Origin of the sequence: Rhizobium sp. 62_C5_N11_2 (genome assembly GCF_051811185.1) — a bacterium.
Classification (GTDB): Bacteria; Pseudomonadota; Alphaproteobacteria; order Rhizobiales; family Rhizobiaceae; genus Rhizobium; species Rhizobium leguminosarum.
On the sequence record NZ_JBPWPW010000001.1, the window covers coordinates 390,639 to 448,309 of the forward strand.

Consider the following 57,671-nt stretch of genomic DNA (forward strand, 5'->3'; position numbering starts at 1 on the left):
AAACCGGGGCGGCTTACCGTCAAATGAAGGAGGATCACGGCAAGATTCTCGAAGCTCTGCGCAGCCAGGGCTACGCGGTCGAAAACGTCACCATCAGCATGGCGCCGGTCGAGCGTTCCGACGCCGGCAACCAGGCGGGCAGCCAGGCCTCCCAGCAGCAGTCGCTCACCCAGCAGGGGCAGGGCGGCGAGGCGCGCGAGCGCCACAATCAGACGGCACAGCGGACGGACGGAGGCTTCAATGGCGCAGGCGAGACGGGTATTGAAGACGCTCGTGCTGGCGGTAGCAGCGGCACTGGCGGCGTTTACCTCTGAGGCGGCCGCTTCTACCGGCGCCTGCGAGCGCGAGATCCAGTCGGCAGCGGCCAAGTATGGCATCCCGGAAGGCATCCTCTATTCGGTCGGCCTGACGGAAACCGGCCGCAAGGGCTCGCTCTATCCCTATGCCATGAACGTCGAAGGCAAAGCGATCTTTCCGCCCTCGGAGCAGGACGCGTTGAGGCAGTTCGATGTCGCCCGCAACAGCGGCGCGAAGCTCATCGATATCGGCTGCATGCAGATCAACCATTACTTTCACGGCGAGAATTTCCGCTCCGCCGAGGAGATGTTCGACCCGCATCGCAACGTGGAATATGCTGCGAAATTCCTCCGCAACCTGCATGACCGTCATGAGACATGGACGATGGCGGTAGCTAGATACCATGCCGGCCCCAACAACAATCCGGCACAGAAGCAATATGTCTGCCGCGTCATCGCCAATCTGGTCGCCACGGGCTACGGCAAGTGGACTCCCAATGCGAGTAACTTTTGTCAAAATTGATTCAACCAAAGATAGAAGAGGCGTATTGTGACGAAACTGTGTCACAATGTGGCAGGAATCCGGCGTGAATCCTGTGCGCAAGCCATAATTAACGGACCGTTAACTTTTCCACGAAATTTTGGTGTGCATAAATAAGTGCACCCACTAGATATAGATCAAATCGCTACCCAGATCTTAATCAATTATTAGTTTCTGCCATTAACTTTAACGAGTTGTCGCCGATTCGTGCGATTCGTACCCATAGATCATCGAAGTGCCACACTGATTCGGAGGCGGACGAATGATCGTAGTGGTTGATGAGCGTGAGCTCGTGAAAGATGGATACACATCTCTGTTTGGTCGTGAGGGCATTCCCTCCACCGGCTTTGATCCAGCGGAATTCGGCGAGTGGGTACAGACCGCCGCCGATTCCGATATAGCTGCAGTCGAGGCCTTCCTGATCGGTCAGGGCCAGCGCAACTTCGAACTGCCCCGGGCGATCCGGGATCGGTCGATGGCGCCGGTGATTGCGGTCAGCGACCAGCACTCGCTCGAAAACACCCTTGCGCTGTTCGACTGCGGCGTGGACGACGTGGTGCGCAAACCGGTGCATCCCCGCGAGATCCTCGCTAGGGCGGCTGCGATCCGGCGCCGGCTGAAGGCAATCACCAATTACACAGAGATCGGCGGGATCCGCGTCTTCTCGGATGGCCGTGACCCCGAGATCAACGGCGAAGTCTTCGCGCTTCCCCGGCGCGAGCGCCGCATCCTTGAATATTTGATCGCCAATCGCGGTCGCCGGGTCACCAAGACCCAGATTTTCAACGCCATCTACGGCATCTTCGATGAAGAGGTCGAGGAGAACGTCGTCGAAAGCCACATCTCGAAGCTGCGCAAGAAGCTGCGCAAAAAGCTCGGCGTCGATCCGGTCGATTCCAAGCGCTTCCTCGGCTACTGCATTGATTGGGCCTGATTTTCTCGGCCGGGCGGCGGCGTCCGGCTGAACCTAAAAGTTGGCCTCGCAACTCGCCATGACAGACAGCTTCACGCAAGGCCCGACAAATACTCTCGTGCATAACAGGTAAAACGAGGTTTTCAGATGAGCATTTTCGGCAGCATGAAGACGGCAGTATCGGGGATGAACGCGCAGGCCAACCGCCTCAGCACCGTCGCCGACAACATCGCCAACGTTAACACCACCGGTTACAAGGCTGTGTCGACGAGCTTCTCGTCGCTGGTTCTGCCCTCCTCGGGCGGCAACTACAATTCCGGCGGCGTTCAGACCTCCGTCCGCCAAGCCGTCTCCGACCAGGGCGACATTTCCTACACCACTTCGGGTACCGATCTTGCTATCTCGGGCGATGGCTTCTTCATCGTTCAGGGTGCGGACGGCACGCCGGTTCTGACCCGCGCCGGCGACTTCACCAAGGACGACGAAGGCAACCTCGTCAACGCCGCCGGCTTTCAGCTGATGGGTTATTCCTACGACTCCGGCGCTCCTGCCGTCGTCGTCAACGGCTTCGATGGCCTCGTTCCCGTCAACGTTAACCAGGATGGCTTGACCGCCATCGCCTCGACATCGGGTGTCTTCAAGGGCAATCTCGATTCCAACGCCAAGATCGCTCCGGTCGCTCCTGCGACGCTGCCGAGCGCCAACGCCGCGACCACGACGACCGACACCAAGAAGGTCTCGATGGTCGCCTATGACCGCCTCGGCAACAAGGTGATGTACGACTTCTACTTCACGAAGCAATCAGTCGTTACGCCGCCGCCGGCAACGCCCGCTACGGCTGCCACTTGGGAAGTGGCGATGTTCCGCAACGCCAATGCGGCGGTCGGCGGAACAACCTCCTTCCCCTACACCGCCGGTGGCGCTGTCGGTACCGGAACGCTCACCTTCGACGCCAACGGCAAGATGACCTCGAGCGGCGCCGTTAACATCGTCGATACGGTGACCGGCCAGACGATCGCCATGGATTTGTCCGGCTTCACGCAGCTCGGCGCCGACTTCTCTGGTACCGGTACGCCGAACGGCCAGGCCGCGACCCCGGTGAAGGACGTCACGATCGACGGCGACGGCATCGTCTACGCCAAGTATGAAGACGGCAGCACCAAGCCGCTCTATCGGATTCCGCTCGCCAACGTCGCGAGCCCCGACAAGCTGACGCTGATGAGCGGCAACGTCTACAGCGCCAACGGCCAGTCCGGCGTCACCGTCACCGGCTTCCCGCAGACCAACGGTCTCGGCACTATCAAATCAGGCGCTCTCGAAGGTTCGAACGTCGACCTCGCCGGCGAGCTGACCGAGATGATCGAATCGCAGCGCAGCTATACCGCCAATTCCAAGGTCTTCCAGACGGGGTCCGACATTATGGACGTCCTCGTCAACCTCAAGAGATAAGCAAGGTACCGGGTAAGCCATGTCGCTCACATCCGCACTTAATACCGCACAGAGCATATTCAACAATACCGGCACGCAGAGCAGTGTCGTATCGAACAATATCTCGAATGCGGGCAACAAAGATTACGTGCGCCGGCAGGCGATGCTCACCACGTCCTTGAATGGTGCCCAGGTCGTCAAGATCGACCGGGCGCAGGAAGATGCGCTGCTGCGCCAGTACCTGAAGACATCCTCTCAGGACAGCGCCCAGCAGGCTTTGCTCGGCGGTCTCGAAGACCTCAAGTCGATCATGGGTGGCAACGACTACGAAACGTCGCCATCCACCTATCTCGGTGTTTTCCAGCAGAAGCTTCAAGCTTTCCGCACGACGCCGGGCAGCACTGTCGCCGCTCAGGGCGCCATCACCGCCGCTCAGGACGTTGCCAACTCGCTGAACAATGCCTCGCAATCCGTTCAGGACGTCCGCGCCACCGCCGACAAGCAGATCGCCACCGACGTCGATAAGCTGAATACGCTCCTCAGTGACTTCGAGAAGGCCAATAACGCGGTGAAGACCGCCACAGCCTCGGGTGCGGATGCATCCGGCGCCCTCGACGAACGCGAGAAGGCTCTCAAGCAGATTTCGCAGATCGTCGGCGTCAACGCGACGACGCGCGACAACAACGACATGGTGCTGAGCACGTCTGACGGGACGATCCTCTTCGAGACGATCCCGCGCAAGGTGACGTTCAAGTCTCAGGATGTCTACAATGCCACCATTACAGGCAATTCGGTTTATGTCGACGGTGTGGCACTTCCGCGCGGCAGCGGATCGACGACGACAGGGCAGGGGAGCCTTCAGTCTCTCCTTCAGGTCCGCGACGAGATCGCCCCGAACTTCCAGAAGCAGCTCGATGAAATTGCACGCGGCCTGGTCTCGCTCTTCAAGGAGCAGAACACGGCAGCCAGCCCGACCTATGTGCCCGGCCTCTTCACCTGGAGCGGTGGCACGGTCGATACGGGCGGCACTGCTGTTGCCGGCATGGCGTCGACCATCAGCGTCAGCAGCCGTGTGATCACCGCGCAGGGCGGCGACCCGATGCGCCTGCGCGATGGCGGCATCAATGCCACCGGTCTCGTCCTCAATACTACCGGCGTCAGCGGTTATACGGCTGAACTTGATCGCCTCTATACGGCGATGAGTTCCGACATGGATTTTGACCCGGCAACGGGAACGACGGTCGGTTTCGACGCCACGACGGGCATCGATTCGAACGTCAGCATCATGGAATACGCCACGAATTCCCTCGGCTGGCTCGAGCAGTACCGCAGCAACGCGACGACGGCTGCGGAAAACACCTCGGCGGCGCTGTCGCGTTCCGACGAAGCCTATTCCAATGAGACCGGCGTCAACCTCGACGAGGAGCTGACGCTGCTCCTCGACATAGAGCAGTCCTACAAGGCGGCGACCAAGATCCTGAACGCCGTTGACGAAATGTTGAAGTCATTGCTGGATATTGCGAGTTAAGCCATGAAGAGCTCATTTATTTCAAGTTCGGCCATTCAGAACGCGATGCGGTTGACGATCCGTCAGGCGCAGAACCAGATGACGAAGGCAACGATGGAAGCGACGACGGGAGTCTATGCGGATATCGGTGTCTCGCTCGGCGGCAACGCCGCCAGGAGCGTCGACTTCAGCCGCGAGGTCGACAGGATAGCTTCGATCAAAGCAAGCAATTCGCTTGTCACCGCACGCATGGAATCCTCGCAGCTCGGCCTTTCCAAGATGAAGGACGTCGGCGACGGCCTCGTTTCGAAGCTGACGGCGCTCCAGGGCAGCCACGATCCGGGCAGCGTCACCGTCGCCATCCAGTCCGCCACCAGCGCCCTGTCCACCATGATGGACACCGCCAATACCATGGTGAACGGCGAATATCTGTTTTCGGGCATCAACACCGACGTGCAGCCGCTGACCGACAAGACCACCGCGACGAGCGCAGCCATCGTCACGCAGTTGAATGCCTACGCCGCCGCTCTTGTCCCGCCGAAGGCGGTCAGTGACCTCACCGGCGCCGAAATGGAGACCTTCATCACCACGACGGTAGAGCCGATGTTCAATCAGGCGGCCTGGACCAACTCGACGACCGGCTGGTCGCAGGCATCGAGCCAGAACATGACGAGCCGCATCAGCAACTCGGAAGTGATCGAATCCTCGACCAACGCCAATTCCGAGGGCATGCGCTACTTCGCGCTCGCCTCGGTGATGACCTCGGCGCTGTTGGGCCAGAACCTCAGCAGCGATGCGATGAGCACGGTGTCCAAGCAGGCGATCAGCTATACGACGAAGGCGACCAGCGGCCTTGTAACGCAGGCAAGCCAGCTCGGCCTTTCCCAGGAGCGCGTCAAGAAGTCCAACGACGCTCTCGACGCCCAGTCGAACATCATCAAGAACAAGCTGGTCGATCTCCAGGGTGTCGATCCCTACGAAGCCTCGACCCTCGTCAAGACTTTGGAAACGCAGCTTGAAACCGCTTACACGATCGTCTCGAAGATCCAGCAGTTGAGTCTTGTAAACTACCTTTGATGAGCAAAGGCGCGCAATAAAGAAGGATGCATGAATGTATCAGTTCTCATATGCCGAAGTCATGCAGGACTCGGTGGCCGACGCGAAAGAGCGGGAATGGCAGGTTCTTGACCGGTCCATAGACCTGCTGTCGTTGGCGCGCGAAAAGGAAAAATACGGCCGCGAAGCCATTGAAGCCCTGTTTTATACACGCCGGGTGTGGATCAGCTTCATCGAGGATCTGAAACATCCCGACAACCAGCTGGAGATCGAGCTCAGGGCCAATCTCATCTCGATCGCGATCTGGATATTGAAGGAATGTGACAGGATCAGAAAACGTCAGTCCAATAACTACCAGGGCATCATCGACGTTACCACCATCATCAGGGATGGACTTAAATGAAAAGTACACTTCGAATTTCTCTGAAAGCCGGAGAAAGAATCTTCATCAACGGCGCCGTCCTGCGCGTCGACCGCAAGGTCGCGCTGGAATTCCTGAATGATGTGACGTTCCTTCTCGAAAACCACGTCCTTCAGCCGGAGGGCGCCACCACGCCCCTGCGTCAGCTCTATTTCATCGCGCAGATGATCCTCATCAACCCTGAGGGCAAGGACCACTCGACGGCGATGTTCCGCAAGTCGATCACCATGCTGCTCTCCTGCTTCAAGAACGAGGAGATCCTCGCCGAACTGAAGCGCATTGATGCGCTCGTCTCGACGGGCCGCGCCTTCGATGCGCTCAAGGCGATCCGCGGCCTGTACACGATCGAAGACAGTATCCTCAACAACCACGAAATGCCGCCGACAATGGTCGAGCAGATTCGCAGGGAGATTGCACCATGGCGGTAGATGCCACATCGAGCGTGAGCACGACGGGCACTTCGAACTCCACGAGCTCGGCCCAGCAGAAGGCGACGCTGAATTACGACAACTTCCTTCAACTGCTCATCGCGCAGATGAAGAACCAGGATCCGACGGATCCGGTCGACGCCAGCGAGCAGATGTCGCAGCTGGCGAGCTTCTCGCAGGTCGAACAGACGATCCAGACCAACACAAAGCTGGACACGCTGCTCGCAAGCTCGAGCCTCACCCAGGCCAGCAGCTACGTCGGCAAATACATGGAAAGCGCCGACGGCACCGTCAAAGGCACCATCGAATCCGTCAAGGTTTATTCCGACGGAATCATAGCGACGACCACGGCTGGCGGTAATATACTGGTGCAGGCGGGAATCACTGTTGCCGACAAGGCTCCTAGCAGCGATACCTGATACGACAGCGCAGCGTGCCTTAGCGGCCCATGCGTCGAGTGATACCAACCAATGGTGGTCCGGCCGCGGCGGGGCTGCTTCAAGGCGATATGAGGTTGCCTTCGGATGAATGAAGCTGATGCATTGGATCTGTTCCAGGCGGCGATCTGGACCGTCCTGATTGCCGCGGGTCCCGCCGTCATCGTCGCGATGGCAGTGGGTCTCATCATTGCCTTGATCCAGGCGCTGACCCAGGTGCAGGAAGCAACGCTGACCTTCGTACCGAAGATCGTCGCCGTGCTGATCACGGTCGGCGTCACCGCACCTTTCGCCGGCTCGCAGATCTCCATTTTCACCAATCTGGTCTTCTCGCGCATCCAATCCGGCTTCTAGAGCAATTCCAGCAAAAGTGCGCAGCGGTTTTGCGTCCGGGATTGCGTAGAACCGCTCTGAGCCACCTTCGCGCAAGCTTCGCCATTTAACTCTCGATCCGAATTGGGCGGGCCGCATGTCCGCCTCCTCTCATGAAGAGACGGAATCGTCATGGCGCAACCACCTGCACTCCCCCTTCCAAAAGTCGCCCCGAGCCTGCGCGATGTCGGTTTTGCCCTTGGCATCATCGGCATCATCTGCATTCTCTTCCTGCCGATTCCGCCGTTCCTGATCGATATGGGACTGGCCTTCTCGATCGCCTTCTCGGTGCTGATCCTGATGGTCTCGCTGTGGATCCAGAAACCGCTCGATTTCTCGTCTTTCCCGACCATTCTGCTGATCGCGACGATGACCCGGCTGGCGCTGAACATCGCGACGACACGCGTCATCCTGTCCCACGGCAATGAAGGCCATGAAGCAGCGGGCGGCGTCATCGCCGGTTTCGCAAGCCTGGTGATGTCCGGCGACTTCGTCATCGGTCTGATCGTCTTCCTGATCCTCATCACCATCAACTTCATCGTCATCACCAAGGGCGCCACGCGTATCGCCGAAGTCGGCGCGCGTTTCACCCTGGATGCCATCCCCGGCAAGCAGATGTCGATCGACGCCGACCTTTCGGCCGGCATTATCGACGAAAAGGAAGCCCAGCGCCGGCGCAAGGAACTCGAGGAAGAAAGCTCCTTCTTCGGCGCGATGGACGGTGCGTCGAAGTTCGTGCGCGGCGATGCCGTCGCCGGCCTCATCATTACCTGCATCAACGTCTTCGGCGGCATCATCATCGGCTACTTCCGCCACGGCATGCCGATCGGCGAAGCGGCCGACGTCTTCGTCAAGCTCTCCGTAGGCGACGGCCTCGTTTCGCAGATGCCCGCCCTGATCGTTTCGCTCGCCGCCGGCCTTCTTGTCTCTCGCGGCGGCACCGTCGGCTCCACCGACCAGGCGGTCGTCAACCAGTTGAGCGGTTATCCCCGCGCGCTTTCCGTCTCGGCCGTATTGATGTTCGTCCTGGCCCTGATGCCGGGCCTGCCGTTTGTCCCCTTCGTGGTCCTCGGCGGTCTTCTCGCTTTCGGCGCCTGGTTCATCCCGCGTCAGGTCGAAGCTGAAAACAAGCTTCGCCGCGAGCAGGAAGAAAAGAAGGTCGTCCAGAACAAGGAGCTGGAAAAGGATTCGGTCAAGTCGGTGCTGCGCACCTCGGAGATCGAGCTCGCACTCGGCAAGATGGTCTCGACGCGCCTGCTCGGCGCCCATCAGGAGCTCGCCTTCCGTGTCGGCAAGATGCGCAAGAAGTTCGCCACGCAATACGGTTTCGTCGTACCCGAGATCAAGGTGACCGACGATATCGCCATCGCCGAGAAGTCCTATCAGATCCGCATCCACGGCACGACGGTCGCCTCCAACCTGCTTCGCGTCGGCGAAGTCCTCGTCGTGACCGGCGCCGGCCGCCGGCCGAGCATTCCCGGCGATGAAATCCGTGAACCCGCTTTCGGTATGCCTGCCGTCTCGATCCTCGAAAACTTCGCCGACGATCTGAAACGCGAGGGCTTCCAGCCGATCGACAACGTCTCCGTCGTGCTGACCCATATGAGCGAGGTCATCCGCAACAACCTGCCGCAGCTTCTGTCCTACAAGGACGTGAAGGTGCTGATCGATCGGCTCGATCCCGAATACAAGAAGCTTGCCGACGAGATCTGCTCGTCGCACATGTCCTATTCGGGCCTGCAGGCGGTGCTCAAGCTGCTGCTTGCCGAGCGCGTCTCGATCCGCAACCTGCATCTCATCCTCGAAGCGGTGGCCGAGCTCGCCCCACATGTCAGGAAGACCGAGCAGATCGTCGAGCATGTCCGCATCCGCATGGCCCAGCAGCTCTGCGGCGACCTGGCCGACAACGGCGTGCTGCGCGTCCTGCGGCTGGGCAGCAAATGGGATCTGGCTTTCCACCAGGCGCTGAAGCGCGACGCCAAGGGCGAGGTGATCGAATTCGACATCGATCCGCGCAGCCTGGAAGAGTTCAGCGAGCAGGCCACCAAAGTTATCCGTGAGTTCATGGATCGCGGCCTGCCATTCGCCCTTGTCACGTCGCCTGAAACACGCTCCTATGTGCGCATGATCATCGAACGGCTGTTCGCCACGCTCCCGGTCCTGTCGCATGTGGAACTGGCCAAGGGCATCGAGATAAAGATTTTGGGCTCTATTTCATGATAACAGACCCGCAAGGGACCGTTCTCGCGCTGTTTCTGGTTTTCTGCCGGATCGGTGGCTGTGTGCTGGCTCTTCCGGGTTTTTCCTCGGCGCGCGTGCCCGAACAGCTGCGCGTCTTCATCGCCGGCGCGCTCTCGATCGCTGTCATGCCGCTGCTCTGGGACACTGTCTACCCGGCCGTTCACACAAGTTCGGGAACCTATATCGGACTGATCTTCAGCGAATCGCTGATCGGCGTGATGTACGGCATGCTGGCGAGGATCTACACGATCGGCATGCAATTCGCCGCGACGATCATCGCGATGATGGTCGGCTACACTCAGCCGGGTTCCGCCGATATCCTCGAAGACACGCCGGAGACCAGCCTTTCCGGCTTCATTACCTTTGCCGGCATCATGATTCTCTTCATCATGGATTTTCATCACATCGTCTTCCGCGCGCTGATCGATTCCTACACGACCATGCCTTTCGGCGGCCTGATGCAGATGCGCGCGACGCTGATCTCCTTCACCGACACGCTGGAGCAGACCACCTACATCATGCTGCGGCTGTCGAGCCCGTTTTTGATCTACGGCATGATCTTCAACGTCTCGATCGGTTTCATCAACAAGCTGGCGCCGCAGATCCCGGTCTACTTCATTTCCACGCCCTATCTGCTGATGGGCGGGCTCTTCCTGATCTATTTCTCGATTGCGGCGTTGCTCAGCCAGTTCGGCCAGTCCTTCGGCTCGATTTATATCGGGCGATGAGGCTGATATGATCGAAAAGAAGCGCTCCCAGAAGCTCAAGCGACTGCTCTCGGTGCAGCGGCATATCGAACGAATGGCCGAGAACGACCTGGCCGAAACCAGCCGTCAGCGTGTCGAGGTCAACGCGGCGATGGACGACGTCATCATCGCGCTCGGCTCGATGGACCCCGTCCACCACGCATTCTCGCAGAATTACGCCGACCGATTCGGCAGGCTCAGCATCAAGGACCAGCAACTGACCGGCATGCAGCAGATCCACGAGATGCGGCTGGCGCGCGAGCGCGCCAAGGGCGACCGCTTTGAAGAGGGCATGCAGGAAGCCCTCGACGCCGAGCGCCGCGAGGCCGATGACAACGCCGTCTACGATGTCATCGACCAGCAATTCGCAACGCCAGCCTCCAGCAAGCTTCAAAAACCATAGTCGTTACGATCATAAATTCAGAGGATTGTAACGTGGCTATTTCGCCCCCCAGTGATCTGGTCCTGGACGTTGTCAAAGCTGCCGACCCCATGGAGGTTCAGGCGGCCCAGGAAAAGTTGAAGGCAAATCGTGCGGCCTTTGCCGCAACGAGTCTCGCCGAGAATGGCAAGGGCTTCTCCAATACGGTCGACGTTCTCGACCATATCGGCCAGAAGAGCGGCCTCGCCAACATCCAGAACCGCACCAAGGCCGAGGAAGTTCCGGAAAGCTACCGGAAGTTCGAAGCCATGGTCTTGCAGAATTTCGTCAAGTCCATGCTGCCGAGCGAAAGCGAAGATGTCTACGGCAAGGGCGCGACCGGCGATATCTGGAAAGGCATGATGGCCGAACAGCTCGGCAACACCATGGCCAAGGGTGACGGCATCGGTATTGCCAAGCAGATGTACAGCGAGCAGTTGCGCCGGCAGGAAGGCAAGATCGTCAATGCCTCGACCGATGACGATGACCGCAACACCGCGCTCAGCATGATCGATGACTTCCAGCGCAAGACTTTTGGCACGCCGACCGCCGAAGCCAAGTCCGATAGAACAGGATGACTTTAGGCCCGTTGGCCTAAAATCTGAATCTTGTTCTCAATTAAATAGTTAGAGCATGATGTCGTCCGAAAACCGCGCACGGCATCATGCTCTAAGCGACGCATAACCGGGGGTACAATGGAAATAGTTTCGAACGAATACAGGATCAAATCCGTTCTCGGACGCCTCGAAATGATCATCGACAATGAGAACACCCGGATCGGCAACGATCCGCAGTTCGATCTCAAGGTCTCCAATGCGCATAAGAGCCGCTGCCTCTACGAGCTGTCGATGCTTTTCCGCGACACCGATCCGGCCGAGCTTGCCGCTGCCCATCTCGATCAGCTGCACGGCCTGAAGAAGAAACTGGTTCTCAATGCCCGTCGCGTCGAGGCGCATCTCGAAGCGGTTCGCGCCGTGGCCGACCTCCTGAAGAACGCAGTTCAGGACGCCGATGCCGACGGCACCTATTCCCAGGAACAATTCGCCGCGCGTGGAAACTGATGATCAAGCTCGTCCTCACCGGTGTCTGGGTTTGCGCCATCACCTTGGCATCGGTCTATTTCTCGGTGTACCTGGCGACCGCGCCGGCGCCGGCGGCAACGGATTCCAAGCAGAACGCGCTCGAACTGGTGAAGGGCGAAACGATCACGGTACCGATCATCGGTAACGGTGCGATCACCGGTTACTTCCTCGGCCGCGTTTCGTTCATGATGAACAAGGACATGCTGAAAGGCGTGACATTGCCGCTGAGCGAGATGACGACGGACGAGCTTTTCAGCCTGCTCGTCGGCAACAAGATGGTCGATATCGCCCACATCAAATCCTTCGATCCGAACGCCTTCCGCGAGGAGATCAAGAAGGGCATGAACGAGCGTTTGGGTGGCGAATACGTCGCCGACGTGATGCTGGAGCAGCTCGACTATCTCTCCAAGGAAGAGGTCAAGGAAAGCTCCGCCGGTCAGCCGAAGAAGGTCGGCACACCCGTCAAGATCGTCGAGACCGTACCGGCCGGTGAAGCCCCGGCGCCAGCGGCCCACTAAGGACCATCACATCATTGACGACAAACGGCGCCTGATGGCGCCGTTTGTCGTTGGCGCGCGTGGTTAATAAACCACTTATGCGAGCATGGAAATTCAAGGAATTTTCCTAAGGGTTGTTTGAAGCCGTCCTGTTATATCAGGTGTCACAGCTTGGCATGCGCCGCTTATCCGGGATTCGGAGCGACGCGTCCCGGCGGGACGCGACCGGTCCTTTCGAGACCTCCGGTGCGGAAATATGGGCTTGTTTTCCGGGATGTCGGGCGCATGCAGCACCCTCGGCAGGAGGTAGGAATGAATCTGATTGCAAACTTCGCGGTGCTCGCATCGCGGCGGACGATCTTCGATCTGCCGGTCTGCGATCTCGGCTGGGACGACGCCCTCGTTTTCATCAACGAGCTGGCCTCCATTCCCGTCGGCCAGACCGTGGTTTGTTTCGTCAACGCCCATAACATGCTGACCACGCTGCGCGACGACGAATATTACCGGATCATGTCGCACAATCTGGTGCTGCCGGATGGCATCGGCCTCAACATCGCATCGCAGATCGCCCATGGTTCGCCGTTTCCGGCCAATCTCAACGGCACCGATTTCGTGCCGGCCTTCCTGACTTTCATGGAGGCCCCGCGCCGCATCGGCCTCATCGGCGGCAAGCGTTCGGTCGTCGAGGCGGCGGCGGAAAATTTCCGCAGGCACACGCCCTGGCACGAATTCGTCGTCGTTTCCGACGGTTACTTCGACAAGGTCGATCCCACTGATGTCATCGAGGAGCTCGAGCGCCAGAAGGTCGATATCCTGATCGTTGGCATGGGGACGCCGCTGCAGGAGAAGTGGGTTCACGATCATATTCGCACCGATCATGCGCGTCTGGTGTTGACGGTGGGCGCTCTCTTCGACTTCGTCTCAGGCGCCGTCCCACGCGCGCCGAGGACGGTGCGGATGATGCGCCTGGAATGGGCCTATCGCCTGCTGCAGGAGCCGGCGCGCCTCTGGCGCCGTTATGTCATCGGCATCCCGGTCTTCCTCTTCCATGTCCTGCGCTATCGCTTCCGCCGGCGTGAAAGGATCCTCAGCTATCCGGAAGAGCACGGCAGCGCGCTGCAGCCGCAGTCGGATCGCAAGAAGGCGAGCTGACCCACAGCGCCGCGCGTCTTTTGAGACGCGCAAAGGACGCTGCAGCACTTTAAATTGCCGCATAGTTTTATCCTCAAATCGTTTCCGATTTAAGGGACTATGCTTAGTTCTTACCCGCTGCGGTTAACCATTTCTTTGCCATGATTATTTAGAGTGGCTTAATCATCTGCGTCCGTGCGGATGAGCGAACTCGGCCATCATGTGCATGAGATGTGGCGCAAATGTACGATATCAGGGCCAGAAACAGCTTCCAGGATCGCGCAGCCGCAGGGCCGCGTGCCCATGAGGGTTCCTTCGGGGTGCCCCGGTCGAGCCGGCCTGATATTGCGCCGCCCGAGGCCGAATTGCTGCGCGCCATCGGCCGGGTGCTGGAGGAGCAGCGCGCCAGGGCGGCGCGCACCGCACCGCTGGTCGACCGCATCGAAACCATCCTCGGCAACCGCCTCCGGGCCGCCAACGACGTCGGCCATCCGCTTCTTCAGGAGCCGGCGGGCGATGAAGAGCTGAGCGTTCCGGCCGACGAGCCGATGGTCTCACAGGAACCGCTGGCCGCGATCCGTGAAGAGCCCGCCGAGCCCCGGCCGGTGCCGCGCCGCCGTGTCGGCGGCATTGGTCTTGCGACGATGGTCGCGGCCGCGACGATCGTCGGTGCGGGCCTGCCGGCGCTGATGCCGGCTTCACCGGCTCTCTATCGCGCCGAAACGACGCTTTCCGTGAAGGCGGATGCGGCAAGCCGTGCTGCGTTCACCCAGGCTGCTGCGAAAGGGCTGTTGTCGGCGCGTACGGTTGCTTCGACGGTCGCCGCCCTGAAACTCGATCATGATCCCGAATTTGCCGGCGCCAGCGCCAATGCGCTCGGCGTCGCGCTCGATCTCCTCTCGGCGACCGGTGCTGCTGCCGATCCGGCCTCGCGCGCCGAGGCGACGCTGAAGCATGCGGTCGAGATACTGCCCGATGCCGCGACAGGCACGATCCTCGTCAGGGTGACGACCGGCGACAGCGGCAAATCCATGCGCATCGCCGCCAGGCTTGCCGAAGCGGTTTCCGCAGCAGACGGCCCTGGCGGCAACGCCGAAACCGATGCCGCCTTGCGCAAAACCTATGACGAGGCGAAGGCGGAGCTTGCCGCTTTCACGGCAAAGAGCGGCGAGGGCAACGTCAAGGTGGCGATTGATCTTCGCCGCCAGATCGACCAGCTCGATGCCGATCTGAAAGCGGCCGACCAGAATATTCTTGCCGCCAAGGCGCAGACCGACCGGCTGAAGGCCGCAAAACTTGCCGAGGTGCTCGACGGTTCGTTGCCCTCCGATATGCTCTCGCCGGCGCTGCAGGACTGGCGCGACAAATATGCCGTCGCCAAGACAGCGCTTGCGCAGCTTTCCGCCGAGCTTGGCCCGCGCCATCCGCGCCTCTTGCAGCAGCAGGCCGAAACTGATGGTCTGAAGGAGAATATGGGCAAGGAGCTTGCCCGTCTTGCCCAGACTGCCAACCTCGCCGCCAAGGCCGCCGTCGATGCGCGCAAGGGCCTCAATGACCGCCGCAACACGCTGATCGCCCAGAGCCGGGATACCGGCGTCGATTTGTCACGTCTGACCGAGCTGCGCGAAAAAGCCGATGCCGCGCGCTCGCGGCTGGAAGAGGCGACGTCCGCAGCGGTGGGAGCGGCCGCCGACGGTCGTATCGTTCTCCTGAAGCCGGCACTGGCGACGGCGGTATCGGCAACGGATGGCCGGATCGCCCGCTCGCTGATCGGCGCCGCCGCGGGCCTTGTGGTCGGTCTTGCCGCGGCTTTCCTGCTGCGCCTGCGTCGGCCCGTCGCCGATCCCGCAAGGGAGAAAATGCCGGTATCCCCGCCGCAGACCGCACTGCCGCCGACGTTCGCGCAGGACCCCGCCCAAGTCGACGAGATGGAGGTGCTGCGCTCCGAGATCTCCGGCCTGCGCGACCGGCTTCGTGTTCATGCGCTCGAAGCGCGGCAGCCGTTGCGTTGAACGAACATTTCCTTGCATTTTTGATATTGCGTTGCCGCTTTCCGACAGGATAGGGCGTTAGCGGGCATTTGACGCTCGTCAACTATCCATAGATTGACGCGAAACAGGGCGGAGAGACGTGTGACGACAGTAATCGACGGCAAGAACGTAGCAGCATCGGTCATTCAGGCGGTCAAGAGTGCGACGGCAGCGCTGGAAAAGAGCAGCGGCGTCACCACCGGCCTTGCCGTCGTCATCGTCGGCGACGATCCGGCAAGCCACGCCTATGTCGGTTCCAAGAGCCGCATGGCCAAGGAATGCGGCTTCAAATCCGTCCAGCACACGTTGCCGGCCGAGACGAAGCAGGAGGAGCTGGCAGCCCTCGTCGCCACCCTCAATGCCGATCCGTCGATCCACGGCATCCTGGTGCAGCTGCCCCTGCCGAAGCCGCTCGACAGCGAGGCGATCATCCAGTCGATCCTGCCGGAAAAGGATGTCGATGGCCTGAGCGTCGTCAATGCCGGCAAGCTCGCCACCGGCGACCTGAAGACCGGACTGGTCTCCTGCACGCCGGCCGGCGCCATGGTTTTCGTCCGCCGCACCCATGGCGAGGATCTGTCCGGCCTCAACGCCGTCGTCATCGGCCGCTCCAACCTGTTCGGCAAGCCGATGGCGCAATTGCTGCTCAACGCCAATGCGACCGTGACGATCGCTCATTCCAGGACCAAGAATCTCGCCGAGGTCTGCCGCAACGCCGATATCCTGGTGGCCGCCGTCGGCCGGCCGGAGATGGTCAGGGCCGATTGGGTCAAATCAGGTGCGACGGTCATCGACGTCGGCATCAACCGGGTGCCAGCCCCCGAAAGAGGCGAGGGCAAGACCCGGCTCGTCGGCGACGTCGCCTTCGAGGAGGTCTCCGCGGTCGCCAGCACCATCACCCCGGTTCCCGGCGGCGTCGGGCCGATGACCATCGCCATGCTGATGGCGAACACCGTCATCGCCGCCCATCGCACCGCAGGGCAGACACCGCCGCAGTTTTGACTAGACCAGAAAGGCTCTAGGCCTGGGGAACAGGACCGGTCGAGGCCCTGACGATCAGCTCGGTCTTCCAGAGCTCCTGGTCGGGGAAGGGGCCGGCCTGCTTGACCGTGCCGATCAGCCGCTGCGCGATGCGAACGCCGGCCGCCCGCAATGACGAGCGTGTCGTCGTCAGCGGCACGGAAAAGCTTTCCGGTTTCAGCAGCGGCAGCACGTCGTCATGGGCGATCAGCGAGATATCCTCACCGAGCCGCAATCCGGCCTGGTTGACCGCGCGGATCGCGCCGAGCGCCAGCACCGTGCTGGAGCAGAGGATCGCCGTCGGCCGCTCCGGCAACTGCAGAAAGTGTTCCATCGCCAGCAGGCCTTGCTCGTCCGTCATCAGCGCGTGGCTCATGCAACCCTCATCGAGTACCAGCCCGCGCTCGGCAAGGGCTGATATGACGCCGTTCTTCCTGCGGATGGCAAAATCGAGATGCATCGGTCCGTTCATCAGCGCAAAGCGCGTATGGCCGAGCTGCAGCAGGAGCCGCGTCGCATCGTAGAAGGCGCCTTCATTGTCGATGTCGAGATAGGGATAGTCCGGCTCCGAACCGAAGGAGCGGCCGTGCACGACATAGGGCATGGAGAGCGATTTCAGCATGGCGAGCCGCGGGTCGTGGCCGCGCATATAGGCGACGAACAGGGCATCGACATTGCCGCTGATGGCAAGGCGCCGCAGCGCCGCCACCTCGTCATCCGGGTCGGCCGGCATGATCACGAAGTGGAAATCGTGGCGTACGGCCTCTTCGCCGAGCCCGGCCAGGAATTCACCGAAATGCACGTCGGACTGGTGGCCGGGCGCCGTCGGCATGACGAGGCCGATCGAGCCTGCCTTGCCGGTCGCAAGCCGCTGCGCCGCCTTATTGGGGCGGTACCCGGTTTCCTTGACAGCCTGGAGCACACGCTCCCGGGTCGCCTCGTTGACCTCGGGATAGCCGTTTAGCGCTCGGCTCACCGTCGTCTGCGACAGCCCCAGCAATTCCGATAGCTGCTTGAGATTCACCTGCTATGCTTCCTCCCGGCCCGCCCGTCCGCCGTCCTGAAAAGGCCTGCCGCCTCCCAGTGGCATCCAAAGCGCTTTCAATTATGTATCATCTGGCGCGCTTGACTCAAGAAAAATCGCTCCATATTTCCCGATAGACGTTGCTGCGCTGCGATATCTAGCATGTTCACCGCGGGTTTTCGCGAATTGACTTGACTCCATTCCCCCGAAAGTGAAATGAGTTGGCTGTCAAAGCGCTTTGAAATTTCTTTTGGAGGGAATTCGGCGCGGTTGGGATTGTGATGGGAGGTTGATCACATGAAAAAGTCATTTTTGATGGGCGTTGCCGTGGCAGCGCTTTTTGCCGGTACTGCGTCTGCAGCCGATCTGAAATTTGCCCCGGGACAGGATGCCAAGTTCAACTGGAAGAGCTATGACGAGTTCAAGGCTGCTCATGCCGATCTGAAGGGCCAGCCGCTGACGATCTTCGGGCCGTGGCGCGGCGAGGACGAGGCGTTCTTCCAGAGCGTTCTTGCCTATTTCACCGAAGCCACCGGCATCGATGTCAAATACTCCTCTTCCGAAAACTACGAACAGCAGATCGTCATCGACACGCAGGCAGGCTCGCCGCCGAATATCGCCGTTCTGCCGCAGCCGGGCCTCCTGGCCGATCTCGCCAGCAAAGGCTTCCTGACGCCGCTCGGCGATGACAACTCCAAGTGGATCAAGGACAATTACGGCGCTGGCGACAGCTGGGTCGGTTACGGCACCTACAAGGGCAAGGACGGCAAGGAAGCCTTCTACGCCTTCCCGTATAAGGCCGACGTAAAATCGCTGGTCTGGTATGTTCCGGAGAACTTCGAGGAAGCCGGCTACAAGATCCCGACGACCATGGAAGAACTGCATGCCCTGACGGATCAGATCGTCAAGGATGGCGGCGTTCCCTGGTGCATCGGTCTCGGTTCCGGCGGCGCCACCGGCTGGCCGGCGACCGACTGGGTCGAGGATCTCATGCTGCGCATGCAGCCGCCGGAAGCCTATGACAAGTGGACGACCAACGAGCTGAAATTCACCGATCCGGCCGTCGTTGCCGCGATCGACGAATTCGGCAAGTTCGCCAAGAACGCGAAATACGTCGATGGCGGCGTTGCGGCCGTGGCCTCGACCGATTTCCGCGACAGCCCGAAGGGCCTCTTCGCGGTTCCGCCGAAGTGCTACATGCACCATCAGGCCTCGTTCATCCCGTCCTTCTTCCCTGAGGGCACGAAGCTCGGCCAGGATGCCGACTTCTTCTACATGCCAACCTTTGCGTCGCATCCCGAACTCGGCAAGCCGGTTCTCGGCGCCGGCACGCTCGTCTCGATCGCCAAGGACTCGAAGACGGCCCGCGCCTTCATCGACTTCCTGAAGACCCCGATCGCCCATGAGGTCTGGATGGCGCAGTCGAGCTTCCTGACGCCATATAAGGGCGTCAGCACCGAGGCCTATGCCAACCCGCAGATGAAGAAGGAAGGCGAGATCCTGACCTCCGCCACCACCTTCCGCTTCGACGGTTCCGACCTGATGCCGGGCAAGATCGGCGCCGGCGCCTTCTGGACGGGCATGGTCGATTTTGTCGGCGGCAAGTCAGCCGAAGAGTCTGCTGGCGAAATCCAGAGCGCCTGGGACGGCATCAAGTAATCTTTTAAAATTATGCCGCCGGCTTGCCGGCGGCATGGCTTGCATGACTGGCCGGGCTCGCAAAGAGCCCGGCCATCGCAGGATATATTGTGATTGGGCAACACAAAAAGATTGACGATGACCGGCGCTGATCCGTCAGCATAACAACCGGTCGGAATAAGATCAGGGGAAGCAGGGGAGGGACGAAATGCTGTCGCAGATAGTGTCCGCTTTGGGCGTCGTGGTCGTCGCCGTTTTCGCGTGCTCGGCCTATTTCTATTTTTCGAACAAGATCCTGGATCTCGCTCTGCCGGTGAAGGATGGCGACATCCGCGCCGCATCGCGCAATCTCAACCGCCGTGCGCTCGTCCGGCCGTGGTTGTTCATCGGCCCGGCACTCTTCCTGCTTATCGTCTATCTCGTTTATCCGGTCGTTGCGACCTTCATCCTCTCCTTTTACGACCGCGCCGGTCTGCAGTTCGTCGGCCTCGCCAATTACAAATGGGCGCTCGGCGACCGCGAATTCCGCCAGTCGATCTTCAACAACATCCTCTGGCTCGCCGTCGTGCCGGCCGCCTGCACCTTCTTCGGCCTCGTCATCGCCGTGATGACCGATCGCATCTGGTGGGGCAATATCGCCAAGAGCATCGTCTTCATGCCGATGGCGATCTCCTTCGTCGGCGCCTCGGTCATCTGGAAATTCATCTATGAATATCGCGGCGGCAACGACGTCCAGATCGGCCTGCTGAACGCCATCGTCCAGACTTTTGGCGGCACGCCCGAGGTGTGGATCTCCATTCCCTTCTGGAACAACTTCTTCCTGATGGTCATCCTGATCTGGATCCAGACCGGTTTCGCCATGGTCATCCTGTCGGCCGCCCTTCGCGGCATTCCGGAAGAGACGATCGAAGCCGCCGTCATCGACGGCGCCAATGGCTGGCAGATCTTCTGGCGCATCATGGTGCCGCAGGTCTGGGGTTCCATCGCAGTCGTCTGGACGACGATCACCATCCTCGTCCTCAAGGTCTTCGACATCGTGCTGACCATGACCAACGGCCAGTGGCAGACGATGGTGCTGGCGAACCTGATGTTCGACTGGATGTTCCGCGGCGGCGGCGATTCCGGGCGAAGTGCGGTCATCGCCATCATCATCATGCTCGCCGTCACGCCGATCATGGTCTGGAACGTGCGCCGCGCCAATCGCGAACTGAAGGGGCACTGAGATGACCGCTATCGGAAGCTACTTCAAGATCGGCCCCGCCCGCCTCTTCGTTCACGCAGCCGTTCTGCTGATCGTCATCGTCTGGCTGATCCCGACGCTCGGCATCTTCGTCAGCGCGCTGCGCGACAAGGACCAGATCGTCGTCTCCGGCTGGTGGACAGCCTTCGTCGGCTCGACCCAGACGGCCGCGGTCCGCCTCGGTACACCCGACCAGCAAAAGCAGGAGGGTACGACCTACGTCATCTCGGGCAATGTGTTGGAAGGCCAGACCGGCCGGGCGGTGAAGGCCTTCGGCAACCGCATACAGCAGCCGGCCGCCTTCAAGGCCGGCGAGACCGCCGATCTCGGCGACGGCGAAACTCTGCAGATCAACAGCGACGGCAGTTATCGCTATGTGAAGAATGCCGCCTTCTCGCCCGACGAACGCCCGAAGCGCATCTATGCGTCCGTCTCCGCGCCGCCGGAATTCACAATGCAGAACTACAACACGGTTCTGACCGGCGAGGGCATCGGCCAGTCCTTCATCAACTCGCTGACCGTGACGATCCCGGCGACGATCATCCCGATCCTGATTGCCGCTTTCGCGGCCTATGCCCTGAGCTGGATGGAATTTCCCGGCCGCGGGCTGCTGATTGCGCTGGTCGTCGGCCTCATCGTCGTGCCGCTGCAGATGTCGCTGATCCCGCTGCTGCGTCTCTATAACGAGATCGGCAACATGCTCGGCCAGCCGTCGAAGACCTATCCCGGCATCTGGCTGGCCCATACCGCCTTCGGCATGCCGCTCGCCATCTATCTCTTGCGGGCCTATATTGCCGGCCTGCCGAAGGAGATCATCGAATCGGCCCGCGTCGATGGCGCAAGCGATTTCGAGATCTTCGTCCGCATCGTTTTGCCTCTGTCCTTCCCGGCACTCGCCTCCTTCGCCATCTTCCAGTTCCTGTGGGTGTGGAACGACCTGCTCGTCGCCATGGTCTTCCTCGGCACCGACAAGGACCACCTCGTGTTGACCGGCAGCCTGAACGCGCTGCTCGGCTCTCGCGGCGGCAATTGGGAGATTTTGACGGCGTCGGCCTTCGTCACCATCATCGTGCCGTTGCTCGTCTTCTTCGGGCTGCAGCGTTACCTGGTGCGCGGTCTGCTGGCGGGTTCGGTCAAGGGAGGCTGACCATTCCCGACCGTGACTTCAAACAGGATATTCCATGAACGTGGCTTCTCAATCGATCTCGACCCCCGACAAGGACTGGTGGCGCGGCGCGGTGATCTATCAGATCTACCCGCGCTCCTACCAGGATTCGAACGGCGACGGCATCGGCGATCTGAAGGGCATCACCGCCCGCCTGCCGCATGTGGCAAGCCTTGGCGTCGATGCAATCTGGATCTCGCCCTTCTTCACCTCGCCGATGCGGGATTTCGGTTATGACGTTTCCGACTACGAGAATGTCGATTCGATCTTCGGCACGTTGGTGGATTTCGACACGATGATATCAGAGGCTCATCGCCTCGGCATCCGGGTGATGATCGACCTCGTCATCTCCCACAGCTCGGATCAGCATCCCTGGTTCGTGCAAAGCCGCTCGAGCAAGAGCAACGCCAAGGCCGACTGGTATGTCTGGGCCGACGCCAAGCCGGATGGCACGCCGCCGAACAACTGGCTGTCGATCTTCGGCGGCTCGGCATGGGCGTGGGACCCGACGCGCATGCAATATTACCTGCACAATTTCCTGACCTCGCAGCCGGACATGAACCTGCATAACCCTGAGGTGCAGGACCGTCTGCTGGATGTCGTGCGCTTCTGGCTCAATCGCGGCGTCGATGGTTTCCGCCTCGACACCATCAACTTCTATTTCCATGACACGCAACTCCGCGACAATCCGGCGCTTGCTCCCGAGCGCCGCAACGCTTCGACGGCGCCGGCGGTTAATCCCTATAATTTTCAGGAGCATCTCTACGACAAGAACCGCCCGGAGAACCTTGCCTTCCTGAAGCGCTTCCGCGCCGTTCTCGAAGAATTCCCGGCAATCGCCGCCGTCGGCGAAGTCGGCGACAGCCAGCGCGGCCTTGAAATCGTCGGCGAATACACCTCCGGCAACGACAAGATGCATATGTGCTATGCCTTCGAGTTCCTGGCGCCCGATCCGCTGACGCCGGAGCGCGTCGAGGAGGTGATGCAGGATTTTGAAGCTGCCGCACCCGATGGCTGGGCCTGCTGGGCCTTCTCCAATCACGACGTGATGCGCCATGTCAGCCGCTGGGGCGGGCTGGTCGCCGATCACGACGCCTTCGCCAAGCTCTATGCCTCGTTGCTGATGACCATGCGCGGCTCCGTCTGCCTCTATCAGGGCGAGGAACTGGCGCTGACCGAGGCCGATCTCGCCTATCAGGATCTGCAGGACCCCTATGGCATCCAGTTCTGGCCGGAATTCAAGGGCCGCGACGGTTGCCGCACGCCAATGGTCTGGGACAGCCAGGTCGCCCAGGGCGGCTTCTCGACGGTCAAGCCCTGGTTGCCGGTGCCGGTCGAGCATATCCTGCGTGCCGTCAGCGTCCAGCTGGGCGATGAGACTTCGGTGCTGGAGCACTATCGCCGCTTCATCGCCTTCCGCAAGCTGCACCCGGCTTTTGCCAAGGGCGAGATCGAATTCGAGGAACAACAGGGCGATAGCCTGGTCTTCACCCGTGAATACGGCAATGAGAAGCTGCTCTGCATCTTCAACATGAGCCCGACCGAGGCCGCCGTCATTCTGCCTGCTGGAGAATGGCAGGCATTGACGGGCCATGGCTTTACCAGCAACAACTATGGCGACAAGATCGATATTCCGGCCTGGGGGGCGTATTTCGCCCGTCTTGCCTAGATCAGGATGATTTTGGGCCCGATGGGCCTAAAATCTGAATCCTGATCTAAATCAAAGAAATAGAGCATGATGCCGGAAACGGCGCACACTTTTCGGCATCATGCTCTAGGAACACAGGCCTAAGGAACACAGGGGAGAGAGAAATGACTGGACTGACGCTGAAGGATATCCGCAAATCCTACGGTTCCGTGGACGTTCTCCATGGTATCGACCTCGATATCAAGCAGGGCGAATTCATCGTCTTCGTCGGTCCGTCCGGCTGTGGCAAGTCCACGCTTCTGCGCATGATCGCCGGTCTCGAGGCGATCACCGGCGGTGAGATGTATATCGACGGCCATCTCGTCAATGACGTGCCGCCCTCCAAGCGCGGCATCGCCATGGTCTTCCAGTCCTATGCGCTCTACCCGCATATGACCGTGTTCGACAACATGGCTTTCGGCATGAAGATCGCCGGCGAAAGCAAGCAGGAAATCGACCGCCGCGTCCGGGCGGCGGCCGAGAGCCTGCAGCTGACCAAATATCTCGATCGCCTGCCGAAGGCGCTTTCCGGCGGCCAGCGCCAGCGCGTGGCGATCGGCCGCGCCATCTGCCGCGATCCGAAGGTCTTCCTCTTCGACGAGCCGCTCTCCAACCTCGATGCCGCGCTGCGCGTCGCGACCCGCATCGAGATCGCCCGTCTGAACGAACAGATGGCCGATACGACGATGATCTACGTGACCCACGACCAGGTCGAGGCGATGACGCTCGCCGATCGCATTGTCGTTCTCTCAGCCGGCAATATCGAACAGGTCGGCGCGCCGCTGGACCTCTACGAGCGCCCGGCAAACCTCTTCGTCGCGAAATTCATCGGCTCGCCGGCGATGAACATCATTCCGGCGACGGTCGCCGGAACCGGAAGCCAGACGACGGTGACGCTGACCGGCGGCATGTCGGTGACCCTCGATGTGGCAACCGACGCGTCGGAAATGGGCAAGCAGGCAAGCTTCGGCGTTCGTCCGGAGGATCTCCGGGTTGCCGATGGCGGCGACTACCTTTTCGAAGGTGAAGTGTCGATCGTCGAAGCGCTCGGCGAAGTGACGTTGCTTTATATCGAGGGCCTGGTTCCGGGCGAGCCGATCGTCGTCAAGCTGCCCGGCATCTATGATGTGAAGAAGGGACAGAGGATGCGGTTTGCCGCCGACAGGCAGAAGTTGCATCTCTTTGACGCAACCGGCCATACCTACCGGAAGTGAGGCGGCCATTTTTGGGGTGATGGCCCCAAGAATTGTGCGGGACGGGCCGAATTCTCACTTTCTGTTAAAGATCGGCTGCTACCTTTTCCTCGTCAATTTATGAGGGGGATAAGCACGTGGCCGCTTCCAATCCGTCACAGCCAAAATCTCATTTCCTGAGCAAGGAAGAATCCTTCATGTATGACCGCGAGGCGCGGTTCAAGATGGAGGACACCATGAACGCCGCGCGCATCGAATATACGGAAAAGGGCGTCATGCATGCGGCTTCGCGCCGCTGCGACATTGTCCGGATTTCGATGAGCAGCGCGACGCTCGCAATCCTGACCCAGTTCAGCCTGCCGAAGCAGTTCTATCTGGATATTCCGGATGCTCGCATCACCAAGGTCGGCTGCCTGCTGATGAAGGTCAACGCCAACAATACGATCGATGTCCGCTTCCTGCGCCTGCTGACGCAGAAGGAGCTGAACAAGATCTTCGTCTACAGCACCCATCCGGCGCACCGCGACTACGTTCTCGATATTCGAGCCTAAAGACGCGCGTCCACCAGGACGTGTGAATGGCTCACTACTTCAGTAAGCCGGATTGAAATCAAAAACCCGCGGGTGCTTCATGCTCCCCGCGGGTTTTTGTTTGCCAGAAGCCACCCACTCAGTGGTGGAAGAGCACGCTTGCACCCTGGTCCGAAGGTCCGACGGCGCGGCGGAACGGCGCGAAGAGTTCGCGGCCCATGCCGAATTCATTGTCGGAGAGATCGACGGTCACCGGCTCCCGCTCGGCCAAATCAGCCGCATCGACGAGCAGCTCGAGCGTGCCCTTGATCGCGTCCAGCCGAATGATGTCGCCTTCGCGGATGCGGGCGATCGGACCGCCGTCGACCGCTTCCGGCGTCACGTGGATCGCCGCCGGCACCTTGCCGGATGCGCCGGACATGCGCCCGTCGGTGAGCAGCGCCACGCGGAAGCCGCGGTCCTGCAGCACGCCGAGCGGCGGCGTCAGCTTGTGCAGTTCCGGCATGCCGTTCGCCTTCGGGCCCTGGAAGCGCACGACGGCGATGAAATCGCGGTTGAGCTTGCCTTCCTTGAAGGCGTCCTGCAGCTCCTGCTGGCTGTGGAAGATGATTGCCGGCGCCTCGATGATGTGGCGCTCCGGCTTGACGGCGGATATCTTGATGACTGCCTTGCCGAGATTGCCGCGCAGCATCTTCAGCCCGCCATTCGCCTGGAACGGCGTTTCGATGCTGGAGAGCACTTTGGGATCGACGCTTTTGTCAGGCGACGGCTCGCGCAGGACGGCACCATTTTCGCCGAGACGGGCATCGACCGTATAGGCTTGGAGACCCTGGCCGAAGACCGTGCGCACGTCGTCATGCACCAGTCCGTGCTTCAAGAGTTCCTTGATGAGGAAACCCATGCCGCCGGCCGCCTGGAAATGGTTCACATCGGCAAGGCCGTTCGGGTAGACGCGGGCAAGCAGCGGGACGATTTCCGAAAGCTCGGCAATGTCCTGCCAGGTGAGCTGGATGCCGGCTGCCCGCGCCATGGCGACGAGGTGCAGCGTATGATTGGTCGAACCGCCGGTCGCATGCAGGCCGACGACGCCGTTGACGACCGAGCGCTCGTCGATCATTTCGCCCGCCGGCGTGAATTCGTTGCCGAGTGCGGTGATCGCCAGCGCCCGCTTGGCGGCTTCGCGTGTCAGCGCTTCGCGCAACGGCGTGCCGGGATTGATGAAGGACGAGCCGGGCATGTGGAAGCCCATGATCTCCATCAGCATCTGGTTGGAATTGGCGGTGCCGTAGAAGGTGCAGGTGCCGGGGCCGTGATAGGATTTCGATTCCGCCTCCAGCAGTTCGGCGCGTCCGACCTTGCCCTCGGCGAAGAGCTGGCGCACGCGCGACTTCTCATCGTTCGGCAGGCCTGTGGTCATCGGACCGGCCGGGACGAAGATCGACGGCAGGTGCCCGAAGGACAGGGCAGCGATCACGAGGCCGGGCACGATCTTGTCGCAGACGCCGAGGAAGAGGGCGGCATCGAACATATTATGCGACAGGCCGACGCCCGCCGACATGGCGATCAGGTCGCGCGAGAAGAGCGAGAGCTCCATGCCCGGCTGTCCTTGGGTGACGCCGTCGCACATCGCCGGCACGCCGCCTGCCACCTGCGCCACGCCGCCTGCTTGGGCGGCCGCCTCGCGGATGATTGCCGGATAGGTCTCGAACGGCTGGTGGGCCGAGAGCATGTCGTTATAGGCGGTGATGATGCCGAGATTGGGGATGCGGTCGCCGGCGAGCGCATCCTTGTCGGCGGGGGAACAGACCGCAAAGCCGTGGGCAAGATTGGCGCAACCGAGCACCGAGCGCGCGACACCCTTGGAAGCGGCGGCGCGCAGGCGTTCCAGATAGCGTTCGCGGCTTGGCTTCGAGCGTTCGACGATGCGATCGGTGATCGCAGAAATGCGTGCGTGAGCGGACATGGAAAATCCCTGCCTTGTTCGTTGTCTCTATCTGTTTCGGCGGCTCTGGCCTGAATCTCAATCCGGATGACGGCTGATCAGGGAGCCCAGTAGATCTCGACCGGGGAAGTGGCCCGGCGCAGAACGGCGCGGATCGGCATTTCTGCCTCGTCACCGCTGCCTTCCGCCTTGGCGAGAACGTCTTTTTTGCCTTCGCCCTCAATATGGAGAACCAGGAGTGCGGCATCCTCAAGACTGGAGAAGGTGAAGGTCAGGCGCGGCTCGCCGGCTCCTTCCGCTTCCATGGTGATGATGCCGCGCGGCGTCGATGCATCGAGCGCTTTGGCAAGATTGCTGCCGCCGGGAAAGAACGAAGCCGTGTGGCCGTCGCCGCCCATGCCGAGGATGACGGTGTCGAAGGGGGAGCTGATCGCCTTGGTCTTCTCGGTCGCGAGCGAGGCTGCCTCCTCCACCGAAGCCACATCCTGATAGAGCGGCAGGAAGTGTGCCGCCTTTGCCTTGTTCTGCAGCAGATTGGCGTCGACCAGCAAATGGTTCGAGCGTGCATTGTCGGCCGGCACGAAGCGTTCGTCGACAAGGGTGATCGTCACCTTGTCCCAGGCGATGTCGCGCGTCGAAAGCACCTGGAAGAAGGCCTTCGGCGTGGAGCCGCCGGAAACGGCGATGGACGCCGTTCCACGGGCGGCGATCGCCGCCGAAAGCGTATCCGCGACCTTGTCGGCGAGGCTGCCGGCGAGGTCTGCGGCGCTGGCGAAGGAATGCAGGGTCGATGCCATCGGTTTCGTCCTAGATCTCGTCATGCCACGTGCGGCCGTCGCGCTCGATCAGCGCGATGGCCTGGCTGGGGCCCCAGGTGCCGGCCGTATAGCCCTGCACCTGCTGGCCGGTCGTTTCCCAACCCTTGAGGATCGGATCGACCCATCTCCATGCGGCTTCGACTTCGTCGCGGCGCATGAACAATGTCTGGTTGGAGCGGATCACGTCCATCAGCAGGCGCTCGTAGGCGTCGGGATTGCGGACGTTGAAGGCCTGGGCGAAGCTCATGTCGAGCGACACGTTGCGCAGGCGCATGCCGCCCGGACCCGGATCCTTGATCATCAGCGACTGCTTGACGCCCTCATCCGGCTGCAGGCGGATTATCAGCTGGTTGGCATTGATGCGTCCGGCCGCCTGGTCGAAGATTGCGTGCGGGATCGGCTTGAAGGTGATGACGATCTCGGACATGCGCCCGGTCAGCCGCTTGCCGGTGCGGATGTAGAAGGGAACGCCCGCCCAGCGCCAGTTGTTGATCTCGGCCTTGATGGCAACGAAGGTCTCGGTATTCGACACGCCGCCTTCGAGCTCTTCGAGGTAGCCCTTGACCGGGCCGCTGCCCGATGCGCCGGCGCGATACTGGCCGCGGACCGTCGCCTGCTCGACGTTCGAGGCATTGAGCGGCTTCAGCGCGCGCAGCACTTTCAGCTTCTCGTCGCGAACGGCTTCCGAATCCATCGACGAGGGTACTTCCATCGCCGTCAGGCAGAGCAACTGCAGGATGTGGTTCTGCACCATGTCGCGCAGTGCGCCAGCCGTATCGTAATAGCCGGCGCGGCCTTCGAGGCCGACCGATTCAGCCACGGTGATCTGCACGTGGTCGATGTAGTTCGCGTTCCACAGCGGCTCATAGAGCGCGTTGGCAAAACGCAGCGCCATCAGGTTCTGCACCGTCTCCTTGCCGAGATAATGGTCGATGCGGAAGATCTGTTCTTCCTTGAAGGCGCGGCCGATCGTGTCGTTGAGCTGCAGCGCCGAGGCGAGGTCGCGGCCGATCGGCTTCTCGACGACGATGCGGGTCGATTTGGTGATCAGCTTGTGGTCATGGATCTTCTGCGAGATATCGCCGAAGATGCCCGGAGCGACGGCGAGGTAGAAGGCGCGCACGCGATCCTTGCCTTCGTCGAGCAGCTTCTTCAGCTGATCCCAGCCGGCATCCGTGCGGGCGTCGACCGAGACGTAGTAGAGGCGGGCACAGAATTTCTCCACCTCCGCCTCGTCGTATTCACCCTTCTTCAGGTGCTCGTTCAGCGCGTCCTTGGCGAATTTGCGGTATTCCTCGTGCGTCAACGGGCTGCGCGAGGCGCCGATTACGCGGGTCGGTTCTGAAAACTGGCCTTCGATCTGGCGATGATACAGCGCGGGCAGAAGCTTGCGTTCTGCAAGGTCGCCGCTGCCGCCGAAGACGACATAATCAAAGGGCTCAACGGGAATGATTTGGCTGCTCATGAGCTTGTCTCTCAATCAAGGCTGGTTGGCGGCCCTTTTAATCTAATCGATTTAAAAAAGCCAGTGTGCAGTGCAATGAATCTCTCAGGAACCGGTTTTAGAGCGAATTTCCGGAAGAGGAAATCCGCAATCGGACTAAAACTTGTCGCGAAGTGCAAACCACGACAAGGCGAGGAAAAGCAACGGTGCGCGCATGCGGGCCCCGCCGGGAAAGGCGGGAATATCGAGCGATGTGAAGAGATCGAGATCGCCGGATTTTCCAAGCACCGTTTCCGCATAGAGCTTGCCACAGTAGTTTGACAGCATGACGCCATGGCCGGAATAACCGCCGATCGAGATGACCCCGGGCATGACCTCGCGCACGAAGGGCTGACGCGGCATGGTGATGCCGACGCTGCCGCCCCAGGCATGGGTGATGTCAATGTTCTTCAGGTCAGGATAGATCTCGGCGATCTGCCGGCGGATGTGCTCAGAAATGTCCCGCGGGTTGTCCGACGTATAGGCCTCGCGTCCGCCGAACAGCAGGCGGCCGTCCCCGAATTTGCGGAAGTAGCGCACGACGAAGCGCGAATCGGCCACAGCCTCGCCCCCCGGCAGCACACCGGGATGCCCGTCGAGCGGCGCCGTGGCGCCGATGAAGGAGCGGATTGGCATGACATGGCTTGCCGTCACTGGTTCGAGGCCATCGATATAGCCGTCGCAGGCGATTAGCGCGCGCTCAGTGGTGATCGTTCCCCTTTCGGTTTCGATCGTCACCTTGCCGCCGCCCTGGCGGATCGCCGTTGCCTTGGTCATCTCGAAGATTTCAGCACCGGCATTGGCAGCGACCCGCGCGAGCCCGACCAGCAGCTTCAGCGGATGGATGTGGCCGGTGCCGACATCGCGCACGCCGCAATGGAAACGCTTCGAGCCGAGCCTGTCCTGCGTTTCCTTCTCGTCCATGAAGCGCAGATGCGGATAGTCGTAGCGGAAGGCGGCGATCTCGGCGTTTTCGTAATAGGCGCGTTTGTAGCTCGCCTTATGTGCGACGTTGAGCTGGCCGGGTACATAGTCGATCTCGATCTGATGCTCGCGGGCGAAATCGATGAGATGGCGCTTGGCCGCCTCGGCAAGATCGAACAGCGCCTTCGAGCGTTCGTAGCCGATCTTCTCCTCGAGTTCTTCCGGCCACCATCGCTGGCCGGTGCCGAGTTGGCCGCCATTGCGCCCGGACGCCCCGTCGCCGAAGCGGAAGGCCTCGATCAGCACCACCGAAACGCCTGATTTGGCAAGATTATAGGCGGCCTGCAGGCCGGTATAACCGCCGCCGACGATGGCGACGTCGCATGTTCTCGAGCCGTCGAGAGCGGCATAGGTCGGACGCTCCCCGACTGTTGCCTGATACCAGGACAGCCCGGGCGCGATCGGGCTCTGCCATGTCTCCTGCGATGCCATGATAGTCCCTCACACGTTGAGCAGAAGGAATTCCCGCTCCCAGGGGCTGATCACCTGCATGAAGGTCTCGAACTCGCCGCGCTTGACGCCGGCATAAAGGCCGATGAACTGCTTGCCGAACATCTCCTCGAAAGCGGGTTCGTCCTCGAGCAGCGCCACGGCCTCGAGCAGGCCGCGCGGCAGGTCGATCGAGCCCTCGTTGGCCGAATCCTCGGTCGGCGCCGTCGGCTCGATCTCCTTCATGATGCCGAGCAGGCCGGAAGCGAGCGAGGCGGCGAGTGCGAGATAGGGGTTGGCGTCCGAGCTCGGCAGTCGGTTTTCCACGCGCCGCGCCTGTGGATCGGAAACCGGCACGCGGAAGGCCGTCGTTCGGTTGTCGTAGCCCCAGGCATTGTTGACGGGGCAGGACATATCGGGCTGCAGGCGCCGGTAGGAATTCACATAGGGCGCAAGCATCGCCATCGCGCTTGGCACGAATTTCTGCATGCCGCCGATGAAATGGAAGAATTCCTTCGAAGCCGATCCGTCGGGATTGGAGAAGATGTTCTTGCCCGTTTCGATATTGACCACCGACTGATGGATATGCATCGCCGAACCCGGCTGACCCTGCATCGGCTTGGCCATGAAAGTCGCGTAAATGTCGTGCTTCAGCGCCGCCTCGCGGATCGTCCGCTTGAACAGGAACACCTGGTCGGCAAGTTCGATCGGATTGCCGTGGCGCAGGTTGATCTCGAGCTGCGCCGGTCCCTCTTCGTGGATCAGCGTATCGATCTCCAGCCCCTGCTTCTCCGAGAAATGATAGACGTCGTCGATCAGCTCGTCGAACTCATTGATGCCGGCGATCGAATAGCCCTGACCGCCGAGGATCGAGCGGCCGGACCGGCCTTTGGGCGGGTGCAGCGGATAGTCGGGATCGTCGTTCTTGGCGACGAGATAGAATTCGATCTCGGGCGCCACGATCGGTTTCCAGCCGCGCTCGTGATAGAGGCTCATGATGCGCTTCAACACGTTGCGCGGCGTATAGGGCACTTCGCCGCCGTCCGAATCGACGATGTCGCAGATCACCTGCGCCGTCGGGTCGGTCTCCCAGGGCACGACCGAAAGCGTCGAAAGGTCGGGCATCAGCTTCAAGTCGCTGTCGCGCGGCTCGTAGCGGAAGCTCTCCGTCTCGTCGGGATATTCGCCCGATATCGTATGCCGGTAGATCGCCGAAGGCAGTGCCAGCGACGTGTTCGAGGTGAATTTCGAGCTCGGCATCATCTTGCCGCGCGCAACGCCGGCAAGGTCCGGCGTGATGCATTCGATGTCTTCGATGCCCCTGTCCCTCAGCCACCGCGCTGCTTCCTTCCAGTTCGCAACGCCACGCAGGGATCCGGGTTCCGGGGGAGCTTTCTTCGAGGCGGGTACGTTTCTGGCAGGTTTCAGCGTCGTCTTTTTTGGGGACATGACACACCGGTTTGTGTTGATCGTGGCACCATCATAACCAGACTTTGCCAATTGGCGAGGGGTGGCAAACGTTGACTTTCGCCCTTTGATGGAAAAAGAAGACGTGATTTTGATCGGGGAAACGGATTTGCAGCGCAAAAGCGACGTCATCGTCATCGGCGCCGGGGCGGCGGGCATGATGGCGGCCATTGGCGCGGGAAAACGCGGTCGCTCGGTCGTGGTCCTCGACCATGCCAGGGCGCCTGGCGAGAAGATCCGCATATCGGGCGGCGGCCGCTGCAATTTCACCAATATCCATGCCGGACCGAAGAATTTCCTCTCCGCCAACCCGCATTTCTGCAAATCGGCGCTCGCCCGTTTCACACCTGCCGACTTCATCGCCATGGTCGACCGCCATGGCATTGCCTGGCACGAAAAGACGCTCGGCCAGCTTTTCTGCGACGATAGCGCCAAAGACATCATCCGCATGCTGCTGGCCGAGATGCGCATGGCCGGTGCGGTGCTAGATCTCGGCACCGAGATATCAGGTGTCGAAAAGACCGAAGTCGGCTTCCGGGTATCGACGAGCGAAGGCCATTATGAAGCATCATCGCTGATCGTCGCCGCCGGCGGCAAGTCGATCCCGAAGATGGGTGCCACCGGCTTTGCCTATCGCCTCGCCGAGCAGTTCGGCTTGCCCGTGCTCGAAACCCGACCCGGCCTCGTGCCGCTGACGCTCGATCCCGGCCTGCTCGAGAGCATCGCCCCGCTCGCCGGCATCGCCGCCCCGGCCGAAATTCGCTATGGCAGGACCGCCTTCCGTGAAGCGCTGCTGTTCACCCATCGCGGGCTGAGCGGCCCGGCCATCCTGCAGATTTCTTCCTATTGGCGCGAGGGCGACGAGATCGTGGTCGCCATCGAACCGGATATCGATATTGCGGCGCATTTGAAGACGGCAAAGCAGCTCAATGGCCGCCAGTCGCCGCAGACAGCCCTTGGCGACATCCTGCCGAAGCGGCTGGCACAGTTTCTCGTGGAGCGCGAGAAAATCTCCGGCAACATGGCCGACCTGCCTGACAAGGCGCTGCTGCGTCTTGCCGCTGGCGCCCAGAATTGGGCGGTCAAACCGTCCGGCTCGGAAGGTTATCGCACCGCCGAAGTCACGCTCGGCGGCATCGACACGGCAGCGCTCGATTCCCGCAGCATGGAAGCAAAAGCCGTGCCCGGCCTTTATTTCATCGGTGAATGCGTCGACGTCACCGGCTGGCTTGGCGGCTATAATTTCCAGTGGGCCTGGGCTTCCGGATTTGCCGCGGGCGAATGCGTCTAAAGCTCTTTGTTTTGATGCATGTCGTGGTCCCAGAACCGCTGCTCACTTTTGGGCAACATGCCTTGGAAATCGGAAATACCGATTCAAGACTTTTTAATAGAGGTGCGCCATCCTGTCTCAATTGGCGGTTTGTAAGGTCGTTCCTAAATTAAGCTTTACCGGCAAGCCGATTTGTTGGATTGTTGTTGTGTCAGAGAGAAGTGAGGTTTCGACCATGACCAGAAACACACGACGCGCCCGCGCCATCGCAATTGCCGAGGCAAAGCCGAACGCTCGAATGGTCGCCCTGCGTTATCTGATGCTTGCAGCCGGCGCCACCGCCGCCAGCATCGCGCTGCTGCTCTCGCACTTCATCTGATCCCGTCCGCAGACCTGGAACGAACGTTGCGACGTGGCTATTGTCGCACCGCGGCGTCGCGGCCCATAATTTGCAACTATTTCACTGCCTTGGCTTAACGCGCCATAACAGCTTATCCGAAAATTAATATCTAATCTGACACAATTGCTCGCGAATATTTGGGCATCTCCAAGTTGTTTGGACATGAACTGGCAATGACTGCCGCCTGGCCTCCGGGTTCCCCAATGTAATTAAGAATAGCTCGATGTGCACCCGGCTGGCGCCATGTGGCTGCCTGCGGGAGGAGTGGTGTATGAAAGGCCCGGAACGCCATGTTGATTGACAAGATTCTTTCCCGCTTCAGGATCAAGACGAAAGTCCTGATCTTCGTTCTGCCTTTCGTCGTCACCATTTCGGCGGTGGGCCTGACGGGCCTCTACGCTTCGGGACTTCTGCAGGGCCGCATGGAAATATCCAACAGCGTGCTGCAGTCGCTCAGCGGGTTCAAGGATCTCTATGGTTCGATGGATGATTTCCTGCGCGTCACCAGCCCTGAGGCGCGCGACAAGCTGCTCGCGGATCTGAAGACCCAGCAAGGCGTGCTCGACCAGACGCTGAACCAGGTCGGTGAAGAGGCCGCCGGTCGCGACAGCCTTGCGGAGGCATCGCGCCGCACCAAGGACATTTCGGGCGTCGTCGACAAGCTCTGGGCGCTGCACGAGCAGGAGCAGGCATTGCATGAGCAGATCGACGCAGCGCAGAAGAGCGTGATCAGCACCCGCTTTACCGTGTCCTACCAGGCCGAGGAATTGCAGAGCACCGTCCAGAGCGACGAGAGCGCCGCCACCAGCACCCTTCGCACGGCCGACCGTTTGCTGAAGGGCGGCGATTTTCTTGGCACCGTCGCCAGCGGCTTCAGCAAGCCGCAGACACCGCAGGACAAGATCGCCTTCATCAACGAACAGATGCCGGAGATCATCAAATCGCAGCGTCTGATCGCCATCTCGGTTCCGAGCAATCAGAAGAATGTCATCGACGCGCTGGCTGCGACCATCGACGGCATCAAGACGATCGTCCAGACGCCCAATCCGACCGACGAGACCGCCACCGAACTCGGCCGTCTCGTTTCGCGCTTCCGCCAGACCTCGACCTATACGCAGCTGACCGCCACGCAGAAAATGCGTGACGCGACCCAGGAATTCGCCGCGCTCGACGGCCGGATTGCCCAGGCCAACTCGGTCTTGCAGGATACGAGGCGTCTCGAAAATTCCGTCTATTCGCTGCAGATCGTTCTTTCCGACTTTCTCGCCGATTCCAGCAAGGAAAATCTCGTGCGCCTGCAGCAGCAGGCCGGCACGCTCGGTAAGGACATGCAGGTGCTGATCACCAGCGCCAAGGGCATGGGTTTTGCCGAAGGCATATCAGGCGCGATCCAGCCGGCGCTCGACATCATTTCCGGCGGCGGCTCGAAGATCGTCGACACGATCGGCGAGCGTGTCACAGCCTATGCCGCGGCCCGCCAGGAACTCGACCAGATCTGGAAAAAGCTGACCGATTTCGCCGAGCTGCAGAAGCAGACGGCCGGCACCGAGCGCACCCAGGCAAACAGCATCTCCGTCATGACCACCGGTCTCGGCATCCTGCTGTCGATCCTCGGCGGCATTGCCCTGGTGCTGACGCTGCAGCGCCCGATCAGCCATATCACCGCCGCTATGCGGCGCATCGCCGAAGGCGCGCTGGATACCAGCATCTCCGGCGAGCAGCGCCACGACGAAATCGGCGACATGGCCCGCGCGCTCGGCATCTTCAAGGAAAATGCCATCTCGAAAATCCGCATCGAGGAGCAGAGCGACGAGGAACGCGCCGCCGCCGAACATGAGCGCCAGCGCAACGACGCCGAAAAGCGCGAGATGGATCGTCAGATCGAATTTGCGGTCAATGCGCTCGCCGCCGGCCTCGAACGCATGTCGCAGGGCGATATCTCGACGACGATCGAAACGCCCTTCATTGGCCGTCTCGAACAGCTGCGCCAGGATTTCAACGGTTCGATGATGCGCCTGCAGGCGACGATGAGCCAGATCCGCGACAATGTCGAGCTGATCCAGGGCAACGGCAACCAGATGGCCCAGTCGGCCGAGGACCTCTCCAAGCGCACCGAACAGCAGGCTGCCTCGCTCGAAGAGACCGCGGCTGCCGTCGATGAAATCACCGTCACGGTCCGTTCGTCGGCCGAGCGCGCCAAGGATGCCGACCAGATCGTCCGCCAGGCCAAGCGCAGCGCCGACGATTCTGCCGTCGTCGTCAGCAATGCGATCGACGCAATGGGCCGCATCGAGGATGCCTCGCGCCAGATCGAGCAGATCATCGGCGTCATCGACGAGATCGCCTTCCAGACCAACCTCCTGGCGCTCAACGCCGGCATCGAGGCGGCGCGCGCCGGTGAAGCCGGCAAGGGCTTCGCGGTGGTCGCGATGGAGGTCCGCGAACTGGCCCAGCGCTCCGCCGCTGCGGCACAGGAGATCAAGGGGCTGATCAACAAGTCGACCAACGAGGTCAATTCCGGCTCGCAATTCGTGCAGGAGACCGGCACGGTGCTCGCCAAGATCAGCGCCCAGATCGTCACGATCAGCCAGCATGTCGAGATGATCGCTCGCGCCAGCCACGACCAGTCCAACGCGCTGCAGAGCGTCAACGCGACCGTCAACCAGATGGATCAGATGACGCAGCAAAACGCCGCCATGGTGGAGGAAACAACCGCCGCCAGCCGCGAGCTGGCCGACGAGGCCGATTCGCTGCGCCGGCTCATCCAGCAGTTCAAGATCGACGGCGAGGCGGCCGCAGCACCAGTCTACCGCGCCGCCTGATCATCGATCGATCCGTCTTCATGCGAACGGCCCCGGACTTTCCGGGGCCATTTCTATTTATTCTGCAAAACAGCGCCTCGATTGAGAAGATTTGAACGATGGAAGAATAGGTCGAATGCCCGCAGCTTATCACGCCGGGATAGTCGGAAAATGCTCGGAAACGAGACGATGAATATCTCCGACAGCCCTGATTTGCGGAGAATCTTCCTTAACGCTTTTAGTCTAATTTAACCTTGGTTTATCTTCCGGGGGTCTCGATGCTGCGCCTTTTCTCTACGTCGATCGTACGCCAGATCGTTGCGATCACGCTGTTTCTGCTGGCCATAAGCACGGCCGCCATCGTCGGCGTGACCTATTACAATCTGAGCCATCAGGTCATGGACGGGGCCGTCTCCGACGCGAAGGACGCCGCCCGTGCGATGGCTGTCCTCTACGGCGCAGCTGATCAGGCTGCAAAGATCGAGCTGAAGGACAATCAGCTCTCCGCCGTCACCGAAGACGCCATTCCGGCCCTTGCCGATCATTCGCTGGTCGACCGCACCGCGCAGTCGATCGCCGGTGTCGCAACCATCTTCCAAAAGCAGGGCGGCGACTACGTCCGCATATCCACAAACGTCAAGAAGGAAAACGGCGACCGCGCCGTCGGCACCAAGCTGGTCGCCGAGCACCCGGCCCAGCCGGTCCTCGCCAGGGGTGAAGCCTATTATGGTCCGGCGGAGCTTTTCGGCCGCAAGTTCATGACCGGTTATTTCCCGATCAAAAACGCCTCGAGCGCCAATGTCGGCATTCTCTTCATCGGCATTCCGATGGAGCTCTATTACCAGCGCATGTATGAGCTGCAGATGCTGGTCCTCGGCGTCGGCGCCATCGTCATGCTGATCGTCGGCGTTCTCGCCTTCTATGCGATCCGCCTGTCGGTGAAGCCTTTGCAGGCGCTGACGACGAGCGTGCACTCGATTTCCTCGGGCGATCTCGAAGGAGCGATCCCCTGTATCGAAAAGAAGAACGAGTTCGGCGATATCGGCCGGGCTCTGGCGCTTTTCCGCGACAGCGCCCGCGCAAGGCGCGATCTGGAAACCCAGGCTGCCGAACAGCGCGCCTTGAGCGATGCCGAACGCGCCAGGAACGATGCCGACAAGCGCTCGCTCGACGGCCAGATCGACTTTGCCGTCAATCAGCTTGCCGCCGGCCTCGGGCGCCTGTCGCAGGGCGACGTCTCGCAGACGATCGGCACGCCTTTCGTCGGCCGGTTGGAGCAGTTGCGCGTCGATTTCAACGCTTCGCTTTTGCGACTCCAGGATACGCTGTCCGGCATCCGCGACAGCGCCTCGAGCATCCAGCGCAACAGCGGCGCCGTCTCCGCCTCTGCCGGCGAACTTTCGAAGCGCACCGAGGCGCAGGCGGCGAGCCTTGAGGAGACTGCGGCCGCGGTGGAGGAGATCACCGTGACGGTTCGTTCCTCCGCCGAGCGTGCCCGGGAAGCCAACAATGTCGTGGCCGCGACCAAGAAGACCGCCGACAATTCCGGCGCCGTCGTCGGCGACGCCGTCTCCGCCATGGAGCGCATCGAGCAGGCCTCGCAGCGCATCGAGCAGATCATCGAGGTGATCGACGACATCGCCTTCCAGACCAATCTTCTGGCGCTGAACGCCGGCATCGAGGCGGCACGCGCCGGCGAGGCGGGCAAGGGTTTTGCCGTCGTCGCCCAGGAAGTCCGCGAACTCGCCCAGCGTTCTGCCGATGCGGCGCGCGAGATCAAGTCGCTGATCGAGACATCGAGCCGGGAAGTGACGGCAGGTTCCGAACTGGTCCAGAAGACCGGCAGCGTCCTTGCCTCGATCAGCCAGGAGATCATCGCAATCAGCGGCCATGTCGAGACCATCGCCACCGCCAGCCGCGATCAGTCGGCCGCACTGCAGGAAGTCAACGGTTCGGTCAACGCCATGGACCAGATGACCCAGAAGAACGCGTCGATGGTTGCCGAGACGACGCAGGCAAGCCGCCTGCTCGCCGGCGAGGCCGATACGCTGATGGCGCTGATCGAGCGGTTCCGCATCGTCGCAGAAACCGCACCGGCTCATCTCGCGGCAAGAAAAGTCGCCTGAACCGCGCAGCCGCAGCTGCCACGAGATTGCGCCGCGGCCTTGCGGCGCCTTCCCAGGTTGAGATCGAGCGACGTCAGCCAGCCGGCGAAGCCAATGAGGCTGCTGTTTCCGAACTCGGCATAGAATCTATCCTCCTCCGCCTTGCAACCGCATCGCTTGGGAGAGTGCCGATAGCCGATGGTACCTGCGATGGTGATCATGTCGATCATGACGATGTCCTTTCCTGTGTCAGACATCACCTGATCTAGGCGTCGAATTTGTCTTTATAAACGGGGATAATCCCGCTATGTTTTTCAGCGATGAAAAACGCAAGTTGGGATTCCTATCAGCTTTTCCTGCAGGTGGCCCGGCTCGGCGGGCTGACGGGGGCAAGCACCGTAAGCGGGCTCAGTCCTGCGACCGTCGGCCGGCGCATGCTCGATCTCGAGCAGGAGATCGGCCGCGCATTGTTTTCGCGCAGCCAGACGGGATACCGTCTGACCCAGGATGGCCAGGCGCTGCTCGATCACCTTCATGAGATGGAGGCCGCCGCCCGCAAGGTGGCGGCGTGGCGGCAATCCGGCGAGGGCGGCACGACCGTCAGGGTCACCGCCGGCACCTGGCTCGCTTGGTTGCTGACCGAGAATTTCGCCGCAATCCGCATGCCGGGCGATGCCTTCGCCATTTCGCTCACCATCGGCGAGGCGCGGGCAAGCCTTGCCTATCGCGAGAGCGATATCGGTATTCGCGCCTTCGAGCCCGAGGAGGCCAATCTCGCCGCACGTCAGCTCGGGGAGGTGGCCTATGCCGTCTATATCAGACGCAACGCCGCCGAGACCGACGAGCGCTGGATTGCAGTCGCCGAGGAGGAGGCGATATCGGCCTATCTGCGCTGGCCACACGCCCATGCCGCAACAGGGATCGTCGCCACGGTTAATCGGCCGCGTTCGCTGCCGGATCTGGTGCGCGCCGGCGCCGGCAAGACCGTGCTTCCCTGTTTCGTCGGCGATCTCCATCCTGAATTGCAGCGGCAGGGCGGCGAGTTGCCGGAATTGCGCCACCGGCAATGGATCGTCATGAATGCCGAGGACCGCCATCGCCCGGAGATCCGCACGGTCGCCGACCGCATGACCAAGCTCATCAAAAGTTATGCCGATCTCTTCGCCGGGAAACGACCGAGTCGAGGCTAGAGCGTGTCGCCCAAAACTGTGCAGCGGTTTGGGACCACGGCTGCATTAACTGGAGACGTAAAGCGCCGCGCGCCCGATAGGTCGCGCGGCGATTGAAGAAGCGGGCCGACGTCATCGACCCCGCCGCTGGTCGGTCTTCGTCAATGCCGGTTGGTGACGACGACGGGGATCAGCAGGTCGCCCCAGTGGCCGTCGCCGCCGTGATGACGGGCCGAACGCACCAGTTCGACCGAGACACCGGCCTCGACGGCCTTCATGACCGATTGGTTCAGCCGATGCAGGTCGTTGGCGAGCATGCGGATCGTCGTCTGCTGATCCTCGCTCATGCTGCTTGCCTGCTCCTCGGCCCGTTCCCTGACGCGTGTTATGGATGCCATGATCTTCTCCTCCTCTTCGAGTTATTCCGCAGCCGGTTTGAACTGCGCATGTTCGGTCGAGCCGTGCATCGCTGTCGTCGAAGACCGGCCTCCGGTGATGGCGAGCGAGACGGCGTCGAAATAGCCCGTGCCGACCTCGCGCTGATGTTTGGTCGCGGTGTAGCCATTGACCTCGGCGGCGAATTCCGCCTGCTGCAGCTCGGAATAGGCCGACATCTGCCGCTGCCGGTAGCCGCGCGCCAGTTCGTACATGCCGTAGTTCAGCTGGTGGAAGCCGGCGAGCGTGATGAACTGGAACTTGTAGCCCATCGCGCCGAGTTCGCGCTGGAACCGCGCAATCGTCGCCTCGTCGAGGTTCTTCTTCCAGTTGAAGGAAGGCGAGCAATTATAGGCGAGCAGCTTGCCGGGGTGGACCTTGTGCACGCCTTCGGCAAAGCGCCGTGCCTGATCGAGGTCCGGCTTCGAGGTCTCGCACCAGATGAGATCGCAATGCGGCGCATAGGCGACGGCGCGTGCGATACAGGGCTCGATGCCGTTTCGCACCTGATAGAAACCTTCGACTGTGCGGCCGGCATCATAGTCGACGAAGGGCTGGTCGCGCTCGTCGATGTCTGACGTCAAGAGCTTTGCCGCTTCCGCGTCGGTGCGGGCGATGACCAGCGTCGCAACGCCCATGACGTCGGCAGCAAGTCGCGCGGCATCGAGATTGCGGATATGGGCGGCCGTCGGGATCAGCACTTTGCCGCCGAGATGACCGCATTTCTTCTCCGAGGCGAGCTGGTCCTCGAAGTGAACGCCCGCGGCACCCGCCTCGATATAGGCCTTCATGATTTCGAAGGCGTTGAGCGGTCCGCCGAAGCCCGCCTCCGCATCGGCAACGATCGGTGCGAACCAGGTCTCGACGGAAAGTCCCTGGGCTTCCGCAGTCTCGATCTGATCGGCGCGCTGCAGTGTGCGGTTGATGCGTTTGGCCAGTTCCGGACCGGCATTGGCCGGATAGAGGGACTGGTCGGGATACATCGCCGATGCCGTATTGGCGTCGGCCGCCACCTGCCAGCCGGAGAGATAGATCGCCTTCAGTCCGGCGCGCACCATCTGCATGGCCTGGTTACCGGAAAGTGCGCCGAGCGCATTGACGAAATCCTCCTGATGAATGAGCCGCCACAACCGGTCCGCCCCCATTTCGGCCAGCGTATGGCGCAGCGCCACCGAGCCTCTGAGCCGCCGCACGTCATCGGCCGAGTACGGTCTCTCGATGCCGTCGAAGCGGCCTGCTGATGCGTTTGGAACAAGCTTGTAAAAATCCGTCATGCTGCTCTCCTCACTAAAAAGCCCGACAAATGTGCTGCATGACAAGATTGACAATATCAGCCGCTATGACCAGAAAAACCTTTGATTTCCTGCCCGGAAAGAGGTTAAGATGACGAGGATTGACAGAGCGGCGCTGTGAATTTGTAAAATTTTGTAAATACAGCGCTCCTTCCTTGTCAAAGGGTGTGACATGGCGGAACGAAAGATATTCGCAGGCCCGAAAGTCAGGCGCATCCGCAATGCGCTGGCGCTGACGCAGACCGCCATGGCCGAGGCGCTTGAAATATCGCCGTCCTACCTGAACCTGATCGAGCGCAACCAGCGGCCGCTGACGGTGCAGCTCCTTCTCAAGCTTGCAAGCGTCTATAGGGTCGATCTGGAGGAGTTGCGGGGGCAGACCGGCGGCAGTCTCGACCAGCTCAAGGAGATCTTTGCCGATCCGCTGCTGTCGGGTGAGTTGCCGGGTGACCAGGAACTGGTGGAGGTGGCCGAGGCAGCACCCAATGCCGCGAGCGGCATGATCAAGCTCTACCGCGCCTATCGCGAGCAGGCGGCAAGGCTGTCCGATCTGACGGTGCTGATGGCCGCCGAAGGTCATGCGCCGGTCGCTGCCGGCCGGTTGCCGCTGGACGAGGTGCGAGAGGCGCTGGAGCGCAGGTCCGGCTATTTCGGACGGATCGAGACGGCCGCGGAAGCCTTTGCCGCAACGCTGCCCTGGGGCGTCGATCTTGCCGCCGGGCTGAAGGATTGGCTGCGCTCCGAGCGCGGCATCGCGGTGCGTGTCCTGCCGGTCCATGTGATGCCGGATCTGCGCCGCCGTTTCGATCGGCATTCGATGCGGCTTTTCATCTCGGAGCGCCTGTCACAGGCCGACCGTGCGCATGAGATATCAATCGAGGCCGCGACTCTCGCTTTGCTGCCGGCAATCGATGCCGAGCTCGCCGATCTCTCGCTCTCCTCCGCCGAGGCGCGCCGCATCGCCCGCTTCGAGCTTGCCCGCATCGCCGCGCTGGCGCTCACAATGCCCTATGAAGCTTTTCTGTCGGCGGCCAAGGCTACGCGCTACGATATCGATATTCTGCGTGCGCGCTTCGGCGTCTCCTTCGGCCATGCCGCCGCGCGCCTTGCCATGCTGCAGCGGCCCGGGGCGGCCGCCATTCCCTTCTTCCTGATCGAAATCGATGCCGCTGGCCACCGGCTGCGCAGGGCAGGAGCCCAGGGCTTTCCGCAGGCCCGTTTCGGCGGCGGCTGTCCGAAGCTCAATATCCACGCCGCTTTCCTGCAGCCGGGCCAGATCCTCGCCGAAACGGTGGTCATGCCGGACGGTGCATCCTTCCTGACGGTCGCCCGCACCCTGGAGGGACCGAGCGTCGAATTCGGCGAAAGGGTCAGGCGCACAGCAATCCTGATCGGCTGCGACGCTGCCCTTGGCGAGGGTGTGGTCTATGGGCAGGCGATGGCGCTCGATCCGGTCGCCATCGGTCCGGCCTGTCGCCTTTGCGAGCGGCGCGGCTGCCTTTCCCGGGCCGAGCCGCCGGTGACGAGACCGCTCGGGCTCGACGAGATGGTGGCGGGGCTCAGCGCCTTCGACTTCCAGTGATTGTGAAATCATTGAGGGCCTAGGATTTTGCGCTTGTGGGCTGTGAAATTCCTTCTTAGTCTGCGTGGAAAACCAGAGGGAAAAGATGTCCGGGGGTGCGGAATCTTTGAACAAACAGGAGAAGTTATGAGGTCAACCATCCTATGCGTGACGGCCGCCGCCGTTACCGCACTCCTTGCTGCCGCTCCGGCCTTTGCCCAGGAGCGTGTGGTCAACGTCTACAACTGGTCGGATTATATCGACAGTTCCATTCTCGAGGATTTCACCAAGGAAACCGGCATCAAGGTCGTCTACGACACTTTCGATTCCAACGAGACGCTGGAAACCAAGCTCTTGGCCGGTGGTTCGGGGTATGACGTCGTCGTCCCCACAGTATCCTTCATGCAGCGCCAGATCGCCGCCGGCGTCTACCAGAAGCTCGACAAGTCGAAGCTGCCGAACCTGGTCAATATGTGGGATGTCATCATGAAGGGCGTGGCGTCCTTCGACCCCGGCAATGAATACAGCGTCGACTACATGTGGGGCACGACGGGCATCGGCTATAATGTCGACAAGGTCAAGGCTGCCCTCGGCACCGACGACAAGCCCAATTGGGACGCGTTGTTCGATCCGGCGAAAGCGGCGAAACTCAAGGATTGCGGCATCTATATGCTGGATTCCCCAACCGACGTCGTGCCCTCGGTACTCGCCTATCTCGGGCTCAATCCCAACAGCACCGATCCCGCCGATCTCAAGAAGGCGCAGGAGGTTCTCACGGCCGTCCGTCCCTTCGTCCGCAAGTTCCATTCGTCCGAATATATCAGCGCGCTGGCGAACGGCGATATCTGCATCGCGCTCGGTTATTCCGGCGACATGTTCCAGGCCCGCGACCGTGCCGCGGAAGCCAATGCCGGCGTAAAGGTCGACTACTCGGTCCCGTCGCAGGGAGCCCAGATCTTCTTCGACGTCTTCGGCATTCCAAAGGATGCGCCGCATGTCGCCGAAGCCCATGAATTCATCAACTACATGATGAAGCCGGAAGTGATCGCCAAGGCCTCGAACTTCGTCTTCTACGCCAACGGCAACAAGGCCTCGCAGCAGTTCCTCGACAAGGAGGTCCTTGACGATACGGCGATCTACCCGACGCCCGAGGTGATGGCGAAGCTCTTCACCGTTCCGCCGCTCGATCCGAAGACGCAACGGATCGTGACGCGGCTATGGACCACCGTGGTCACCGGCCAATGATAGAATAACGGCCCGGACGGAAACGTCCGGGCCTTTTTTTGACGATCCCGGCCGGGTGAAACCGGGAGCAAAAGAATGTATTTTCGGGGAACAATATGAAGTCTCTAGGCAATATTCGCCGCTCTTTCGCACCTTGGACCGATCCGTCCGCCAAGCCCTTCATATCAATCAAGAACGTCACCAAGCGTTTCGGTGATTTCACCGCAGTCGATAACCTGTCGCTCGACATCTATCACCGCGAGTTCTTCGCGCTGCTCGGCGCTTCCGGCTGCGGCAAGTCGACGCTTCTGCGCATGCTCGCCGGCTTCGAGCAGCCGACCTCGGGCGAAATCGTGCTGGACGGCACCGACATGGCCGGCACGCCGCCCTATCGGCGTCCCGTTAACATGATGTTCCAGTCCTATGCGCTTTTCCCGCACATGACGGTCGAGAAGAACATCGCCTTCGGCCTGAAACAGGACGGCATGGCGAAGGACGAGATGACTGACCGCGTCTTGCAGATGTTGAAGCTCGTCAAGCTGGAGCAATTTGCCTCCCGCAAGCCGAACCAGCTTTCCGGCGGCCAGCGCCAGCGCGTCGCGCTGGCCCGCTCGCTCGCCAAGCGCCCGAAGGTGCTGCTGCTCGACGAACCGCTCGGCGCGCTCGACAAGAAGCTGCGTGAGGAAACCCAGTTCGAGCTGATGGACCTGCAGCAGAATCTCGGCCTCACCTTCGTCGTCGTCACCCACGACCAGGAAGAGGCGATGACCATGGCCGATCGTATCGCCGTCATGAGCCACGGCAAAGTCGTGCAGGTGGCGACGCCGGCCGAAATCTACGAGGCGCCGAATTGCCGCTTCGTCGCGGATTTCATCGGCGATGTGAACATTTTCGACGGCAAGGTCGCCTCATCGGGCAACGGCACCGTCGAGATATCAGTCGACAGCGGCTTCAGCGTGCGTGTCGCTGCCGCCGAAACGCCCTCCGCAGGCAGCGCCGTCGGCTTCGCCATCCGGCCGGAAAAGATGCGGGTCGGGCGCACGGCTCCCGCCAATGCGTCCGTCAACGCCGCCAAAGGCGAACTCTGGGATATCGCCTATCTCGGCGACATGACCGTCTTCCATGTGAAATTGCAAAGCGGCAACGTCGTCAAGGCCTCGTCCCTCAATGCGCAGCGCTCCGTCGACGACCCCTTCACCTACGATCAGGAAGTCTGGGTCTCCTTCGACGAGAATGCCGGCGTCCTGCTGAAGGATTGACATCATGGGCAAGTTCACGTCCGGCCTCTACAATCGCCTCGTCATCGTCATCCCTTACGCCTGGCTGCTGCTCTTCTTCCTGGCGCCTTTCTTCATCGTCTTCCGCATTTCGATGTCGACGACGGCGATCGCCATGCCGCCCTATGAGCCTGTCTTCTCCTTCGCCGACGGCTGGGCCGGCCTCTTAAGCAAGATCGGCGAATTCTCCCTCGACAATTACACCTACCTCACCGACGACCCGCTCTATTTCAACGCCTATGTGTCGAGCGTGGTGATCGCCGCGATCTCCACCTTCCTGACGCTGCTGATCGCCTATCCGATCGCCTACGGCATGGCGCAGGCGCCACGTGGCCTGCGGCCGACGCTGGTGATGCTCGTCATCCTGCCCTTTTGGACGAGCTTCCTGATCCGCGTCTACGCCTGGATCGCCATCCTCAAGCCGGAGGGCCTGTTCAACCAGCTGCTGCTGTCGCTGCACCTGATCGATACGCCGCTGATCATCCTCAACACCAATACCGCCGTCTATATCGGCATCGTCTATTCCTATCTGCCCTTCATGGTGCTGCCGCTTTATTCGGCGCTCGAGAAGATGGACGGCACGCTGATCGAAGCCGCCCAGGATCTCGGCTGCCCGCCGATCACCGCCTTCTGGCGCGTCACCTTCCCGCTGTCGATTCCCGGCGTGGTGGCCGGTTGTATGCTGGTCTTCATCCCCGCCGTCGGCGAATTCGTCATACCCGATCTGCTCGGCGGGTCGCAGACGCTGATGATCGGCAAGACGCTGTGGAACGAGTTCAATTCCAATCGCGACTGGCCAGTCTCCTCGGCGGTGGCGACCATCCTGTTGCTGATCCTGGTCATCCCGATCGTCTTCTTCCAGAATGTCCAGGCCAAAGCCGAAGAGCGGGGGAAATAAACCATGCTGAAATGGACCCGTTTCAACATCGTCTCCGTCACACTCGGCTTCGCCTTCCTCTATCTGCCGATCGTGCTTCTCGTCATTTTTTCCTTCAACGAATCCAAACTCGTAACCGTCTGGGGCGGCTTCTCGACGAAATGGTATGTCTCGTTGATGAGCAATCAGGCCTTGCTCGATGCTGCCTGGGTGACGCTGCGCGTCGGGCTGCTGTCGGCAACGTTTGCAACCATCCTCGGCACGATGGCGGCCTTGACATTGGTGCGCTACACGCGCTTTCGCGGCCGGATGCTGTTTTCGGGCATGGTCTATGCCCCGCTCGTCATGCCGGAGGTCATCACCGGCCTGTCATTGCTGTTGCTCTTTGTGGCGATCGGTCTCGACCGTGGCTTCTGGACGATCACGCTCGCGCATACGACGCTGACCATGTGCTTCGTCGCCGTCGTCGTGCAGTCGCGCCTGCTGAGTTTCGATCATTCGATCGAGGAAGCGGCCCAGGATCTCGGCGCGCCGCCGGTGCGCACCTTCTTCGAGATCACCCTGCCGATCATCGCGCCAGCCGTGCTCTCCGGCTGGATCCTGGCCTTCACCCTGTCGCTTGACGATCTGGTGATTGCGAGCTTCACGTCGGGGCCCGGCGCCACCACGCTGCCGATGAGGATCTACAGCCAGGTCCGCCTCGGCGTGACGCCCGAGATCAATGCGGTGTGCACGATCCTGATCGGTGTCGTCGCCTTCGGCGTCATCTGCGCCTCGATCGTCACCAAGCGCCGCGAAACGCAGCGACAGAGGGACGAGCGCGCGGCCGCCGCCGGCGCGTGAGGTCTAAAGCGCGTGCTCCTCGCGCTTTAGACCTCTATTTTACGCATGTCGTTATCGCAAAACCGCTGCACACTTTTGCGCGACATGCTTCATTGCGCGTGGGGTGTATTGCCGAAAAGTGGAACCGGTGAGATCACCGGGTTCGGCCATGAGCCGCCGATGAAGAACGGCAGAAGCGGCAGCTCCGCCGCCTTGGCCGGATCGGTTGCCTCAAGCGATCCGGAAAGCGCCAGCCCGTTCGAATGATAGGTGATGATGCCGGAAAGCGTCAGTGTCTGTGTAGGCCCGGCGACGTGGGCGTCATGGATCTCGGCGGAGCCGTTGGCGAAATCGGCCTGCAGGTTTAGCTGGTTGAAAGCGAAGGCGCCGCCTGCTGCCGCGCTCAACGGAAAGAACGGCTTTTCGGCTGCTTGGGTGCGCAATGCCGCAGCATCAATGCCGGGGATCGTGCCTTCCCTGGTCCAGAAGTGCAGCTTGCCGGTGACGTCGGTAAGGCCGGTCGTCCAGATCGCCTTCGGCGACTGTAGGTCGAGATCGAGCGATCCTGTCGCAAGCGGCAGCGGACCCTTCAGCTGCAGGCGCTCGGCAAGGGCTGCGAAGTCGGCATCGCGGATCGACAGCTGCAGCTTGCCGCCGCCGTCGAAGTCGCGCTGCGTCGCTTCCAGATGCGCGGTCATCTCGCCGCCTTCGAACTGGCTGTCGCCAATATCGAATTTCGCTTCGCCGCCGGCAACGATCACGCTGGCGCCAACGTCGGAAAGCTCGAAGAGACCCATCTGCGCGCGCCGTGCCGAAAGCCTGACGTCGACATCGAGCACCCGCAGCGGCCCGCTTATGCCGGCGGAGATTTCCTCCGCCTCGCCGGCGGCGAGCCTGAGCGCGAAGGCATCGAGGAAGGGCTTGAGGTTCATCTGGTCGAAGGCGAGCGTACCGCCGATCTTCGGGCGTTTTCCAGGCTGGGTGAAAAGGTCCATTACGCCGGTGGCACTCGCTTCGTTCAGCGACAGACTGAGATTGTTGAAGCGTAGCCCGTTGCCCGACGACATGATGTCGGATTCCAGCGAAGCGCTCTTCAACGTTGCGATGCCGGGGATCGATTTGCCCGACCATGTCAGCAGTGCGGGCACATCGGGAATGCTGGCGGTGATATTGCCGGAAAGGGCCGAAAGGCTGGCGATGCTGGCAATCCCCTGGAAGTGCGCGGTCAACAGGTTTGATGTGAGCGACGTCCGGGTCTCGGCATTCCTGCCGGCAAAGGCGAGCAGCGGCTGGCGCGAGGCGAAATCGACCTTCAGGTCCTCGCCATTGATGCGGGCGATGACGACCGCCGAGATCGCGCCGGATAGCCTCGGCCAGGCGATATCTGCGGTGACGCTCTCGAAATGATAGGTCTTGGCGGACTTGATGTCGGTGACCACAAGCGTGCCGTCCTCAACCGTCACTGCGCCGATCTCGGCATCGAGATCCGGAGCGAGCACCTCAGCTCCGTTTTCGGAGCCTACGCCGTTGATCGCGCGTGCGAGCAGGCCGGCATAACTCCAGTCGATCAGCCCTCTCTCGTCGCGCGTCAGCGCCAGGTTGGGGCGCACCAGATGGAATTCGTGGAAGCTCGTCCGGCCTCGCAACGCATCGATGAGGCTGAAATCGGCCGACAAGCTTTCGATGCTGCCGAGCAGCTTGTTGCCGCTTTCGCGCGGTTGGCGGATGCTGATCTGGTTCAGTGTGATGCGCGGCGTCGGCCAGAATTCGAGAACCGGACTACCCTTGATCTCGGCATGGTAGCCCGTCCATTTCGACAGCGCGTCCTCGATGCCGGAGCGCACGAAGCCGGTCGAGATGAGATAGGGTGCGGCGACCCTGAGCGCCACGAAAAGCGCAAGCGCGATCAGCAGGAATACCGTCGACAGGCGGGCGAAGGCCGGAAGCCAGCGCGAAACGGGTCCGATCTTCCTGCGCCACCTGCGATGTCTTGACGTGCTCATGATCTCCGCCGGCAAATTCAGCCGGTCATCCCGTTATGCGCTGATTTCGCCGGATATAGGAAATATCAGGCATATGCAAATCCCCTACAGCGCCGCGCGTCTTTTCAGACGCGTAAAGGACGCTGTAGCACTTTCAATTAAATAATTGGAGCATGATGTCGTCCGAAAACCTCTCACACTTTTCGGCATCATGCTCCAGGCGACGGATCGCGTCGGTTCCGCGCTTTATAATGCAATGCAGCATGATATAAGGACGGCATTGGGGAGGAGGATTGAATGCAGGATAACAGACCACTTTGGGTGCCCTCGGAGGATGCCGTTGCAAAAAGCCCGATCCATGCCTTCATAGAACGCTGCAATGCCGATTTCGGGCTTTCTCTTACTGGCTTTGAGGATCTGCATGCATGGTCGGTGGCCGAGCGGGAGAATTTCTGGCCGACCGTCTGGGATTTCTGCGGCGTGAAGGGAGAGCGCGGCGCAGAGGTGCTTGCCAATGGCGATCGCATGCTGGACGCCCGCTTCTTTCCCGATGCGACGCTGAACTTCGCCGAAAACCTTCTGTCTGGTCGCGGTGACGGCGATGCGATCATCTTCCGCGGCGAGGATAAGGCCGAGGACCGCTGGTCGTGGGACCGGCTGCGCGCGCTGGTCTCGAAGCTGCAGCAGGCCTTCTCAGCACTCGGCATCGGCAAGGGCGACCGCATCGCCGCCATGATGCCGAATATGCCGGAGACCGTCGCCGCCATGCTCGCCGCCGCCTCGATCGGCGCCATATGGTCGTCCTGTTCGCCGGATTTCGGCGAGCAGGGTGTGCTCGACCGTTTCGGCCAGATCGGCCCGAGGCTGTTCATCGCCTGCGATGCCTATTGGTATTCCGGCAAGCTGCAGGATGTCGGCGCCAAAGTCGCCACCGTCACAAAAAACCTGGGTGTTCCCTCCATCATTGTCCACTACGCCGGCGATGCGGAGGCAGTGGCGCGCAAGACGCCGGGGGCTTCAACGCTTGAGGCCTTTGTCGCGCCCTATGAGGTACGGGAAGTCGAGTTCACGCGGCTTGGCTTCGCGCATCCGCTCTACATCCTCTTTTCGTCAGGCACGACAGGCGTGCCGAAATGCATCGTGCATTCGGCCGGCGGCACGCTGCTGCAGCATCTGAAGGAGCAGCGGCTGCATTGCGGCCTGGAGGCGGGCGAGAAGCTGTTCTACTTTACCACCTGCGGCTGGATGATGTGGAACTGGCTGGTCAGCGGTCTCGCCAGCGGCGCAACGCTCTGCCTGTTCGACGGCTCGCCCTTCGCCCCCGATGGCAACGTGCTGTTTGACTATGCCGAGGCCGAAAAATTTGCCATCTTCGGCACCTCGGCGAAATATATCGACGCGGTGCGCAAGGGCGGGCTGACGCCGCGCGCAAGTCACGATCTTTCCAGCCTGCGGCTGATGACCTCCACCGGTTCGCCACTGTCGCCTGAGGGGTTCACCTTCGTCTATGAGGGCATCAAGGAAGACGTGCAGCTCGCCTCGATCTCAGGCGGCACCGATATCGTCTCCTGCTTCGTGCTCGGCAATCCGCTGCAGCCGGTCTGGCGCGGCGAGATCCAGGGGGCCGGCCTCGGCCTTGCCGTCGATGTCTGGAACGATGATGGCAAGCCGGTGCGCGGGGAGAAGGGTGAGCTCGTCTGCACCAAGGCCTTCCCCTCGATGCCGGTGATGTTCTGGAACGACCCTGATGGCGCCAAATATCGCGCCGCCTATTTCGACCGGTTCGACAATGTCTGGTGCCACGGTGATTTCGCCGAATGGACGGAGCATGGCGGCCTGATCATCCACGGCCGCTCGGATGCGACGCTCAATCCCGGCGGCGTGCGCATCGGCACGGCGGAGATCTACAATCAGGTCGAGCAGATGGAGGAGGTGGCCGAGGCGCTCTGCATCGGCCAGGAGTGGGACGACGACGTGCGCGTCATCCTCTTCGTTCGCCTTGCCCCCGGTGTGGTGCTGACGGAGGATCTCGTCAAGGCGATCAAGACGCGAGTCCGCACCGGCGCCTCGCCGCGGCATGTGCCGGCGAAGATCATCGCGGTTGCCGATATTCCCCGCACCAAATCCGGCAAGATCGTCGAGCTTGCCGTGCGCGAGGTCGTTCACGGCCGGCCGGTGAAGAACCAGGAAGCCCTCGCCAATCCCGAGGCGCTGCGGTTCTTCGCCGGGCTAAATGAGCTGAAGGATTGACAGCGATCGGAAACTACAAGCTTTCACCCTCTATCAATCTCCTGTCATGGAAACCTTTCGTTAAGAAAGGTTTGTCAAAGGTGAAACCATCTTGGGGGTCGCACATGAACGAGGCGGCCTGGGGCCTTCTGGCCTCCGAAACATGACGTTGATCGACTGAGCTCTTGTTGAACAGCACCAAATTCAAGGCAGCCTCTGGCTGCCTTTTCTTTATGCGCTTACACTGCCGCGCGTCTTTTCAGACGCGCAAAGCACGGTGCGTTAGCCGGCCAGCACCCGCTGCGACGGGAAGGTGATCTCGACGAGCGTGCCCTCGTTCGGCGTCGAATTGATCGAGAACGTTGCCCGGTTGGCATCCACCATCGCCTTGGTCAGCGGCAGGCCGAGCCCGGTGCCGTCGCCGCGATGGCGCGATTGGGTCGAGGAGACCTGCCGGAATGGCTTCATCGCCTGGTCGAGTTCGCTGCGCGTCATGCCGATGCCGGTATCGCGGACCCTGAGGACGACGCTGCCATTGGTCTCATAGGACGTGGAAACGACGATCTGCCCGCCCGATGGGGTGAAGCGAATGGCGTTCGACAGGATGTTCAGGGCGATCTGCTTGATCGAGCGCAGATCGGCCACGACATCGGGCACCGATTGCGACAGCGCCGTGCGGATGATGACGCGCTGGCCATTCGCCTGCGGCTGTATCAGCGCCACGGCCTCGGAGACCGCCTCATTCAGACCGACGGCATCAAAATCGAGATCCATCTCGCCCGCTTCGATCTTCGAAATGTCGAGCAGGTCGTTGACGATGTCGAGCACGTGCCGGCCGGAGCGGCCGATATCATTGGCATATTCGATATAACGCGGATGGCCGATCGGGCCGAAGCGCTCGCCCGCCATCATGTCGGAAAAGCCGATAATGGCGTTGAGCGGCGTGCGGATCTCGTGGCTGACACGGGCCAGGAAATCGGTCTTGTGGGCGTTGGCGGTTTCGGCCGCACCCTTGGCGTTACGCAGCTCGTCCTCGGTGCGCTTCCACTGGGTGATATCGCGGATGACGGCGCAATAGCCGTTGGAGGAGGTGAGCTGGCCCATCGTCATGAACAGCGGCACGAAGCCGCCAGCGGCCTCGCGGCCGATCACTTCACGCCCGTCGTTCAGCACACTTGCCACGCCATGGCCGGAGAGGCCGTTCAGATAGTCGATGACCGCTTTCTGGCTCTCATGGGCAAACAGCATGACGAAGGGTTTGCCGCGCGTCTCCTGCTCGTCGTAATTGAAAAGCGCGCTGGCCGACCGGTTCATCGAGCGGATGTCGCCCTCGGTGCCGATGACGACGACGCCGTCGGTCGCCGTTTCCAGGATCGAGCGCAATTCCTCCACTTCGACCTGAAGCTTGGCGACCTTCTCGACCATCCGCTCGGGGCGGCCTTCGGAACGGCCCTCGGACCGGTTTGCTTCGCCACGGCCATCTTCCTTGCCTTCCACCGGCATCAACGCCAGCATCAATGCATTGGCGTCTTCCCAGCGCACCGATTGTAGCCGCGCGGTCACCGGCGCCAGCGTATCATCGGCCTTGACGAGCATCATGGTGCCGGAGCCGACAGACTTTTCCTCGAGTTCACGGCGCTGCAGCAGGGCTTCGATGCCGCCCACCTCGCGCAATGCCTCGAGCGAATCGTAGCCCGTCAGCCGCATGAATTCCGGATTGGCATGGATCAGCGCATCGCCGATATGGATAAGCACGGCAACAGGTAGCTGGTCGACCGTGCCCACCGAAAGCCCGTCCGTCATCTTGACGCGTGGCGGAATGAAGCTTGTGAGAACCTCGATCTGGCTGACCGTCTCCTCAAGCCCTTCCGTCGCCTCGTCCTCCGCGATGATTGAAGGCTCTTCGGCGGCGCCGTCGTCTTCGCGCTCGGCCTCGACGGCATTCTCGAAGATCGCCTCCTGCGGCACCATCTCCTCGAGCGGCGGTATATCAGCCTTCTCGGCGGTGGGTATTTCGGCCTCGAACTCTTCGGGTCCTGAGGCCTTTTCGAAGCCGGCGGTTTCGGTGACGGCCGGTTCCATCGGCGCCGGCACGGCAGGCTCGTCCTTGCTGGCGCCGAAGGCTTCGAGGCGCTTGGCGATTTCGCGGAAATTGGCCTGTTCGGCGGCCGTCAGTCCGGCGCTGGCGTTATGGAGCTGAACGATCCTGTCGGAGAAACGGCGATTGGGCGTTTCCGAAATGCGAAGCGCCGGCGGCTCTTGCGGAAGATCGGCTGCGGGCTCGGCGGCGGAAACGTCGCCAGCATCGGCGCTGCCTTCCGCTTTTTCTGCCGCACTTTCCGGGGCAGGGGTCTCGATGGCCGCCTGCTCGGTGGCAATCTCTTCCGGCGCTGGCTCCGTCTGCGGCGCCAGATCCTCAACCTCTTGCGTCAGGGCCGGTTCGATCAGGGGCTCTTCAAGCACTGTCTCCGCTTCGTGCACCACCTCGGTAATGGTCTCGGCCGGCGGGCCGAGACTTGCGGCATCATGGCCGATGCCGTCCGGGCCAAGTGTCAGGCCGAGCGCCAGCGGATCTTCCTGGGCATCGGAAAGCCGGACGACGCCGAAGCCGCGGAACCCATCGAAGTCGCGGTTGCGGGTATAGGTCGGCAGCGCCGCCAAATCGACCGGAACGACGAGGCTGGTGCCTTCGACCGGCCAGAGGATCGTCTTGCCCGACCACGTGTCGCGGCGGGCGAGCGCCTCGGAAAGCTTGCCGTCAGGATCGAGATTGAAGAGGGCGGCGACATCGCCGAAGGCAGATCCGATGATATCGGAGGCGTGCGGACCGACGGCCTCGGCAAATTCGTGGCTGACCTCGTTGAACCGGCCTTCGGCGTCGATCTTCCAGACGAAGCGCGTGGCGCGGCTGTTCGGCCTGAAGACGAAGCCGGGCTCAGCCGCAAGCGGGGGCAGGTCGGTGACCACAGGCGTTGCGATGACGGGCTCTTCTTGGACCGCCTCCGGCGTGTCGTCGACAGGCGTTTCGCTGGCTACAGGCGGTTCCACCGTCTCGGCAACGGAGGCCAAATCGTCCTCGATGACCGCGGCGGGCTCGGAGGCCTCAGCCGCGCTGCTATCGATCATGCCCTCGTCGCTCTCCGGCTTCGCATCCCGGGCAGGAGAAAGCCCATCGTCAACCACCTCGTCTGCGGATGCTAGAGCTGTCCCGGCCGGCTGTTCGCTTTCGCCTGCGATCTCCTCGAGCGTCTCCTCGACCTCTTCGATCCCCGAGACCGCGTCGATGATCTCGGTAAAGCCTGTCGCGGCGACAGGCTCGTCCTGAAGCGCTTCGGCCGGCGGCACGCTTTCTTCCTGTGCGGGCGCATCGACCGGGTCGAGCGCGGGTGCATCGACCGGGTCGAGCGCGGGCGCATCGATCCCGTCAAGATGACCGATCGCAGTCTCCACGGCAAAAAGCAGATTGAACGCCGGATCGTCGCTGAGCTTGCCGACCGCGGCCGGAAGATTGCCTCTGCCGGTGGCGACAGGTCGCTTCACCAACCGGTCGGGATGTGCGCCGGCAAGGTTGATCAAGGTCTTTGCCGTCTGCTCGGAGATCCCGAGCGAGGCAAAGCCCGGCGAAGCCGCGATGACCTCGCCATTGGCGCCGATCACCGCCATATGCGTGTCGGGATCATCAAGTCCCTGCAGCATCTGCGCCGCCGATGCGCCGGCCGCGAGTGGCTTTGCTGAGATCGGCACTGAAAACAGGATGGCCTTTTCGCCTTGGGAAAGCCGGATCAGTTCGGCAGCCGCCTGTACCTGCGCACGCTGAAAGCCCTTGGCAACGCGGATCATCAGGCTGCGGCTGTCGCCGATATCGGTCAGCTGGCGCGCGGCGGTTTCCAGCTGGCGGAAGGTGATGTCGGCGCGGTCGACCCCCTGATCGAGCAGGTCATAGACTGCCGAATGGCCGAAAAGCTCGGCACCTGCACCGTTCGCCCAGAGCAGACGGGCAAGATCGGCCGAAAACAGCACCATGGCCTCGCCGCGTGAAAAGCGTTCCCGCACCCGTGCATGCACGGCGATATCGATGAACGGATATTGGACTGCGGGCATGTTCGAACCTTGTCGCTGTCGGCCTTCTTAAATTAACGGCTTATTAATAACTGCGGGGCGCATGCCGGTCCAGAAGAGGAGGGGGTTTTCGGCCGGAAAGGTTAACGTCTTGTGCGCTGCACAATAATTGTTGCAATGCACAATGAAATGTCTTATATAAGCATCATCCAACAAACGCAGGCAGCGGCTGCCTCAACCCAAAGGATGCGACCCATGGCTACCATAAAGACCGACGACGTTTTTTCAATCGCTTCTTTCGACCCGTCCAAGTTCACGGAATCTTTCCGTGAATTCGCCGAAAAGGGCGCTCAGCAGTCGAAGGATGCCTATGCCAAGCTGAAGACCGCTGGCGAGGAAGCCGGCAAGACGCTCGAAGCCACTGTCCAGACGGCACAGGCCGGCAGCGTCGAGATTGGCCTGAAGGCGATCGACATCCTGCGCATCAATTCCGAGAACTCGCTGTCGCACTTCGAAGCGCTGCTCGGCGTCAAGTCGCCTGCCGAATTCTTCGAGCTGCAGACCTCGTTCATCCGCAAGCAGGCCGAGCTCACCGTCGAGCAGGCGAAGTCGATCCAGGAAACCACCAAGCAGGTGGCCGAGAAGCTCGCAAAGCCCTCCAAGGACGCCGCCGAAAAGGCCATGGCTTCCTTCAAGGTTGCCTGATCGGTTTTTATCGACCAGAAACAAAAGGCTGGACCTCGCGTCCGGCCTTTTTGTATATTGACGAGGAATGGGGCTTGAATTCGTCGCCAAGTCCTCGTATGTGACCCCCGTCGCGCCAAGCGCGATTAATGCGGTTGTAGCTCAGTTGGTTAGAGCGCAGGTTTGTGGCACCTGAGGTCGGAGGTTCGAGACCCCCCAACCGTACCATTCCCCCTTTTGTCCATACCGAAGACATAGGTAACAGATCGTCCCTGAGACAATGGGTGATAACCTCGAGCCGAACCGGTTGTCGTTGGTTTGGGTGCAGGCGCGCCAGGCTCATGGCATCCCGGCGGTTTGTCTTCACCCGGTGACCTGCGCGCCTGGGCACCAGCGAGGCGCCACCACCACGCAGTTATGCCCCAGTTCAACAATCTGGCGATAAAGGCCGTAGCCGTAGGACCGGCCTCAGCAAAAGTGAAGCTTGGCTCCGCGCTTGGAAGGCTTGTTGATCATCGATGCCACCGATGCCGGCTCCGAAGGGATGTCGCCACCGATATCTTCAGCTTTGATGTAATCCACGCCGATAAATATTACGCCCTCATCTTCCATAGTTCGCCCTCACTAAGCGTGGGGCAAGGCTCCGGCCTATCCAGAGCGCCCCCCGATTCAGCGTAACCATGTTCCGCCCTAACGTTGTTCTGTCCCCTTTAATCTGTGATCGACTTCCCATGGATGACCGAAGGGAGTTTTTCCATGGAGAATACATTGGAGATTCTCACGACCAAGAAGTCTGGGCGTGAGGTTCACGGGCACTGGCCGGATGAGGTGAAGGCGCAGATCGTTTCTGAGAGCCTTCGGCCCGGCGCGATGGTGAATGCGGTCGCGGAGCGACATGGCTTAAAACCGAACCACCTGTCCTCCTGGCGAACAATGGCGCGGCAGGGCAAGCTTGTCCTGCCCGCGCCTGAGGATGCGGTAGAATTTGCAGCGGTGATCGTTGATCCGCCCGCTCCGGAGCCGCCGTTTCCGGGCCCGTCGAGCGCCGGCGCTGGCTACACTTATGACATTCATTGGGACGGCGCGACACATGTGCAGCGGTCGGAAAACGACAATAAGTTCTATCACCATGTCACCGGCCAGCAGAACGGATCGATCTAGCGGCCTTACTGGCCAGACCGGACGACATCCGGGTTTATGATGGGGAACTCGCCGCAGCCCTGCGAACACTCGACGAGGCGGGATTCTACGTAAAGGAAAACAGCAAAGTCCGGTCGATAGGCATCCAAAAAGGCGGCCGGGAATTTGTCGTCCGGG

The 57,671-nt window shown here is 61.3% G+C and carries 50 protein-coding genes, 1 tRNA gene and 1 pseudogene (2 of these 52 cut by a window edge); 39 read left to right on the plus strand and 13 right to left on the minus strand.

The window, feature by feature from the left end:
* From fliK to folD, 19 genes are all read left to right on the plus strand, one after another.
* A protein-coding gene (gene fliK / locus AB8B31_RS01985) for a flagellar hook-length control protein FliK (protein WP_131703065.1) crosses the window boundary here: on the plus strand, nucleotides 1-314 show its 3' portion. The gene continues 1,117 nt to the left of window position 1, outside the view; only the last 314 of its 1,431 coding nucleotides appear in the window; the start codon falls outside the window, past its left edge; it ends in the stop codon at nucleotides 312-314.
* On the plus strand, nucleotides 262-819 hold the full coding sequence (locus AB8B31_RS01990) for a transglycosylase SLT domain-containing protein (protein ID WP_018244826.1): 558 nt from the start codon (nucleotides 262-264) through the stop codon (nucleotides 817-819). Before fliK ends, AB8B31_RS01990 begins: the two co-directional genes overlap by 53 nt.
* A gap of 280 nt (nucleotides 820-1,099) precedes the next feature.
* Nucleotides 1,100-1,771 carry a transcriptional activator Rem gene (gene rem, locus AB8B31_RS01995; RefSeq protein WP_003545558.1) on the plus strand — a complete coding sequence of 224 codons (672 nt, stop codon included), beginning with the start codon at nucleotides 1,100-1,102 and terminating at the stop codon, nucleotides 1,769-1,771.
* A 126-nt stretch (nucleotides 1,772-1,897) separates the two neighbouring features.
* Nucleotides 1,898-3,199 (plus strand): flagellar hook protein FlgE, encoded by a 1,302-nt coding sequence (locus tag AB8B31_RS02000; protein ID WP_018072584.1) that lies wholly within the window; start codon nucleotides 1,898-1,900, stop codon nucleotides 3,197-3,199.
* A 19-nt stretch (nucleotides 3,200-3,218) separates the two neighbouring features.
* Entirely contained in the window at nucleotides 3,219-4,706 is a 1,488-nt protein-coding gene (gene flgK / locus AB8B31_RS02005) for a flagellar hook-associated protein FlgK (protein WP_018445803.1), read from the plus strand.
* A gap of 3 nt (nucleotides 4,707-4,709) precedes the next feature.
* Nucleotides 4,710-5,762 (plus strand): flagellar hook-associated family protein, encoded by a 1,053-nt coding sequence (locus AB8B31_RS02010; protein ID WP_131647260.1) that lies wholly within the window; start codon nucleotides 4,710-4,712, stop codon nucleotides 5,760-5,762.
* Nucleotides 5,763-5,796: 34 nt separating this feature from the next.
* Nucleotides 5,797-6,144 carry a flagellar biosynthesis regulator FlaF gene (gene flaF, locus AB8B31_RS02015; RefSeq protein WP_003545562.1) on the plus strand — a complete coding sequence of 116 codons (348 nt, stop codon included), beginning with the start codon at nucleotides 5,797-5,799 and terminating at the stop codon, nucleotides 6,142-6,144.
* On the plus strand, nucleotides 6,141-6,590 hold the full coding sequence (gene flbT, locus AB8B31_RS02020) for a flagellar biosynthesis repressor FlbT (protein WP_018244830.1): 450 nt from the start codon (nucleotides 6,141-6,143) through the stop codon (nucleotides 6,588-6,590). The genes flaF and flbT overlap by 4 nt, the downstream gene beginning before the upstream one ends.
* Nucleotides 6,581-7,009 carry a flagellar hook assembly protein FlgD gene (gene flgD, locus AB8B31_RS02025; RefSeq protein ID WP_018244831.1) on the plus strand — a complete coding sequence of 143 codons (429 nt, stop codon included), beginning with the start codon at nucleotides 6,581-6,583 and terminating at the stop codon, nucleotides 7,007-7,009. Before flbT ends, flgD begins: the two co-directional genes overlap by 10 nt.
* A gap of 105 nt (nucleotides 7,010-7,114) precedes the next feature.
* Entirely contained in the window at nucleotides 7,115-7,381 is a 267-nt protein-coding gene (gene fliQ / locus AB8B31_RS02030) for a flagellar biosynthesis protein FliQ (RefSeq protein WP_017967052.1), read from the plus strand.
* Nucleotides 7,382-7,531: 150 nt separating this feature from the next.
* Nucleotides 7,532-9,619, plus strand: coding sequence for a flagellar biosynthesis protein FlhA (flhA, locus tag AB8B31_RS02035; protein ID WP_018445802.1), 2,088 nt, complete (start codon nucleotides 7,532-7,534; stop codon nucleotides 9,617-9,619).
* Nucleotides 9,616-10,368, plus strand: a complete 753-nt coding sequence (gene fliR / locus AB8B31_RS02040) for a flagellar biosynthetic protein FliR (RefSeq protein WP_018244833.1) — start codon at nucleotides 9,616-9,618, stop codon at nucleotides 10,366-10,368. Before flhA ends, fliR begins: the two co-directional genes overlap by 4 nt.
* A 7-nt stretch (nucleotides 10,369-10,375) precedes the next feature.
* Nucleotides 10,376-10,789: a hypothetical protein gene (locus AB8B31_RS02045; RefSeq protein WP_018244834.1), complete on the plus strand. Its 414-nt coding sequence runs from the start codon at nucleotides 10,376-10,378 to the stop codon at nucleotides 10,787-10,789.
* 32 nt (nucleotides 10,790-10,821) lie between these two features.
* Nucleotides 10,822-11,385: a rod-binding protein gene (locus tag AB8B31_RS02050; RefSeq protein ID WP_018244835.1), complete on the plus strand. Its 564-nt coding sequence runs from the start codon at nucleotides 10,822-10,824 to the stop codon at nucleotides 11,383-11,385.
* A gap of 117 nt (nucleotides 11,386-11,502) precedes the next feature.
* The gene (locus AB8B31_RS02055) at nucleotides 11,503-11,868 is read left to right on the plus strand and encodes a hypothetical protein (protein ID WP_003556590.1); all 366 of its coding nucleotides are present in this window, start codon (nucleotides 11,503-11,505) and stop codon (nucleotides 11,866-11,868) included.
* On the plus strand, nucleotides 11,868-12,407 hold the full coding sequence (locus AB8B31_RS02060) for a hypothetical protein (RefSeq protein WP_131703063.1): 540 nt from the start codon (nucleotides 11,868-11,870) through the stop codon (nucleotides 12,405-12,407). Before AB8B31_RS02055 ends, AB8B31_RS02060 begins: the two co-directional genes overlap by 1 nt.
* Nucleotides 12,408-12,698: 291 nt before the next feature.
* The gene (locus AB8B31_RS02065; protein ID WP_018445798.1) at nucleotides 12,699-13,538 is read left to right on the plus strand and encodes a WecB/TagA/CpsF family glycosyltransferase; all 840 of its coding nucleotides are present in this window, start codon (nucleotides 12,699-12,701) and stop codon (nucleotides 13,536-13,538) included.
* A 221-nt stretch (nucleotides 13,539-13,759) separates the two neighbouring features.
* Entirely contained in the window at nucleotides 13,760-15,529 is a 1,770-nt protein-coding gene (locus AB8B31_RS02070) for a succinoglycan biosynthesis protein exop (RefSeq protein WP_131703062.1), read from the plus strand.
* A 120-nt stretch (nucleotides 15,530-15,649) separates the two neighbouring features.
* Nucleotides 15,650-16,549 (plus strand): bifunctional methylenetetrahydrofolate dehydrogenase/methenyltetrahydrofolate cyclohydrolase FolD, encoded by a 900-nt coding sequence (gene folD, locus AB8B31_RS02075; RefSeq protein WP_131703061.1) that lies wholly within the window; start codon nucleotides 15,650-15,652, stop codon nucleotides 16,547-16,549.
* A 16-nt stretch (nucleotides 16,550-16,565) separates the two neighbouring features.
* Here folD and AB8B31_RS02080 read toward each other — a convergent pair whose 3' ends face one another.
* Nucleotides 16,566-17,591 carry a LacI family DNA-binding transcriptional regulator gene (locus AB8B31_RS02080; RefSeq protein ID WP_047622521.1) on the minus strand — a complete coding sequence of 342 codons (1,026 nt, stop codon included), beginning with the start codon at nucleotides 17,589-17,591 and terminating at the stop codon, nucleotides 16,566-16,568.
* 297 nt (nucleotides 17,592-17,888) lie between these two features.
* Between AB8B31_RS02080 and AB8B31_RS02085 the strand changes: the two genes are divergently transcribed.
* From AB8B31_RS02085 to AB8B31_RS02110, 6 genes are all read left to right on the plus strand, one after another.
* Nucleotides 17,889-19,250, plus strand: coding sequence for an ABC transporter substrate-binding protein (locus tag AB8B31_RS02085; RefSeq protein WP_128401066.1), 1,362 nt, complete (start codon nucleotides 17,889-17,891; stop codon nucleotides 19,248-19,250).
* Nucleotides 19,251-19,437: 187 nt separating this feature from the next.
* Nucleotides 19,438-20,451: a carbohydrate ABC transporter permease gene (locus tag AB8B31_RS02090; protein ID WP_018445795.1), complete on the plus strand. Its 1,014-nt coding sequence runs from the start codon at nucleotides 19,438-19,440 to the stop codon at nucleotides 20,449-20,451.
* Nucleotide 20,452: 1 nt separating this feature from the next.
* Nucleotides 20,453-21,616 (plus strand): carbohydrate ABC transporter permease, encoded by a 1,164-nt coding sequence (locus tag AB8B31_RS02095; protein WP_047622520.1) that lies wholly within the window; start codon nucleotides 20,453-20,455, stop codon nucleotides 21,614-21,616.
* Between the two features lie 34 nt (nucleotides 21,617-21,650).
* Nucleotides 21,651-23,303, plus strand: coding sequence for a beta-galactosidase BglA (bglA, locus tag AB8B31_RS02100; RefSeq protein WP_131703060.1), 1,653 nt, complete (start codon nucleotides 21,651-21,653; stop codon nucleotides 23,301-23,303).
* Between the two features lie 143 nt (nucleotides 23,304-23,446).
* Nucleotides 23,447-24,535 (plus strand): ABC transporter ATP-binding protein, encoded by a 1,089-nt coding sequence (locus AB8B31_RS02105; RefSeq protein ID WP_018244844.1) that lies wholly within the window; start codon nucleotides 23,447-23,449, stop codon nucleotides 24,533-24,535.
* 176 nt (nucleotides 24,536-24,711) lie between these two features.
* Complete coding sequence (locus AB8B31_RS02110; RefSeq protein ID WP_018445791.1) at nucleotides 24,712-25,065, plus strand: hypothetical protein; 354 nt, start codon at nucleotides 24,712-24,714, stop codon at nucleotides 25,063-25,065.
* Between the two features lie 118 nt (nucleotides 25,066-25,183).
* On the opposite strand, the gene edd is transcribed toward AB8B31_RS02110, so the two are convergent.
* The 5 genes from edd to AB8B31_RS02135 all read right to left on the minus strand — a co-directional run bounded on the left by edd (nucleotide 25,184) and on the right by AB8B31_RS02135 (nucleotide 32,149).
* Entirely contained in the window at nucleotides 25,184-27,007 is a 1,824-nt protein-coding gene (edd, locus tag AB8B31_RS02115) for a phosphogluconate dehydratase (protein ID WP_131703059.1), read from the minus strand.
* Between the two features lie 77 nt (nucleotides 27,008-27,084).
* Complete coding sequence (pgl, locus tag AB8B31_RS02120; protein ID WP_018244846.1) at nucleotides 27,085-27,783, minus strand: 6-phosphogluconolactonase; 699 nt, start codon at nucleotides 27,781-27,783, stop codon at nucleotides 27,085-27,087.
* 10 nt (nucleotides 27,784-27,793) lie between these two features.
* Entirely contained in the window at nucleotides 27,794-29,269 is a 1,476-nt protein-coding gene (gene zwf / locus AB8B31_RS02125; RefSeq protein WP_075224326.1) for a glucose-6-phosphate dehydrogenase, read from the minus strand.
* 135 nt (nucleotides 29,270-29,404) lie between these two features.
* Entirely contained in the window at nucleotides 29,405-30,703 is a 1,299-nt protein-coding gene (locus AB8B31_RS02130) for an NAD(P)/FAD-dependent oxidoreductase (protein ID WP_131703058.1), read from the minus strand.
* 9 nt (nucleotides 30,704-30,712) lie between these two features.
* Entirely contained in the window at nucleotides 30,713-32,149 is a 1,437-nt protein-coding gene (locus AB8B31_RS02135; RefSeq protein ID WP_128405318.1) for a glutamine synthetase family protein, read from the minus strand.
* An 88-nt stretch (nucleotides 32,150-32,237) separates the two neighbouring features.
* Between AB8B31_RS02135 and AB8B31_RS02140 the strand changes: the two genes are divergently transcribed.
* From AB8B31_RS02140 to AB8B31_RS02155, 4 genes are all read left to right on the plus strand, one after another.
* Nucleotides 32,238-33,458, plus strand: coding sequence for an NAD(P)/FAD-dependent oxidoreductase (locus tag AB8B31_RS02140; protein ID WP_130831313.1), 1,221 nt, complete (start codon nucleotides 32,238-32,240; stop codon nucleotides 33,456-33,458).
* 214 nt (nucleotides 33,459-33,672) lie between these two features.
* The gene (locus AB8B31_RS02145; RefSeq protein WP_003556626.1) at nucleotides 33,673-33,816 is read left to right on the plus strand and encodes a hypothetical protein; all 144 of its coding nucleotides are present in this window, start codon (nucleotides 33,673-33,675) and stop codon (nucleotides 33,814-33,816) included.
* Between the two features lie 311 nt (nucleotides 33,817-34,127).
* Nucleotides 34,128-36,659 carry a methyl-accepting chemotaxis protein gene (locus tag AB8B31_RS02150; protein WP_131703056.1) on the plus strand — a complete coding sequence of 844 codons (2,532 nt, stop codon included), beginning with the start codon at nucleotides 34,128-34,130 and terminating at the stop codon, nucleotides 36,657-36,659.
* Nucleotides 36,660-36,916: 257 nt separating this feature from the next.
* A complete protein-coding gene (locus tag AB8B31_RS02155) occupies nucleotides 36,917-38,764 on the plus strand; it encodes a methyl-accepting chemotaxis protein (protein WP_131703055.1) in 1,848 nt (615 codons plus the stop codon).
* Here the strand turns inward: AB8B31_RS02155 and AB8B31_RS02160 are convergent.
* Entirely contained in the window at nucleotides 38,737-38,973 is a 237-nt protein-coding gene (locus AB8B31_RS02160) for a hypothetical protein (RefSeq protein WP_131703054.1), read from the minus strand. The genes AB8B31_RS02155 and AB8B31_RS02160 overlap by 28 nt on opposite strands.
* Nucleotides 38,974-39,063: 90 nt before the next feature.
* Here AB8B31_RS02160 and AB8B31_RS02165 point away from each other — a divergent pair, with 90 nt between their 5' ends.
* On the plus strand, nucleotides 39,064-39,933 hold the full coding sequence (locus AB8B31_RS02165) for a LysR family transcriptional regulator (protein WP_131703053.1): 870 nt from the start codon (nucleotides 39,064-39,066) through the stop codon (nucleotides 39,931-39,933).
* A gap of 140 nt (nucleotides 39,934-40,073) precedes the next feature.
* Here AB8B31_RS02165 and AB8B31_RS02170 read toward each other — a convergent pair whose 3' ends face one another.
* Together AB8B31_RS02170 and aceA are read right to left on the minus strand one after the other, a co-directional pair.
* A complete protein-coding gene (locus AB8B31_RS02170; protein ID WP_003545603.1) occupies nucleotides 40,074-40,310 on the minus strand; it encodes an SMc00767 family acetate metabolism repressor in 237 nt (78 codons plus the stop codon).
* 21 nt (nucleotides 40,311-40,331) lie between these two features.
* Entirely contained in the window at nucleotides 40,332-41,621 is a 1,290-nt protein-coding gene (gene aceA / locus AB8B31_RS02175) for an isocitrate lyase (RefSeq protein ID WP_130658400.1), read from the minus strand.
* Between the two features lie 190 nt (nucleotides 41,622-41,811).
* On the opposite strand from aceA, the gene AB8B31_RS02180 reads away from it, so the two are divergent.
* The 5 genes from AB8B31_RS02180 (at nucleotide 41,812) to AB8B31_RS02200 (ending at nucleotide 47,421) form a co-directional block, all read left to right on the plus strand.
* A complete protein-coding gene (locus AB8B31_RS02180) occupies nucleotides 41,812-43,221 on the plus strand; it encodes a helix-turn-helix domain-containing protein (protein ID WP_130658401.1) in 1,410 nt (469 codons plus the stop codon).
* A gap of 126 nt (nucleotides 43,222-43,347) precedes the next feature.
* Nucleotides 43,348-44,445, plus strand: a complete 1,098-nt coding sequence (locus AB8B31_RS02185; RefSeq protein WP_018244858.1) for a polyamine ABC transporter substrate-binding protein — start codon at nucleotides 43,348-43,350, stop codon at nucleotides 44,443-44,445.
* A gap of 95 nt (nucleotides 44,446-44,540) precedes the next feature.
* A complete protein-coding gene (locus AB8B31_RS02190; RefSeq protein ID WP_027685945.1) occupies nucleotides 44,541-45,683 on the plus strand; it encodes an ABC transporter ATP-binding protein in 1,143 nt (380 codons plus the stop codon).
* A gap of 4 nt (nucleotides 45,684-45,687) precedes the next feature.
* Complete coding sequence (locus tag AB8B31_RS02195) at nucleotides 45,688-46,599, plus strand: ABC transporter permease subunit (protein ID WP_018244859.1); 912 nt, start codon at nucleotides 45,688-45,690, stop codon at nucleotides 46,597-46,599.
* Nucleotides 46,600-46,602: 3 nt separating this feature from the next.
* The gene (locus AB8B31_RS02200; protein WP_128405326.1) at nucleotides 46,603-47,421 is read left to right on the plus strand and encodes an ABC transporter permease; all 819 of its coding nucleotides are present in this window, start codon (nucleotides 46,603-46,605) and stop codon (nucleotides 47,419-47,421) included.
* Nucleotides 47,422-47,510: 89 nt separating this feature from the next.
* Here the strand turns inward: AB8B31_RS02200 and AB8B31_RS02205 are convergent, their stop codons facing one another.
* Entirely contained in the window at nucleotides 47,511-49,403 is a 1,893-nt protein-coding gene (locus tag AB8B31_RS02205) for an AsmA family protein (protein ID WP_131703052.1), read from the minus strand.
* A gap of 276 nt (nucleotides 49,404-49,679) precedes the next feature.
* Between AB8B31_RS02205 and AB8B31_RS02210 the strand changes: the two genes are divergently transcribed.
* Entirely contained in the window at nucleotides 49,680-51,632 is a 1,953-nt protein-coding gene (locus AB8B31_RS02210; RefSeq protein ID WP_131703051.1) for an acetoacetate--CoA ligase, read from the plus strand.
* Between the two features lie 261 nt (nucleotides 51,633-51,893).
* Here AB8B31_RS02210 and AB8B31_RS02215 read toward each other — a convergent pair whose 3' ends face one another.
* The gene (locus AB8B31_RS02215) at nucleotides 51,894-55,712 is read right to left on the minus strand and encodes an ATP-binding protein (protein WP_131703050.1); all 3,819 of its coding nucleotides are present in this window, start codon (nucleotides 55,710-55,712) and stop codon (nucleotides 51,894-51,896) included.
* A 213-nt stretch (nucleotides 55,713-55,925) separates the two neighbouring features.
* On the opposite strand from AB8B31_RS02215, the gene AB8B31_RS02220 reads away from it, so the two are divergent.
* Nucleotides 55,926-56,375 (plus strand): phasin, encoded by a 450-nt coding sequence (locus AB8B31_RS02220; RefSeq protein WP_003545621.1) that lies wholly within the window; start codon nucleotides 55,926-55,928, stop codon nucleotides 56,373-56,375.
* 130 nt (nucleotides 56,376-56,505) lie between these two features.
* Nucleotides 56,506-56,582 (plus strand) — tRNA-His (locus tag AB8B31_RS02225).
* 97 nt (nucleotides 56,583-56,679) lie between these two features.
* Here the strand turns inward: AB8B31_RS02225 and AB8B31_RS02230 are convergent.
* Nucleotides 56,680-56,831, minus strand: a pseudogene (locus AB8B31_RS02230) (IS110 family transposase); the annotation flags it as partial.
* A 279-nt stretch (nucleotides 56,832-57,110) separates the two neighbouring features.
* On the opposite strand from AB8B31_RS02230, the gene AB8B31_RS02235 reads away from it, so the two are divergent.
* Nucleotides 57,111-57,515 (plus strand): transposase, encoded by a 405-nt coding sequence (locus AB8B31_RS02235; protein ID WP_165548375.1) that lies wholly within the window; start codon nucleotides 57,111-57,113, stop codon nucleotides 57,513-57,515.
* Between the two features lie 5 nt (nucleotides 57,516-57,520).
* On the opposite strand, the gene AB8B31_RS02240 is transcribed toward AB8B31_RS02235, so the two are convergent.
* Nucleotides 57,521-57,671 carry the final stretch of an alginate O-acetyltransferase AlgX-related protein gene (locus tag AB8B31_RS02240; RefSeq protein ID WP_131703048.1) on the minus strand. The gene runs 1,022 nt beyond the window's last position, so 151 of the gene's 1,173 nt are visible here — the last part of the coding sequence; its start codon lies beyond the right edge, outside the window — the gene reads right to left on this strand; it ends in the stop codon at nucleotides 57,521-57,523.

Coding starts and splice junctions, on each gene's coding strand:
- edd (WP_131703059.1), bottom strand. CDS start 27,007: ATGTCCGCTCACGCACGCATTTCTGCGATCACCGATCGCATCGTCGAA.
- aceA (WP_130658400.1), bottom strand. CDS start 41,621: ATGACGGATTTTTACAAGCTTGTTCCAAACGCATCAGCAGGCCGCTTC.
- bglA (WP_131703060.1), top strand. CDS start 21,651: ATGAACGTGGCTTCTCAATCGATCTCGACCCCCGACAAGGACTGGTGG.
- AB8B31_RS02170 (WP_003545603.1), bottom strand. CDS start 40,310: ATGGCATCCATAACACGCGTCAGGGAACGGGCCGAGGAGCAGGCAAGC.
- AB8B31_RS02095 (WP_047622520.1), top strand. CDS start 20,453: ATGACCGCTATCGGAAGCTACTTCAAGATCGGCCCCGCCCGCCTCTTC.
- AB8B31_RS02185 (WP_018244858.1), top strand. CDS start 43,348: ATGAGGTCAACCATCCTATGCGTGACGGCCGCCGCCGTTACCGCACTC.
- AB8B31_RS02045 (WP_018244834.1), top strand. CDS start 10,376: ATGATCGAAAAGAAGCGCTCCCAGAAGCTCAAGCGACTGCTCTCGGTG.
- AB8B31_RS02090 (WP_018445795.1), top strand. CDS start 19,438: ATGCTGTCGCAGATAGTGTCCGCTTTGGGCGTCGTGGTCGTCGCCGTT.
- flhA (WP_018445802.1), top strand. CDS start 7,532: ATGGCGCAACCACCTGCACTCCCCCTTCCAAAAGTCGCCCCGAGCCTG.
- AB8B31_RS02065 (WP_018445798.1), top strand. CDS start 12,699: ATGAATCTGATTGCAAACTTCGCGGTGCTCGCATCGCGGCGGACGATC.
- AB8B31_RS02220 (WP_003545621.1), top strand. CDS start 55,926: ATGGCTACCATAAAGACCGACGACGTTTTTTCAATCGCTTCTTTCGAC.
- flgD (WP_018244831.1), top strand. CDS start 6,581: ATGGCGGTAGATGCCACATCGAGCGTGAGCACGACGGGCACTTCGAAC.
- AB8B31_RS02180 (WP_130658401.1), top strand. CDS start 41,812: ATGGCGGAACGAAAGATATTCGCAGGCCCGAAAGTCAGGCGCATCCGC.
- AB8B31_RS02235 (WP_165548375.1), top strand. CDS start 57,111: ATGGAGAATACATTGGAGATTCTCACGACCAAGAAGTCTGGGCGTGAG.
- flgK (WP_018445803.1), top strand. CDS start 3,219: ATGTCGCTCACATCCGCACTTAATACCGCACAGAGCATATTCAACAAT.
- AB8B31_RS02060 (WP_131703063.1), top strand. CDS start 11,868: ATGATCAAGCTCGTCCTCACCGGTGTCTGGGTTTGCGCCATCACCTTG.
- AB8B31_RS02155 (WP_131703055.1), top strand. CDS start 36,917: ATGCTGCGCCTTTTCTCTACGTCGATCGTACGCCAGATCGTTGCGATC.
- rem (WP_003545558.1), top strand. CDS start 1,100: ATGATCGTAGTGGTTGATGAGCGTGAGCTCGTGAAAGATGGATACACA.
- AB8B31_RS02205 (WP_131703052.1), bottom strand. CDS start 49,403: ATGAGCACGTCAAGACATCGCAGGTGGCGCAGGAAGATCGGACCCGTT.
- AB8B31_RS02145 (WP_003556626.1), top strand. CDS start 33,673: ATGACCAGAAACACACGACGCGCCCGCGCCATCGCAATTGCCGAGGCA.
- fliR (WP_018244833.1), top strand. CDS start 9,616: ATGATAACAGACCCGCAAGGGACCGTTCTCGCGCTGTTTCTGGTTTTC.
- AB8B31_RS02150 (WP_131703056.1), top strand. CDS start 34,128: ATGTTGATTGACAAGATTCTTTCCCGCTTCAGGATCAAGACGAAAGTC.
- AB8B31_RS02190 (WP_027685945.1), top strand. CDS start 44,541: ATGAAGTCTCTAGGCAATATTCGCCGCTCTTTCGCACCTTGGACCGAT.
- AB8B31_RS02055 (WP_003556590.1), top strand. CDS start 11,503: ATGGAAATAGTTTCGAACGAATACAGGATCAAATCCGTTCTCGGACGC.
- zwf (WP_075224326.1), bottom strand. CDS start 29,269: ATGAGCAGCCAAATCATTCCCGTTGAGCCCTTTGATTATGTCGTCTTC.
- AB8B31_RS02215 (WP_131703050.1), bottom strand. CDS start 55,712: ATGCCCGCAGTCCAATATCCGTTCATCGATATCGCCGTGCATGCACGG.
- flaF (WP_003545562.1), top strand. CDS start 5,797: ATGTATCAGTTCTCATATGCCGAAGTCATGCAGGACTCGGTGGCCGAC.
- AB8B31_RS02085 (WP_128401066.1), top strand. CDS start 17,889: ATGAAAAAGTCATTTTTGATGGGCGTTGCCGTGGCAGCGCTTTTTGCC.
- AB8B31_RS02135 (WP_128405318.1), bottom strand. CDS start 32,149: ATGTCCCCAAAAAAGACGACGCTGAAACCTGCCAGAAACGTACCCGCC.
- flbT (WP_018244830.1), top strand. CDS start 6,141: ATGAAAAGTACACTTCGAATTTCTCTGAAAGCCGGAGAAAGAATCTTC.
- AB8B31_RS02010 (WP_131647260.1), top strand. CDS start 4,710: ATGAAGAGCTCATTTATTTCAAGTTCGGCCATTCAGAACGCGATGCGG.
- AB8B31_RS02105 (WP_018244844.1), top strand. CDS start 23,447: ATGACTGGACTGACGCTGAAGGATATCCGCAAATCCTACGGTTCCGTG.
- AB8B31_RS02200 (WP_128405326.1), top strand. CDS start 46,603: ATGCTGAAATGGACCCGTTTCAACATCGTCTCCGTCACACTCGGCTTC.
- AB8B31_RS02070 (WP_131703062.1), top strand. CDS start 13,760: ATGTACGATATCAGGGCCAGAAACAGCTTCCAGGATCGCGCAGCCGCA.
- pgl (WP_018244846.1), bottom strand. CDS start 27,783: ATGGCATCGACCCTGCATTCCTTCGCCAGCGCCGCAGACCTCGCCGGC.
- AB8B31_RS02195 (WP_018244859.1), top strand. CDS start 45,688: ATGGGCAAGTTCACGTCCGGCCTCTACAATCGCCTCGTCATCGTCATC.
- AB8B31_RS02000 (WP_018072584.1), top strand. CDS start 1,898: ATGAGCATTTTCGGCAGCATGAAGACGGCAGTATCGGGGATGAACGCG.
- AB8B31_RS02165 (WP_131703053.1), top strand. CDS start 39,064: ATGAAAAACGCAAGTTGGGATTCCTATCAGCTTTTCCTGCAGGTGGCC.
- AB8B31_RS02210 (WP_131703051.1), top strand. CDS start 49,680: ATGCAGGATAACAGACCACTTTGGGTGCCCTCGGAGGATGCCGTTGCA.
- AB8B31_RS02160 (WP_131703054.1), bottom strand. CDS start 38,973: ATGATCGACATGATCACCATCGCAGGTACCATCGGCTATCGGCACTCT.
- AB8B31_RS02110 (WP_018445791.1), top strand. CDS start 24,712: ATGTATGACCGCGAGGCGCGGTTCAAGATGGAGGACACCATGAACGCC.
- AB8B31_RS02130 (WP_131703058.1), bottom strand. CDS start 30,703: ATGGCATCGCAGGAGACATGGCAGAGCCCGATCGCGCCCGGGCTGTCC.
- fliQ (WP_017967052.1), top strand. CDS start 7,115: ATGAATGAAGCTGATGCATTGGATCTGTTCCAGGCGGCGATCTGGACC.
- AB8B31_RS02140 (WP_130831313.1), top strand. CDS start 32,238: ATGGAAAAAGAAGACGTGATTTTGATCGGGGAAACGGATTTGCAGCGC.